The organism is Pseudomonas sp. Irchel s3h17, assembly GCF_900187505.1.
GTDB lineage: Bacteria > Pseudomonadota > Gammaproteobacteria > Pseudomonadales > Pseudomonadaceae > Aquipseudomonas.
In genome coordinates this window covers 1-57,671 of record NZ_FYDL01000013.1, presented here as the reverse complement: position 1 = coordinate 57,671, position 57,671 = coordinate 1, and the positions used below count along the sequence as shown (strand labels likewise).

The window sequence follows — 57,671 nt, the reverse complement described above, 5'->3', positions numbered from 1 at the left end:
ACTGCTGCCGACCATGGGCGGCCAGACCGCGCTGAACTGCGCCCTGGACCTGGAGCGCGAAGGCGTTCTGGAGAAATTCGGTGTGGAAATGATCGGCGCCAACGCCGACACCATCGACAAGGCTGAAGACCGTTCGCGTTTCGACAAGGCGATGAAATCCATCGGCCTGGACTGCCCGCGCTCCGGTATCGCCCACAGCATGGAAGAGGCCAATGCGGTCCTCGAGAAGCTGGGCTTCCCGTGCATCATCCGTCCGTCCTTCACCATGGGCGGCACCGGTGGCGGTATCGCTTACAACCGTGAAGAGTTCGAAGAAATCTGCGCCCGTGGCCTGGACCTGTCGCCGACCAAGGAACTGCTGATCGACGAATCCCTGATCGGCTGGAAAGAGTACGAAATGGAGGTTGTCCGCGACAAGAAGGACAACTGCATCATCGTCTGCTCCATCGAAAACTTTGACCCGATGGGCGTGCACACCGGTGACTCGATCACTGTTGCGCCGGCACAGACCCTGACCGACAAGGAATACCAGATCATGCGTAACGCCTCGTTGGCGGTACTGCGTGAGATCGGCGTGGAAACCGGCGGTTCCAACGTTCAGTTTGGCATCTGCCCGGACACTGGCCGTATGGTCGTGATCGAGATGAACCCGCGTGTATCCCGCTCTTCGGCACTGGCCTCGAAAGCCACTGGTTTCCCGATTGCGCGTATCGCTGCCAAGCTGGCGATCGGCTACACCCTGGACGAGCTGCAGAACGAAATCACCGGCGGCGCTACTCCTGCATCCTTCGAGCCGTCGATCGACTACGTCGTCACCAAGCTGCCACGCTTCGCCTTCGAGAAATTCCCGAAAGCCGACGCACGCCTGACCACTCAAATGAAGTCGGTGGGTGAAGTCATGGCCATCGGCCGGACTTTCCAGGAATCCCTGCAGAAAGCCCTGCGTGGTCTGGAAGTGGGCGTTTGCGGCCTGGACGAGAAACTCGACCTGAGCAATCCGGAAAGCATGAGCGTGCTCAAGCGCGAACTGACCGTGCCGGGTGCCGAGCGTATCTGGTACGTGGCTGACGCCTTCCGCGCCGGCCTGTCGGTCGAAGACATCTTCGGCATGAACATGATCGACCCGTGGTTCCTGGTGCAGATCGAAGATCTGATCAAGGAAGAAGAGAAGGTCAAGACCCTGGGTCTGACCAGCATCGACCGTGACCTGATGTTCCGCCTCAAGCGCAAAGGCTTCTCCGACATGCGCCTGGCCAAGTTGCTGGGTGTGACCGAGAAGGCCCTGCGCCGCCACCGTCACAAGCTCGAGGTGTACCCGGTCTACAAGCGCGTCGACACCTGCGCGGCCGAGTTCGCCACCGACACCGCCTACCTGTACTCGACCTACGAGGAAGAGTGCGAAGCCGCGCCTTCGGGTCGCGACAAGATCATGATCCTCGGCGGCGGTCCAAACCGTATCGGCCAGGGCATCGAGTTTGACTACTGCTGCGTACACGCCGCCCTCGCCCTGCGCGAAGACGGGTACGAGACCATCATGGTCAACTGCAACCCGGAAACCGTTTCCACCGACTACGACACCTCCGATCGCCTGTACTTCGAGCCAGTGACCCTGGAAGACGTGCTGGAAATCGTCCGCGTCGAGAAGCCTAAAGGCGTGATCGTCCAGTACGGCGGGCAAACCCCGCTGAAACTGGCGCGTGCCCTTGAAGAGGCCGGCGTACCGATCATCGGTACCAGCCCTGACGCCATCGACCGCGCCGAAGACCGTGAGCGCTTCCAGCAGATGGTCGAGCGCCTGAACCTGCGTCAGCCGCCTAACGCCACTGTGCGTAGCGAAGACGAAGCCATTCGTGCCGCTGGCAAGATCGGTTACCCGCTGGTGGTGCGTCCGTCCTACGTATTGGGCGGTCGTGCGATGGAAATCGTTTACGAAGAAGACGAACTCAAGCGTTATCTGCGTGATGCCGTCAAGGTGTCCAACGACAGCCCGGTGCTGCTGGATCACTTCCTCAACTGCGCCATCGAAATGGACGTGGATGCAGTTTGCGACGGCACCGACGTGGTGATCGGCGCGATCATGCAGCACATCGAGCAGGCCGGCGTTCACTCCGGTGACTCCGCGTGCTCGCTGCCGCCGTACTCGCTGCCTGCACACATCCAGGACGAGATGCGCGAACAGGTCAAGAAAATGGCCCTGGAACTGGGCGTGGTCGGCCTGATGAACGTACAGTTGGCGCTGCAAGGCGACGACATCTACGTCATCGAAGTCAATCCGCGTGCTTCCCGTACCGTGCCGTTCGTGTCCAAGTGCATCGGTGTTTCCCTGGCAATGATCGCGGCTCGCGTCATGGCCGGTAAGACTCTGAAGGAAATCGGCTTCACCAAGGAAATCATTCCGAACTTCTACAGCGTGAAAGAGGCGGTGTTCCCATTCGCCAAATTCCCTGGCGTTGACCCGATCCTCGGCCCAGAGATGAAGTCGACCGGTGAGGTGATGGGTGTGGGTGACACCTTCGGTGAAGCGTTCGCCAAGGCCCAGATGGGCGCCAGTGAGCTGCTGCCGACCGGCGGTACTGCGTTCATCAGCGTGCGTGATGACGACAAGCCACTGGTTGCAGGCGTAGCCCGTGATCTGATCAACTTGGGTTTCGAAGTGGTTGCCACTGCCGGTACTGCCAAGCTGATCGAAGCCGCAGGCCTGAAAGTGCGTCGTGTGAACAAGGTGACCGAAGGCCGTCCGCACGTGGTCGACATGATCAAGAATGACGAAGTCACGCTGATCATCAACACCACCGAAGGTCGTCAGTCGATCGCTGATTCGTACTCCATTCGTCGTAATGCCTTGCAGCACAAGATTTACTGCACCACCACCATTGCTGCAGGCGAGGCTATCTGCGAAGCGCTGAAGTTCGGTCCCGAGAAGACCGTGCGCCGCTTGCAGGATCTACACGCAGGATTGAAGGCATGAGCATAACCAAGTACCCCATGACTGTTCAGGGCGCTCGCGCCCTGGAAGAAGAGCACACTCACCTGACCAAGGTCGTACGTCCCAAGCTGAGCCAGGACATCGGTACGGCTCGCGAGCTGGGTGATTTGAAGGAAAACGCCGAATACCATGCTGCTCGTGAGCAGCAAGGTATGGTCGAGGCACGGATTCGTGACATTGAAGGCCGGATTCAGAATCAGGTCATCATCGATGTCATGTCCATTCCTCACACCGGTAAAGTGATTTTCGGCACCACCGTTGAAATCGCCAACGTCGAGACTGATGAGCGCGTCACTTACCACATCGTGGGTGAGGATGAGGCTGACTTCAAACTTGGCAAGATTTCGGTCGGATCGCCACTGGCCCGCGCCTTGATCGCCAAGGAAGAGGGTGACGTGGTGGCGGTGAAAACGCCTGGTGGCGTTATCGAGTACGAGATTGTCGAAGTTCGCCATGTCTGAGGGCGGGCGCCTGCATCGCGCGGGCGCCATGCTTTGGCAGCTGACCCAGGTGTTATGGGTCGGCGGCCTGTGGTTGTTGTACATCGGTCTGCTGCCGGTGCTGGGCCAAATTGGCCTGGCGCCGCTGCTGATCCATGAGATTTCAGGCATGCTGAGTGCGCTGCTGGTCGGGTTTTCAGCGGCGTGCGTGGTTTTTCAGGTTTTGGTGCTGGTTCAGGCCAAGGGCCTTGCCAGTCTATGGCTCGATATGCGCGGACAGTTGCTGTTGATGGCGCTGTACGCGAGCACGATGTACTTCGTGGTGCGCATCGAATGGCCAGAGGCGGAGCATTGGTTGCTGTTCAGCTACCTGGTCCTGGGTTTTTCCGGTTTGCTGCTGGTCATGCAGCCGGTGCCAGGTTGGGGTGGCAGGGTGCGCGAAGCACACCCTTGACCCGTTTCATCACTTGAAGCGATGGACGTTCGACAGCTGCTTGTTTACGCTGAAGTTCTTGCGGTAAATCAGTGCCATCTTGCCGATGACCTGTACCAGATCCGCTTTGCCGACCTTGCACAGTTCTGCAATGGCAGCCAGGCGCGATTCGCGATCGAGGATGCTGAGCTTGATCTTGATCAGCTCGTGATCGCTCAATGCGCGTTCCAGTTCGGCTAAAACACCTTCCGTCAAACCGTTGTCAGCCACAGTCAAAACTGGTTTCAGATGGTGGCCAATGGATTTGTACTGTTTCTTCTGCTCTTGAGTGAGCGGCATAATCTGACCCTTTCGTCTGGATTCTGTAAAATGGCGGCCATTTTACCCGAGGGTGCGTGGATCCGCCCAATTAATCACGACCCTTATCATCGAGGTGCCCAATGGCGCGTTCCAAGACAAGCCTTGGTTGGCTGAAAAGACATGTCAATGATCCCTATGTGAAGCAGGCGCAGAAGGATGGTTACCGCTCGCGTGCGAGTTACAAGCTTCTGGAGGTCCAGGAGAAATACAAGCTGATCCGTCCGGGCATGAGCGTTGTCGACCTGGGTGCAGCACCCGGTGGCTGGTCGCAGGTCGCTAGTCGGTTGATCGGTGGTCAGGGGCGTCTGATTGCCTCGGACATCCTGGAAATGGACAGCATTCCGGACGTGACTTTCATCCAGGGTGACTTCACCCAGGACCAGGTGCTCGCTCAGATCCTTGAGGCCGTGGGTAATTCGCAGGTGGACCTTGTGATTTCCGATATGGCCCCCAATATGAGTGGTACGCCTGAGGTGGACATGCCAAAAGCCATGTTTCTTTGCGAGCTGGCTCTTGATTTGGCGGCTCGGATACTCAAGCCTGGCGGTAATTTTGTGATCAAGGTTTTTCAGGGCGAAGGGTTCGATGCTTACGTGAAGGACGCTCGTCAGAAATTCGACAAGGTCCAGATGATCAAGCCGGACTCTTCCCGTGGCAGCTCTCGCGAGCAATACATGCTGGCTTGGGGCTACCGCGGCCGGAGTGAGTAAAACGAGGATTTTTTGCGGGGTGATAGGTTTTTAGTATTTCGCCCCACAAGCATTAACGAATATTGTGTAGTCAATGTTTCACAAAGGGTTACAGACGGCGCCTGCCAGAGTTGTAGGTAATGTAGTAAGTTAGGCCGGTGAATATCATGCGAGGCGCGCGCCAGTTGCGGAGCTTGCTTCAGAGGGTAGTTAATTGAACGATATGGCAAAGAATCTTATCCTGTGGTTGATCATCGCGGCTGTCCTCGTGACGGTGATGAACAACTTCTCCAGCCCTAACGAGCCGCAGACCCTCAACTATTCCGACTTCATCCAGCAGGTCAAGGATGGCAAGGTCGAGCGCGTAGCCGTGGACGGCTATGTCATTACCGGCAAGCGCACGGATGGCGACAGCTTCAAGACCATTCGTCCGGCTATCCAGGACAACGGTCTGATCGGTGACCTCGTGGATAACCACGTTGTTGTCGAGGGCAAGCAGCCTGAGCAGCAAAGCATCTGGACCCAGCTACTGGTTGCAAGCTTCCCTATCCTGGTGATCATTGCCGTCTTCATGTTCTTCATGCGCCAGATGCAAGGTGGTGCGGGCGGCAAGGGCGGGCCGATGAGCTTCGGCAAGAGCAAGGCGCGCCTGCTCTCCGAGGACCAGGTGAAAACCACCCTGGCTGACGTTGCCGGTTGCGACGAAGCCAAGGAAGAAGTCGGCGAACTGGTCGAGTTCCTGCGTGATCCGGGCAAGTTCCAGCGCCTGGGTGGTCGTATTCCTCGCGGTGTGCTGATGGTTGGCCCTCCGGGTACCGGTAAAACGTTGATTGCCAAGGCGATTGCCGGTGAAGCCAAGGTGCCGTTCTTTACCATCTCCGGTTCCGACTTCGTCGAAATGTTCGTGGGTGTCGGCGCCAGCCGTGTTCGCGACATGTTCGAGCAGGCCAAGAAGCACGCCCCCTGCATCATTTTCATCGATGAAATCGACGCCGTCGGTCGCCACCGTGGCGCTGGCATGGGCGGTGGTCACGATGAGCGTGAACAGACCCTCAACCAGTTGCTGGTAGAGATGGATGGTTTTGAAATGAATGACGGCATCATCGTCATCGCCGCGACCAACCGTCCTGATGTACTTGACCCGGCGCTGCTGCGTCCAGGTCGATTCGACCGTCAGGTTGTCGTCGGTTTGCCGGACATCCGTGGCCGTGAGCAGATCCTGAAAGTTCACATGCGCAAAGTGCCGATGGGCGATGACGTCGCTCCGGCGGTGATTGCACGTGGTACCCCTGGTTTCTCCGGTGCCGATCTGGCCAACCTGGTGAACGAAGCGTCATTGTTCGCTGCCCGTACTGGCAAGCGTGTCGTCGAGATGAAAGAGTTCGAACTGGCCAAGGACAAGATCATGATGGGCGCCGAGCGCAAATCGATGGTCATGTCCGAAAAAGAGAAGCAGAACACCGCTTATCACGAAGCCGGTCATGCCATTGTTGGTCGAGTGGTGCCTGAACACGACCCAGTCTACAAGGTGTCGATCATCCCGCGCGGTCGTGCACTGGGCGTGACCATGTTCCTGCCGGAAGAAGATCGCTACAGCCTGTCCAAGCGTGCCTTGATCAGCCAGATCTGCTCGCTCTACGGCGGTCGTATCGCCGAAGAGATGACCCTTGGCTTTGACGGTGTCACCACGGGTGCTTCGAACGACATCATGCGTGCCAGCCAGATCGCCCGGAACATGGTGACCAAGTGGGGGCTTTCCGAAAAACTCGGCCCCTTGATGTATGCCGAGGAAGAAGGCGAGGTGTTCCTGGGTCGTGGCGGTGGTGGTCAGCACGCCAGCTTCTCGGGCGAGACGGCCAAGCTGATCGACTCTGAAGTGCGTAGCATCATTGACCAGTGCTACGGCACGGCCAAGCAGATCCTGACCGACAATCGCGACAAGCTTGACGCGATGGCCGATGCGCTGATGAAGTACGAAACCATCGATGCCGATCAGATCGACGACATCATGGCGGGTCGTCCTCCACGTGAGCCGCGTGACTGGTCCGGTGGCACCGGCACTTCCGGTACGCCTCCTGTTGTCCAGGACGAGCGTCCGGAAACCCCTATCGGCGGCCCGGCTGCCGACGTCTAAGGTTTGAAATGACTTTTGTTCAGTCCTCAACCCGGTTGCCTTGCGGCAACCGGGTTCTTGATTTGGCCCGTGCGCATGTCATGGGCATTCTTAATGTCACTCCCGATTCCTTCTCCGATGGCGGTCGTTTCAGTCAGCTCGATGCTGCCCTGAAACATGCCGAGGCGATGGTCGCTGCCGGCGCCACCTTGATTGATGTGGGGGGCGAGTCGACTCGACCCGGTGCCCGGGCGGTTTCGCCGCTTGAGGAACTCGAGCGCGTCGCGCCGATTGTCGAGCGGATTCATCGTGAACTTGATGTGATTATCTCGGTCGATACCTCGACGCCTGCGGTCATGCGCGAAACTGCGCGCCTGGGTGCCGGGTTGATCAATGATGTTCGATCGTTGCGTCGCGATGGTGCTCTGGACGCCGCTGCGGCAACGGGGTTGCCGGTGTGCCTGATGCACATGCTCGGCGAGCCGGGCGATATGCAGGACAATCCCCACTATGCTGATGTAACGCTCGAGGTTGGCGAGTTTCTCGAGGAGCGCATGGCGCAGTGTGCTGCGGTGGGCATCCCGGCTGAGCGGATCATTCTCGATCCCGGTTTTGGGTTTGCGAAAAACCTGCAGCACAATTTGAGCCTGTTCAAGCATATGGAAGCCCTGCATGAGCTGGGGCGGCCTCTTCTGGTCGGGGTGTCGCGCAAGAGCATGATCGGGCAGGCGTTGAATCGTCCGGTGGGGGAGCGACTGCATGGCGGTCTGGCTCTCGCAGCGTTGGCGGTGGTCAAGGGCGCGCGCATTCTGCGCGTGCATGATGTGGCCGAAACGATGGATGTGGTACGGATGATCGCTGCTGTTGAATCAGCCGAATAAGAATGATGGAGCACTTATGACTAAGAAATATTTTGGCACCGACGGTATTCGTGGTCGGGTCGGCACCTACCCGATTACTCCTGACTTCATGCTCAAGCTCGGCTGGGCTGCTGGCATGGCCTTCCGGAAAATGGGTGTTTGCAAGGTTCTGATTGGCAAGGACACGCGCATCTCCGGGTACATGTTCGAGTCGGCGCTCGAGGCCGGGCTTACCTCCGCAGGTGCGGATGTGATGCTGCTGGGGCCGATGCCTACCCCGGCGATTGCTTATCTGACCCGTACCTTTCATGCCGAAGCCGGCATTGTGATCAGTGCGTCCCATAACCCCCATGATGACAACGGCATCAAGTTTTTCTCTGGGCAGGGGACCAAGCTGCCGGACGACGTCGAGTTGATGATCGAGGAGTTGCTTGATGCGCCGACGATGACGGTTGTCGAGTCGAGCAAGATCGGCAAGGTGTCGCGAATCAACGACGCGTCGGGTCGCTACATTGAATTCTGCAAAAGCAGTGTGCCTACCGGCACCAGTTTTGCCGGTCTGAAGATCGTGATCGATTGTGCGCACGGTGCGGTGTACAAGGTTGCACCAAGCGTCTTTCGCGAGTTGGGCGCTGAGGTGGTGGTGCTTTCCGCACAACCCAATGGCTTGAACATCAATGACAATTGCGGCTCGACCCACATGGGTCAGTTGCAGGCGGCTGTCCTGGCCGAGCAGGCCGACCTGGGTATTGCCTTTGATGGCGACGGTGATCGCGTATTGATGGTCGATCACACAGGGGCTGTTGTCGACGGTGACGAGCTACTGTTCATCATCGCGCGTGATCTGCAGGAGCGTGGCTGCCTGCAGGGCGGTGTAGTCGGTACGTTGATGAGTAACCTGGGGCTGGAGTTGGCGTGCGCCGAGCTGAAGATTCCGTTCGTGCGTGCCAATGTCGGTGACCGTTACGTCATTGCCGAGCTGCTGGAGCGTGACTGGACAATCGGGGGTGAAAACTCCGGGCATATCGTCTGCTTCCAGCACACCACTACCGGCGATGCGATTATCGCGGCGCTGCAAGTGCTGATGGCCATGAAGGCGCGTCAGGAAGGGCTCGCCCAGGCTCGGCAGGCGCTGCGTAAGTGTCCTCAGGTCTTGATCAATGTACGATTTGCCGGCGGTGCCAATCCTGTCGAGCATGCGGCCGTCAAGGAAGCGAGCGAGCGGGTTACCAAGGCGATGGCGGGGCGTGGTCGGGTCTTGTTGCGCAAGTCCGGCACTGAGCCGCTGGTGCGTGTCATGGTCGAAGGCGAGGACGAAACCCAGGTTCGCGCATACGCTGAAGAGCTGGCAAAGCTGGTTGCTGAAGTTTCTGCCTGAATTCGGCTTGCCAGCAATGATTCGGTTGGGTAACATCTGCGCCCACTTTGACCGACGAGGTACAGCATGCGTCGCCCTATGGTAGCTGGTAACTGGAAGATGCACGGTACCCGCGCCAGCGTCGCTGAGCTGATCGACGGTCTTCGTCATCTGGCCTTGCCGAGCGGTGTTGATGTCGCGGTGTTCCCGCCTTGCCTGTATATCAATCAAGTGATTGATGGCTTGCAAGGAAAGCCGATTTCGGTCGGCGCGCAGAACGCTGCGATGGAGTCGATGCAAGGTGCGCTGACCGGTGAAATTGCACCGAGTCAGTTGGTGGATGCAGGTTGTTCCCTGGTGCTCGTTGGGCACTCGGAGCGCCGCCAGATTATCGGCGAGCTCGACGGGACACTGAATCGCAAGTTTGCAGCGGCACAGGCATGTGGCTTGATTCCGGTGTTGTGCGTAGGGGAGACCCTGGCGCAGCGTGAGGCCGGTAAAACTCTTGAGGTTGTCGGGCGTCAGCTGGACAGCATCATCGAGGAGCTGGGTGTTGGCGCTTTTGCAAATGCAGTAATCGCTTACGAGCCGGTCTGGGCCATTGGCACCGGGCTGACTGCTTCACCGCAACAAGCGCAGGATGTGCATGCAGCCATTCGCGCTCAGTTGGCGGCAGAGAATTCTGAAGTCGCACAAGGTGTGCGGCTTCTATACGGCGGCAGCGTGAAGGCGGCCAATGCGGTCGAACTGTTCGGCATGCCGGATATCGATGGGGGGCTCATTGGTGGAGCTTCCCTGAATGCAGATGAGTTCGGTGCGATTATTCGTGCCGCGGGAAACTGAGAAAATGCTGGAAACAGTCGTAGTCGTTTTTCATCTGCTGGGCGCATTGGGCGTAGTTGCTCTGGTATTGCTGCAGCAGGGTAAGGGTGCGGACGCTGGCGCGTCTTTCGGAGCAGGTGCTTCAAATACTGTGTTCGGAAGCCAAGGTTCCTCTACCTTTCTTAGTAAGTTTACTGCTATACTTGCCGCAGGTTTCTTCATAACCAGCTTAGGGTTAGGTTACTTTGCTAAAGAGAAAGCTCAACAGCTGACTCAAGTAGGTTTGCCAAACCCAGCGGTTCTTGAAGTACCAGTGCAAAAACCGGCTTCTGATGATGTACCGGTGCTTGAAGAGCAAAAGTCGGCAACCAATGCGACTGACGTACCTCCAGCTCAAGAGCAAAAGTAAGAAGGGTTTCAAACGTAGTATTGCCGAGGTGGTGGAATTGGTAGACACGCAACCTTGAGGTGGTTGTGCCCATAGGGTGTAGGGGTTCGAGTCCCCTTCTCGGTACCAATTAGTCAGGAGAGCCCGCTGTTGCGGGCTTTCTTGCAGGTGGAAGGTTACATTGACCCTGTCAGGGATCGGTCGTATACTTCCGCCCCAGCTTTGTCGCGGGGTGGAGCAGTCTGGTAGCTCGTCGGGCTCATAACCCGAAGGTCGTCGGTTCAAATCCGGCCCCCGCAACCAGTTTCAGGAGCCCCTTTTCAGGGGCTTTTTGTTAGCTGGACACTTTATAACGCCGTTATTCGACGGCGTTTCAGGGATGGGCGATTCGCCCATTTTTTTATTTTGCAAAGCATGCACATACATGCACGAGGGGGTTCAGGTGTCGAGCAAGCTAGAACAGTTGCAGGCCTTGCTGGCCCCGGTGGTCGTGGCCCTAGGCTATGAATGCTGGGGTATTGAGTTTTCGGCTCAAGGTCGCCACTCAATGTTGCGCGTTTATATCGATAAAGAAGGCGGCGTGCTGGTGGACGATTGTGCCATCGTCAGCCGTCAGATCAGCGGTGTGCTGGATGTTGAAGATCCGATCGCCGTTGAATACACCCTTGAAGTTTCCTCGCCTGGCATGGAACGCCCGCTGTTCACTATTGAGCAGTTTGCAAAATTTGCCGGTGAACAAGTGAAGATCAAGCTGCGCTCGCCTTTTGAAGGTCGACGCAACTTTCAGGGCCTTCTGCGCGGTGTAGAAGAACAGGACGTCGTGGTGCAGGTTGATGACCATGAGTTCCTGTTGCCGATCGATATGATCGACAAGGCCAACATTATTCCCAGTTTTGACTGAGACGTGCCAGAAACTGCGGATCCCGCGGATCCAATGGCTTGCGAAAGGCGAGGCGTACGATGAGCAAAGAAGTACTGCTGGTTGTTGAGTCGGTATCCAATGAAAAGGGCGTACCGGCAAACGTAATTTTTGAAGCGCTGGAGCTGGCTCTGGCCACGGCTACCAAAAAGCGTTTCGAGGACGAAGTCGATCTGCGTGTGGAAATCAATCGCCACACCGGTGCTTATGAGACTTTCCGTCGCTGGACGGTCGTCGAAGAAGCAGACCTGGACGATCCGGCCATCGAAACCTGGCCAAGCAAGGTTGCTGAAACGCATCCTGGCGCCAAGGTCGGTGACGTTGTCGAAGAGAAAATCGAGTCCATCGAATTCGGTCGCATCGCTGCACAGACTGCCAAGCAAGTCATCGTGCAGAAGGTTCGCGAAGCCGAGCGTGCTCAGGTTGTCGACGCTTACCGCGAGCGCCTGGGAGAGATCATCTCCGGCACCGTGAAGAAAGTGACCCGCGACAACGTGATCGTCGATCTGGGCAACAATGCTGAAGCGTTGCTGGCTCGTGAAGACATCATTTCTCGCGAAACCTTCCGGGTCGGTGTGCGCTTGCGTGCACTGCTCAAGGAAATCCGCACTGAAAACCGCGGCCCGCAGCTGATCCTGTCGCGTACCGCGCCGGAAATGCTGATCGAGTTGTTCCGCATTGAAGTGCCGGAAATCGCTGAAGGCCTGATCGAAGTCATGGCCGCTTCCCGTGATCCGGGTTCGCGCGCCAAGATTGCGGTCCGCTCGAAAGATAAACGCATCGACCCGCAGGGTGCTTGCATTGGTATGCGCGGTTCGCGCGTCCAGGCAGTATCCGGTGAACTGGGCGGTGAGCGTGTGGATATCGTCCTGTGGGACGACAACCCGGCGCAGTTCGTGATCAACGCCATGTCCCCGGCCGAGGTTGCGGCAATTATCGTTGACGAAGATGCCCATGCAATGGACATCGCCGTTGGCGCAGACAATCTGGCTCAGGCCATCGGTCGCGGTGGTCAGAACGTGCGTCTGGCTAGCCAGTTGACTGGCTGGACCCTGAACGTGATGACCGAATCGGACATCCAGGCTAAGCAGCAAGCAGAAACCGGCGACATCCTGCGCAACTTCATCGACGAGCTGGAAGTCGACGAAGACCTGGCACAGGTGCTGGTAGATGAAGGCTTCACCAGCCTGGAAGAGATTGCCTACGTACCGTTGGAAGAAATGCTCAACATCGACGGCTTTGACGAAGACACCGTCAACGAGCTTCGCGCTCGGGCCAAGGATCGCTTGTTGACTAAAGCCATCGCTACTGAGGAAAAGCTGGCAGACGCCCATCCGGCCGAAGACCTGCTCTCGCTTGAGGGTATGGACAAGGATTTGGCGATGGAACTGGCGGTGCGCGGCGTAATTACCCGCGAAGACCTGGCCGAGCAGTCTATTGACGACCTGCTCGACATCGACGGCATTGACGATGATCGTGCCGGCAAGTTGATCATGGCCGCCCGAGCCCATTGGTTCGAGTAATAGGCGCGGCCTGAGGAGAGAAATGCATGACGCAAGTCACGGTGAAACAACTGGCCGATGAGGTCAAAACACCGGTAGAGCGCCTGCTGCAGCAGATGCGTGAGGCAGGTCTGCCGCACACCGCCGCCGAGGAACATGTGACCGACAGTGAGAAGCAGTCTTTGCTGACTCACTTGAAAAGCAGCCACAAGGCGAAAGTGGAAGAACCGCGCAAGATCACGTTGCAGCGTAAAACCACCAGCACCCTGCGTGTTGCTGGCAGCAAAAGCATCAGCGTTGAAGTACGCAAGAAGAAAGTCTTCGTACAGCGCAGCCCGGAAGAAATCGAAGCCGAGCGCAAACGCGAACTGGAAGAACGTCGCGCAGTAGAAAATGCTGCACGTCAGAAGGCTGAAGAAGAAGCCAAACGTCGCGCCGAAGAAGAAGCGCGTCGCCAGCCTGCTGCTGCGCACTCTGCTCCTTCGGGCGCGGTTGCGGCCCCGGTTGCAGCTGTCGAGCCAGTGCGTGAAGCACCGGTTGCAGCAGCACCTGCCGCTGACGCTCGCAAGCGTGACGAACCGCGCCGTCCGGACAAACCACGCGCCGACGATAGCAATCGTCGTGGCAGTGGCGATGGCGAGCGCAAAAACGCTCCGCATCGTGCTTCGGTCAAGGAAAAGGCGCCTGCGCCACGCGTTGCGCCACGTACTACCGACGAAGAAAGCGATAGCTTCCGTCGTGGTGGCCGCGGCAAGGCTAAGCTGAAGAAACGCAACGCTCACGGTTTCCAGAGCCCAACCGGCCCTGTTGTGCGCGAAGTGAAGATCGGCGAGACCATCACTGTTGGCGATCTCGCTCAGCAGATGTCGGTCAAGGCTGCTGAAATCATCAAGTTCATGTTCAAACTGGGTACTCCAGCGACCATCAATCAGGTACTGGATCAGGAAACTGCCCAACTGGTTGCTGAAGAGCTGGGCCACAAAGTGACCCTGGTCAGCGACACAGCCCTGGAAGATTCCCTGGCTGAGTCCCTGAAGTTTGAAGGTGAAGCGTTCTCCCGCGCACCGGTTGTGACCGTAATGGGCCACGTTGACCACGGTAAAACGTCGCTGCTCGACTACATCCGTCGTGCCAAGGTAGCTGCAGGCGAAGCCGGCGGCATCACCCAGCACATTGGTGCGTACCACGTTGAAACTGATCGCGGCATGGTCACTTTCCTCGATACCCCGGGTCACGCTGCGTTTACCGCAATGCGTGCTCGTGGGGCCAAGGCGACCGACATCGTGATCCTGGTAGTTGCAGCGGACGACGGTGTCATGCCGCAGACCATTGAAGCTGTCCAGCATGCCAAGGCTGCCGGTGTTCCACTGGTTGTAGCTGTGAACAAAATCGACAAGCCGGGCGCCGATCTCGATCGCATCCGTAGCGAACTGTCGGTTCACGGCGTGACCTCGGAAGAGTGGGGCGGCGACACCCCGTTCGTATCGGTTTCGGCGAAAGTCGGTACTGGCGTGGACGAGTTGCTCGAAGCTGTTCTGCTGCAAGCTGAAGTTCTGGAACTGAAAGCTACGCCTTCGGCTCCTGGCCGTGGTGTTGTGGTTGAATCGCGCCTCGACAAAGGTCGTGGTCCGGTTGCTACCGTTCTGGTTCAAGACGGTACTCTGCGCCAAGGCGACATGGTGCTGGTCGGTTCGAACTATGGTCGTGTTCGCGCCATGCTCGACGAGAACGGCAAGCCAATCAAGGAAGCTGGTCCTTCCATCCCTGTCGAGATCCTCGGCCTGGACGGTACCCCGGACGCTGGCGACGAGATGAGCGTACTTTCCGACGAGAAGAAAGCCCGTGAAGTGGCTCTGTTCCGTCAAGGCAAGTTCCGCGAAGTCAAACTGGCGCGCGCTCACGCAGGCAAGCTGGAAAACATCTTCGAGAACATGGGCCAGGAAGAGAAGAAGACGCTTAACATCGTCCTCAAATCTGACGTTCGTGGTTCGTTGGAAGCGTTGAACGGTGCCTTGAACGGCCTGGGTAACGACGAAGTGCAAGTGCGTGTCGTGGGTGGCGGTGTCGGTGGTATCACCGAGTCCGACGCCAACCTGGCACTGGCCTCCAACGCTGTACTGTTCGGCTTCAATGTGCGTGCCGATGCTGGCGCTCGCAAGATCGTCGAGCAGGAAGGTCTGGATATGCGTTACTACAACGTGATCTACGACATCATCGAAGACGTCAAGAAAGCCCTGACCGGCATGCTTGGCAGCGACGTCCGGGAGAACATCCTGGGTATTGCTGAAGTCCGCGACGTGTTCCGTTCGCCGAAGTTTGGCGCGATCGCCGGTTGCATGGTTATCGAAGGTGTTGTGCACCGTAACCGTCCAATCCGTGTACTGCGTGAAGACATCGTTATCTTCGAAGGTGAGCTGGAATCCCTGCGCCGCTTCAAGGATGACGCTTCCGAAGTACGTGCCGGCATGGAATGCGGTATCGGCGTGAAGAGCTACAACGACGTCAAGGTCGGTGACAAGATCGAAGTCTTCGAGAAAGTTCAGGTTGCTCGCAGCCTCTAACTCGCGCACTTCAAGAGCCGTGATGGGCAGCCGCATGCAAATGCACGGCGCATCACCCGGACTCTAAACGCAACGCCCGGTCTGGCTTCTGTCAGGCCGGGCGTTTGCCGCTTTCAGACCACACGGGTTTCACCGTGAGGCAGTAACAGGTAACAAGACATGGCAAAAGAATACAGCCGTACCCAACGTATCGGCGATCAGATGCAGCGCGAGCTGGCACAACTGATCCGTCGTGAAGTCAAAGATCCGCGCGTCGGCCTGGTCACCATTACCGCTGTTGAAGTCAGCCGTGACGTCGGTCACGCCAAGATCTTCATCACCGTGATGGGCCAGGACAGCGCTGAAGATATCGCTCAAAGCATCAAGGTGCTCAACTCAGCCGCCGGTTTCCTGCGCATGCAGTTGGCTCGCGAGATGAAGCTGCGCAGCGTTCCACAGCTGCACTTCCACTACGACGAAAGCGTCGTGCGCGGTGCTCATCTGTCGGCATTGATCGAGCGCGCCGTGGCTGAAGACAATCAGCACCCGGTTGCGGCAGAAACCGAAGACGCCAAGGAGTAATCGGTGGCTCAGGTCAAACGTATCCGTCGTAACGTCAGCGGCATCATCCTGCTCGACAAACCGCTGGGGTTTACCTCCAACGCGGCCTTGCAGAAGGTTCGCTGGTTGCTCAATGCCGAGAAGGCCGGTCACACCGGCAGTCTCGACCCGCTGGCCACCGGTGTGTTGCCGTTGTGCTTCGGTGAGGCCACCAAGTTCTCGCAATACCTGCTCGATTCCGACAAGTGTTATGAAACCCTGGCGCAATTGGGCAAGACCACCACCACGGCAGACGCCGAGGGTGATGTTTTGCGGGAGCGCCCCGTGACCGTTGGTCGCGCCGATGTCGAAGCGGTTTTGCCAGGATTTCGTGGGCAAATCAGTCAGATACCACCGATGTACTCAGCCCTCAAGCGTGATGGGCAGCCGCTGTACAAGCTGGCGCGTGCAGGTGAAGTGGTGGAGCGCGAACCGCGTTCTGTTACTATAGCGCGCTTGGAATTGCTGGCCTTTGAAGGCGACACTGCGCGCTTTGCCGTAGATTGCAGCAAAGGCACCTATATCCGTACCCTGGTGGAAGATATCGGTGAACAGCTCGGTTGTGGCGCTTACGTGGCAGAACTGCGACGTACCCAGGCCGGTCCGTTCAGCCTGGCCCAGACGGTCACGCTGGAAGAGTTGGAAGCTGTACATGCCGAAGGCGGCAACGAAGCAGTCGATCGCTTCCTGATGCCATCGGACAGTGGCCTGCTGGATTGGCCGCTGCTGCAATTCTCGGAGCACAGCTCGTTCTACTGGCTCAATGGCCAGCCGGTACGCGCCCCGGATGCACCGAAGTTCGGTATGGTACGGGTACAGGATCACAATGGTCGCTTCATCGGAATCGGTGAAGTGAGCGAAGACGGGCGCATAGCGCCACGTCGACTGATTCGGTCAGAATGACCGAAACCAGTCTGCGTAAAAGCGCAGCAGCTTTTACGCAGGCTGGCGAGGGTGGCTGTCAACAGGCACGGTCACTACTCATTTTTAGATACAGGGATTTGTCCCTGGCCTGTTGAAGCTGTTTTTCTGAAACAGTTTCCTGATAAAAGGATTGCCTCATGGCTCTCGACGTTCAAGAAAAAGCCCAAATCGTAGCTGACTACCAGCAAGCTGTTGGTGACACTGGTTCTCCAGAAGTGCAAGTTGCACTGCTGACCCACAACATCAACAAACTGCAAGGTCACTTCAAGGCCAACGGTAAAGATCACCACTCCCGTCGTGGTCTGATCCGTATGGTAAACCAGCGCCGTAAGCTGCTGGACTACCTGAAAGGCAAGGATCTGGGTCGTTATCAGGCTCTGATCGGTCGCCTGGGTCTGCGTCGCTAATAAGCGATTGCGCTAGAGGTTGGTTGTCTGTCGTGCGTCAGTGGGTTTCCCGCTGGCACATGGCAGGCTCCCAGCCTCAAGTTTTATCTGGACAGTAGTTTTACCTGGACAATACACGCCGGGCCGATTCCCGACATTGCCCAAGAATTTCGCAAGAAAACCAGTTCCCCAAGAGCCACAAAGAAGGTAGGACACCGTGAACCCGGTAATCAAAAAATTCCAGTTCGGTCAGTCGACCGTTACCCTCGAGACTGGCCGTATCGCCCGTCAGGCCTCCGGCGCAGTATTGGTCACCGTTGACGACGACGTCAGCGTATTGGTGACCGTAGTCGGTGCCAAGCAAGCCGATCCAGGCAAGGGCTTCTTCCCTCTGTCTGTTCACTACCAGGAAAAGACTTACGCTGCCGGTAAGATCCCTGGCGGTTTCTTCAAGCGTGAAGGCCGTCCTTCCGAGAAAGAAACCCTGACTTCCCGACTGATCGACCGTCCGATCCGTCCGCTGTTCCCAGAAGGCTTCATGAACGAAGTGCAGGTTGTCTGCACCGTCGTTTCCACCAGCAAGAAGACCGATCCGGACATCGCTGCGATGATCGGTACCTCGGCTGCCCTGGCCATCTCCGGCATTCCTTTCGATGGCCCGATCGGCGCTGCCCGCGTTGCGTTCCACGAAAGCACCGGCTACCTGCTGAACCCGACTTACGAACAACAGAAAGCTTCGAGCCTGGACATGGTCGTTGCCGGTACTTCGGAAGCGGTCCTGATGGTTGAATCGGAAGCCAAAGAGCTGACCGAAGACCAGATGCTGGGCGCGGTACTGTTTGCTCACGACGAGTTCCAGGTTGTGATCAACGCTGTTAAAGAACTGGCTGCCGAAGCTGCCAAGCCAACCTGGACCTGGGCTCCACAGCCTGAAGCCACCGCACTGCTGGGCGCTATCCGTGCCGAGTTCGGCGACGCTATCTCCCAGGCCTACACGATCACCATCAAGGCCGACCGTTACGCTCGCCTGGGCGAATTGAAAGACCAGGTCGTCGCCAAGCTGTCCGGTGAAGAAGGCCAGCCTTCTTCCAGCGAAGTCAAAGCCGCTTTCGGCGAAATCGAATACCGCACCGTTCGCGAAAACATCGTCAACGGCAAGCCACGTATCGATGGTCGCGACACCAAGACCGTACGTCCGCTGAACATCGAAGTCGGCGTTCTGCCAAAGACCCACGGTTCGGCTCTGTTCACCCGTGGCGAAACCCAGGCCCTGGTTGTTGCCACACTGGGCACCGCCCGTGACGCACAACTGCTGGACACCCTGGAAGGCGAGAAAAAAGACCCGTTCATGCTGCACTACAACTTCCCTCCGTTCTCGGTAGGTGAGTGTGGTCGCATGGGTGGCGCTGGTCGTCGCGAAATCGGTCACGGCCGTCTGGCCCGTCGTTCGATTGCAGCCATGCTGCCTGCTGCCGACGTGTTCCCATACACCATCCGCGTGGTATCGGAAATCACCGAGTCCAACGGTTCGAGCTCCATGGCTTCCGTTTGCGGCGCTTCCCTGGCCCTGATGGATGCCGGCGTTCCGATGAAGGCACCGGTTGCCGGTATCGCCATGGGTCTGGTTAAAGAAGGCGAGAAATTCGCCGTCCTGACCGACATCCTGGGTGACGAAGACCACCTGGGCGACATGGACTTCAAGGTAGCCGGTACCGCCAAAGGTGTGACCGCGCTGCAGATGGACATCAAGATCAAGGGCATCACCGAAGAAATCATGGAGATCGCTCTGGGCCAAGCCCTGGAAGCGCGCCTGAACATCCTCGGCCAGATGAACCAGATCATTGGCCAGTCGCGTACCGAGCTGTCGGAAAATGCTCCGACCATGATCGCGATGAAGATCGACACCGACAAAATCCGTGATGTCATCGGTAAAGGCGGCGCGACCATTCGTGCGATCTGTGAAGAAACCAAGGCTTCGATCGATATCGAAGACGACGGTTCGATCAAGATCTTCGGCGAAACCAAGGAAGCGGCTGAAGCTGCTCGTCAGCGCGTCCTGGGCATCACCGCAGAAGCCGAGATCGGCAAGATCTACGTCGGTAAGGTTGAGCGCATCGTCGACTTCGGCGCATTCGTCAACATCCTGCCTGGTAAGGACGGTCTGGTTCACATCTCGATGCTGAGCGATGCTCGCGTTGAGAAAGTGACCGACATCCTGAAAGAAGGCCAGGAAGTGGAAGTGCTGGTACTGGACGTGGACAACCGCGGCCGTATCAAGCTGTCCATCAAAGACGTGGCAGCAGCCAAGGCTTCGGGCGTTTAATCACTCCCGTAGGCTGACTGCTTCAACGCTGTAAAAAATGCCCCGCGGTGAACGCCGCGGGGCATTTTTTTGTCTGCAGGAAAGTCGCGTGGCGAGGGAGCCTGCTCCCGCCGGCCGCTCCGCGTTCGGGCACAGCAGTCGTAAGTCGTTAATCGCAGCGGACCTGCTCAAGCGCCTTGGGGGGGCTTTGCAACCCAGCGCGAGCAAGCTCCCTCGCCACAGGTTGCCGGACCTCAAAAGCGGTGCTAGGTTTAGCCCACCGCCCGTGTAGCTCAGTTGGTAGAGCAGCGCACTCGTAACGCGAAGGTCGCAGGTTCAATTCCTGTCTCGGGCACCATTAATTAATTTCAGGTGGTGTTAAAACCACCCGAAATCCCACAAAAAGGCACCGCCTGGTGCGTAATGCTGTTCAGTTAAGAAAGGCTTGAAGCGGGTGAGAGACCCGTGGCGAGCGAGCTTGCTCGCGCTGGTGCGCGAAGCGCACCCAACAAAGCGACTGCGGCCTTTCAGAACGAACTCGGCGATAGTTTTTGGGGCTGCCGTGCAGCCCAGCGCGAGCAAGCTCGCTCGCCACGGGGGATGTACTGAGCCCCCTTTCCTTAACTGAACAGTATTGCGCCTGGTGCGGGCTTTTTGTTGTCTATGGTTTCCCAGGCTTTCCTTGCCAGCCCACGGTTTTGGGGGCTGACCATAGCCCACGTTTAAACCCTCCGGCTCAAAGTGAGGCTCCGTCACTAAGGGGTACGCCCCCAGGGGTGTCATGCCTCAAAACGACACCCTCCGCCACTATGTCTGTCGAGGGGTAATCGCGGTTCTGCTGGATGGGTACGAAAGGAATCTCGACCTGATCGCGACCAGACTGAAATCAACGGGCGCAAAGGTAATCTTCCAGGGCGTTACCGTGGTTCCTGATCAGGAACAGCCGTTGCAGCGGTCACTCATGGTGCGTTTTTGCAAACGACTCATTCGCTTATATGTCAGGTCGACCCATGGTCATGGCGTGGAATTGTTGCCATGCACGCATACTGCTCGAAGTCAGTGGGGTTCTCATCTCGGGAGGGTTTCAGCGGACGGTGGTACAGGCAATCCGAGGCCCGACGTCAGTCAGGCCTGGTCTGGGCCGTTGGATACTTCGGTGTTCGGCTCCAGATCAATCACGCTAAGCTCGTGCGCTGTGCCTCAGTTGGATGAGGGCAGACGAATGTTGCCGCGTGGGCCGGTCAGAGCCCAGATGATCAGGCCGAGTACTGGGAGAAATGCAACCAGCGCCACCCAGAGAACTTTCTTCAGGGTATCTGCATTACTTTTCACCACATTGAAGATCGCCCAGATATCCAGGGCAAAAATGACGAAGGCGATGAGGTCGAACAAGATAGAGCCCAAGGAAATACTCATATGTAATTGGATTGTTACTGATGATAAGCAAAATACTTTGCTGATCCAAGGCGCACCAGCGACTTTCGGTCATGATGCCTGTCAATGTCCGCATCCGCCTGTGGATTCAACCGGGATACCGGTAGCACAGCGGACGCCGAAAGCAGCGTGAGCCTGTGACCAGATTCCAGCGGTGGCACGGTGTTGAACTGGCACAGGAAGACTCGACGCCACTTCCCTTATTTCACCTTCTGGCTCAATTCCTCGACGATCCGCTTGAGTTGATCGGTCGTGCGATCCTGATCGTTGATCTGTTGCTTGAGGTTCGAGATTTCGCTGTTGTTCGAGTTGGCGCTTGAGCCGCTGTTGCGCTTGAGGTCTTCCACCTGCCTGGCGAGAGTGTCCAGATCGCGCTCCTGCTCCTTGACGGTACGCTTGAGGTCGGAAATGTCGCTGCTGCTGGAGCTCGAGCTGGAACCGGCGCTGCGCTTGAGTTCTTCTATCTGGCGGGCCTGGTCGCTGATGGTGCGCTTCTGGGTTTCCAGTTCGTCGACATTGGCCTTCACGGTTTTCTGCAGGTTTTCCAGATCAGTGATGCTGACGTTGCTTCTGACCAGTGTGTCCTGATCGAATGAGCTGTGGATGGCAGGGATTTTGTCGTCGTAAGACGCCGGGCCAGAGGAGACTTCAACCGCGGCTTGGGTACTGCTGGCCAATGCCAGGGTGCCGAGCAGCAGGGTGGACGAAAGCTTCGAGAAACTGCGCATCACTGTGGAGCTCCTGGTGAAGTGCCGATATGGCATATCGCTATGACCTGGGAGGCGGATTTATGTTCCCGAAGGCTGCTGCACCTGATGTGCACGGCTTTTTATGGAATAGATGCAAAGAGCCGTGTAAATCGTCGGCCAAACATCCTATATTTGGTGTCTGCATGAGCATCGCCCAGCAGTTTTCAGATGATCCCGAATGGTTCTGAAGGCCAGATAAACCGGGCTTGAAGCGGTTTTTCTGCGTCAGAGAGATCCTTGATGATCCAGATCCATCTTCCATTCCCCAGATCAGCGAGAACGCCATGACCGTGAAAGAAATGACCCAGCAAGACAGGCACGCAGAAGCGCTCAGGAAGTACATGCTTGATGCGCCGGAACTGATGGACGAGATCAAGGACCTGAGTCCCGATGATCAGAAAGATCAGATCCAGTGGGCGTTCGAGGATGAAGCCGAAGCCCAGGGCTTGCAGCCGTGGGAGCTGACACTCAAGTACACCTCGACGCCAGAAGAGTACGAAGCGACGCGCCTTGCATTGCACAAGGAAGCGGCTGAAGTGCTGGGTGTCGAATGGGAAGAATACTGCGAGATGAACAATCTGGTGGTTTGAGGGCAACTTCAAGCGGCAAGCTACAAGGCAAGGCAGAGCCGCTTGTCGCTTACCGCTTGTCGATGTACCTCAGAGGCTGAGGCGCATCGACAGGTCCACAGCCTTCACGTCCTTGGTCATCGCACCAATCGAGATGTAGTCCACGCCCGTTTCGGCGATTGGCCGCAAGGTGCTTTCGTTGACACCGCCGCTGGCCTCCAGCTTCGCCTTACCGGCGTTCAGGCGGACGGCTTCGCGCATGTCGTCCAGGCTCAATTCATCGAGCATGATGATGTCGGCACCCGCCGCCAGCGCCTCTTTGAGCTCCGACAGGTTTTCCACTTCAACTTCCACCGGTTTGCCCGGGGCGATCTTGTGCGCGGCCGCGATGGCCTGCGCGATGCCACCAGAGGCGGCGATGTGGTTTTCCTTGATCAGGAAGGCGTCATACAGGCCGATACGGTGGTTGTGGCAGCTACCGCAGGTTACCGCATACTTTTGCGCCAGGCGCAGCCCAGGCAGGGTCTTGCGGGTGTCCAGCAGCTTGACCTGGGTGTCGGCGACGAAGTCGGCCAGGTACTGCGCGCGGGTGGCTACCCCCGAGAGCAATTGCAGGAAGTTCAGCGCGCTGCGCTCGCCTGTCAGTAGCGAGCGGGCCGGGCCTTCGAGGTGAAACAGAATCTGATCGGGGCTCACGCGCTCACCGTCGCGCACTTGCCAGTGCACGGCCACGCGCGGATCCAGTTGGCGGAACACCGCGTCAACCCAGGCAGTACCGCTGATGACGGCGGCGTCGCGGGTGATGATGGTGGCTTTGGCCAGGCGTTCGGCCGGGATCAGTTGTGCGGTGATGTCGCCGCTGCCGATGTCTTCCAGCAACGCACGGCGCACGTTGGCTTCGATTTCGGCGGTCAAGTCGGCGAGGCGTAGATTCGGCATAACGGGCTCCACAAACAAAGTGGCCCGATTATAGGGCCATGCCGGGAGCGAACCCAAGGCAGCAAATGCCTTGAGGGTGTACTCCCTTGCGCGTTTGCTCGACCCAAGCGCTATTTCAAGGGCGCGAGCAGAGTCTGTGTCTGGCCGAGGACGACAGCGTGTTGTTCGATCAGGCCCTGGAGTCGGTCATTGACCAGTTACACCGACTCAATCGTGGCAAGTGATCGCAACCTTGGGGGCGATCACGGCATACTGAAGCCTGTCAAAGCCGTTGTTGAAGGAACCTGTATGCAGCTGGACCTCGCGAGTGGCTGGTTTGACGGGGTGCGTCACTGCCCGTCCCCCAACTTCAATGCGCGCCCCTCGGGCGAAATTTCCTTGCTGGTGATTCACAACATCAGTCTGCCCCCGGCGCAGTTCGCCACGGGCAAGGTGCAGGAATTTTTTCAGAACCGTCTGGATGTCACCGAACATCCCTATTTTGCAGGGATTGCCGACCTGCGCGTATCGGCGCACTTTCTGATCGAGCGTGACGGCACGATCACGCAGTTTGTCTCCTGTCTTGAGCGGGCCTGGCATGCGGGTGTCTCCAGATTCCAGGGGCGCGAAAGCTGTAATGATTTTTCACTGGGCATCGAACTGGAAGGTACCGATGATCTGCCATTCACCGATGCCCAGTATCGGGCGCTGACCGCCCTGACAAGCCAGTTGCAGGTGGCTTTTACGGCAATCACCACTGAGCGTATCCAGGGGCACAGTGACATCGCCCCTGGACGCAAGACTGACCCAGGGCCGGCGTTCGACTGGGCACGCTATCGCGCGGCGTTGGAAAAAGGGGAAGGACAATGAGTTTTCTGGTGTTGCTGCTGGCGGTCTGGATCGAGAAGTTCTCGGCGCTGCGTCACCGGGTGCAGCGTGACGGTGGCTGGCTGCGTGAACTGACCCGGCTGGAAAGCACCTCGCGGTTGACTGACCGGCCATGGGTGGTGTTGGCGCTGCTGGTGCTGTTGCCGGTGACCGTGCTTGGCCTGCTGCTACTGGCGCTGGAGCCGGTGGCCTATGGGTTGCTGGCCTTGCCGGTGCATTTGCTGGTGGTGATCTACAGCCTGGGTCGGGGCGACTTGCTCGGAGGCCTGGGGCCGTTTCGTGATGCCTGGCGCCGGGAAGACCTGCAAGCGGCCGCCCATGTCGCCCAGCGTGATCTGGATGTTTGCGCTGACAGCGGTGAGCAATTGCTGCAACGGGTGCAAGGCTATTTGGTGTGGGAGGCATACCAGGGTTTTTTCGCGGTGATTTTCTGGTATTTCCTGCTCGGTCCGGTGGCGGCCCTGAGTTATCGCTTGCTGGCCCTGGCCGCGGAGCACGGCAAGAGCCCGGCACTGGTGGAGCGTGCTGCGCAACTGCGGCACGCCTTTGACTGGTTGCCCGTGCGCTTGCTGGCAGTAAGTTTCGCCCTGGTGGGTAATTTTGTCGCCGTCAGTCGGGTCATGCTCCATGAACTGCTGAACTGGAACATCAGCGCTGCGCAGTTGATCGAGAAAGCCGGCATGGTCGCGGGAGAAATTCCACCGCCGGTGACCGGGCCTGACGGTCTCAACAACCTGGATCAGATTTGGGAGCTGTTGCTGCGGGCGGCAGTGGTCTGGTATGCCGGTTTTGCCCTTTGGACTGTCCTGCTCTGAAGACCCCGTTGGCCTGTAGCCGCCAGTTGCTACAGGCCTGCACAGCGTCCTGCCGTTAACCTTAAGTTACAAAACCTTCCGCCGATTTAAGTTATACAGCAGTAGCGCGCCATGGTGGCTATCTGCCGTCTCTGCGTGCCCGCCAATAACAATAAGAAATCCAAGGGAGACTTCCAGTGAAGAGCTTGCTCTATCCCGCCATTGCACTGATGAATCGCCTGAGCTTCGGCATGAAGTTCAGTCTGATCAGCGTGCTGTTCCTGCTACCGATGCTGGTGACCAACTTCTATCTGGTGCGCGATTCGTATCGTGAATTCCAGGGGACGCGGGTTGAATTGCAAAGTCTCGACCTGCTGGGCAGCGGCCTGACCCTGCGGCGCGACCTGGAAACCCTGAACAATCTGGTGCAGATCAACACGAGCCTCGGCCAGTCCGGCAAAGCGGGAGATATCGAATCGAAGATCAGTGCCCTTGAGCAGAGCGTGCTGGAGCGTCTGCAAGCGCTGAGCGCGATGACCAACGACCCGGAACAGGTCCGCGTGTTCAATGCCAAGCGCGATGAAATGATCGCGGCGTTCAAGGCCCAGCAGACGGAGAAATCCCTGCAGAGCAAAAGCGCGATGATCGGCAAGCTGCTCGGCAATGCGCAGATTGTCGGCCAGATCATCACCAGCCAGTCCGGCTTGAGCCGGGACAACCAGGGCGACATCCGTCAGCTGAGTGAACTGCTCACCAACGTGACTCCGCGAGTCACGCAAATCCTCGGCGATGGCCGGGCAATGGGCGCGTTCTCGTTGGGGCAGGGCTTTCTGAATTCCGCGTCGTCCACCCGCTTTGATGAACTGCTGGCGCAGATGGAAAGGCTGCAGGCTGAATATGCCCTCAAACTGCAGGATGCGCTGGGTGCCAGCAAAGCCGCGCGCGAGGTGCTGGAGCCGGCAGCCAATGCCAGCCAGGCCACGCTCAAGCAAGCCAGCGAGCTGTTCGAAGACCAGGTGGTGATGGCCGACACCCTCGATGCACCTTGGCAGGGTTTTTACGAGCAGGTCACCGGCCTGATGGCGCAGACCTACCAGTTGAACGACGCGACACTGAAGTTTCTCGCGGTTCAATTGCAGCAACGCCTGGAGCAGAACCGTACGCACATGGTGCTGCAAGCGGCGGCGCTCAGTGTGGTGTTCGTGCTGATTTTCTATCTCTACGGCGGCTTCTACGCCTCCACCCGCACCACGCTCAAACGCCTGGGCGGGGTCATGGACAAAGTGGCGGCCGGTGACATGACCGTGACGTTCACCGCCCACAGCCGAGATGAACTGGGTGAGCTGGGTAACGTGTTCAACGCTACGGTGGCCAAGATTCATGACCTGATCGAACGGGTCGGCAAGACCGTCAATGAGGTCGAGCGTCAGGCCGGCCAGGTGCAAACGGTGTCAGCCCAGAGCAATCAGGCGGTGGCCGGTCAGCGCACGCAGATCGAGCAGGTTGCCACGGCGATGAACCAGATGTCGGCCACCTCCCAGGAAGTGGCGCGCAGTGCCGCCGCCGCGGTGAGCAGCGCCCACAGCGTGAACGACGAAACCATCAGCGGGCGTGGGCTGGTCGAGTCGCAGCAAGGCAGCATTGCTCAACTGGCCAGCGAGATCGACGCGTCGGTGCTGGTGATCAATCAACTGGCCAGCGACAGCCAGTCCATCAGTCGCGTGCTGGAAGTGATCAAGAGTATTGCCGAACAGACCAACCTGTTGGCGCTCAATGCCGCCATCGAGGCGGCCCGGGCGGGCGAGCAGGGACGTGGTTTCGCGGTGGTGGCCGATGAGGTCCGCACCCTGGCCAAGCGCACCCAGCAATCGACCGAAGAGATCGAACAGATGATCGCCAGGCTGCACGGTGGCGTGGGGGCCGCGGTGAAGGCCATGGGCGTCAGTCATCAGATGGCCAGCGGCACCGTCGGGCAATCGGAGAAGGTCCAGCAGGCCCTGGAAAACATCCTCGGTGCAGTGGGCATGATCGTCGACCAGAATCAGCAGATCGCGGCCGCCGTCGAGCAGCAGACCGCCGTGGCGCACGATATCGACCAAAACATTGTCGAGATCAATCGCGCCGGTGAGCGCACCGCCGAAGGCGCGCACCAGACCGAAGACGCCAGCCGCGCCCTGTCAGCCCAGGTCGTGCAGTTGAAACACTTGATCAGCGCCTTTCGGGTCTGACGGCCACCACGATGGTCGTTTGCACAGGGCCGCGCGGTTGATTACCAGTTGAACACTTCGCAGGCGTTGGCCGTGCTGGCGGCCGCCAGTTGTTCCGGGCTGATGGCCATGATCGGTGCCAAGGCCGAGCAAATCGCCGGCAGGTGGGCAGGGCTGTTGCGTTGGTTGGGGTACATGGCGGGGGCCATGTCCGGTGAGTCGGTTTCCAGTACCACCGACTCCAGCGGCAAGTCGGCAATCACCTTGTGCAGGCGCAGCGCTTGCGGCCAGGTCGGCGCACCACCCAATCCCAGCTTGAACCCGAGCTTGATGTACTCGCGGGCTTCCTCGCGGCTGCCGGCAAAGGCGTGAATGATCCCGGCACGTTTGAGCTTGAAGCGCTTCAAGGTGGCAATCACCGCCGCGTGGCTGCGCCGAACGTGCAGCAGGGCGGGTAGCTGGAAGTCGGCGGCCAGCTGTAACTGTGCTTCAAACAATGTTTGCTGGCGCTCGCGATCCAGGGTCTCCAGGAAGTAATCCAGACCGAATTCACCCACCGCGCATAACTGCCGATGGCCGGCCAGGCGGGTCAGCCTGCCGGCCAGTTCCGTGAGGTCGGCGGGGCGGTGTTCGTCGAGATACACCGGGTGCAGGCCGAATGCGGCATACAGGTGCGCATCGCTTTGCACCAAGTCCCAGACCCGCTGCCAATTGCGCTGATAAACCCCCAGCACCACCATCCGCTTGACCCCCAGGGCGCGGCTTTTGGCCAGCAGCGCCTGACGATCGGCGTCGAAATCCGGAAAATCCAGATGGGTGTGGCTGTCGATCAGCTCCACGGTTCAGTCCTGGTGAATGCGTTGCTTGAACGTCCGCGCAATGGCCTGTACGCCGGGTTGGTAGTGGTCTTGCTCAATGGCGGCGAGGGCCAGTTGCAGGGCCTTTTCGGCGATCAGTCGATGCTGCTGGGCCATGGCATTGACGGGCAGCGGCAGGAAGTCCAGCAACTGGGTGTCACCAAAGGTGCCCAGGCGCAGTGGACGGGTTTTCAACGGGAAGTCGTGCAAGGCATCGAACACGCCTTGCAGTAGCACATAGGAGGTAGTCACCAGCGCATCCGGCAAGTGACCCAGGCGTTGCAGCAGTTCTTCCATCAGTTGCCGACCGCAGTCGCGACTGAATGACTCGCCGTGTTCGATCAGCACCTGGCCCTCGAACTCGACCAAGGCCTGTTTGAAACCGGCGGCACGTTCCTGGCTGATGCTCAGTTCGGGCCGCGCGCCAATCAGGGCGATCTGCCTGGGGGCCGGTTGCAACAGGCTTCGTGTGAGTTGCAGGCTGGCTTCGCGGTCATCGCTGATCACCGAGCAGAAATGTTCAGGCTCCATGACCCGGTCGATGGCAATGATCGGCAAGCCTTTGGCCTGCAATTGGCGATAGCTGTCATCGCCAGCCGGCAGGCAACTGGCAACGATCAGGGCATCGCAGCGCCGGGCGCGAAACAGCGCCAGCAATTGCCGCTCGCTGTCCGGGGCGTCGTCGGAGCTGGCGATCAGCAACTGATAGCCGCGCGCCCGGGCACCTTGTTCCAGCAACTTGGCAATCCGTGCGTAGCTGGGGTTTTCCAGATCCGGCAGGATAAAGCCCAGGGTGCGGGTGTGCCGGCTGCGCAGCCCGGCGGCTTGAGGATTAGGCGTGAAGCCGTGCTGCTCGACCACCGCGCGGACGCGCTCGACCGTGGCGTTGCTGATGCGCTGCTGTTCGGCCTTGCCATTGATGACATAGCTGGCGGTGGTCACGGACACACCGGCCAGTTGGGCGATATCACTGAGTTTCAACCCGGGAATTCCTTGTTTGTTCGAGCTTGCCCCGACATTGTGGCCAATCCTACCCGATTACGGCAGGCGACCAATGTCGCAAGCATTCGACCGGTTGGACTTCAAGCATGAGCGATTATCGAGTAACGTGCCAATTCATCTAGATTAAACGTTTCAGCCAGCGTATTTTCTTCTCCATTGGCGCCTTTGGCCATGACTGCCGTGAAACCGCCAAAGGATGCCCTGAAAGAGAGTTCGCGGATTAAAGCCTAAGCTTATTCATTCAAAACAATACCTGGTGCGGCCCCCGTACCCAAAAGGAGAAAGCATGCTCGAGCTCACTATAGAGCAGATATCCATGGGCCAGTCGGCGGTGGATAAAGCCGCTGCATTGCGTGTGCTGGCTGACAGCCTGGTCGCCGACGGCCTGGTGGCCGAGGGTTACCTTGGCGGGTTGCAGGCACGTGAGGCCCAGGGCTCGACCTTTCTCGGTCAAGGTATTGCCATTCCCCATGGCACCCCGCAAACCCGTGACCTGGTGCACACCACGGGTGTGCGTCTGTTGCAGTTCCCTGATGGGGTGGACTGGGGCGACGGCCAGATGGTTTACCTGGCGATCGGCATCGCGGCCAAGTCCGACGAACATTTACACCTGCTGCAACTGCTGACTCGCGCCCTGGGTGAAACCGACCTGGGCCAGGCCTTGCGTCGAGCCGGTTCGGCCGAAGCCTTGCTCAAGCTGTTGCAAAGCGCCCCGCAGGAGCTGGCGCTGGATGCCCAGATGATCGGCCTGGGGGTCTGCGTCGAAGATTTCGAGGAACTGGTCTGGCGGGGCGCGCGGTTGTTGCGTCAGGCCGATTGTGTGGGCAACGGTTTTGCGGCCGTCCTGCAGCAGGTTGAAGCGCTACCCCTGGGCGATGGCCTGTGGTGGCTGCACAGCGAGCAAACGGTCAAGCGTCCGGGCCTGGCGTTCGTGACGCCGGACAAACCGATCCGTTACCTTGGTCAGCCACTGTGCGGGTTATTCTGCCTGGCCAGCCTGGGCGAAGCGCATCAGGCCCTGCTTGAGCGGTTGTGTGCCCTGCTGATTGAAGGGCGCGGCCATGAACTGGGACGGGCCACCAGCCGTCGAGCGGTCCTTGAGGTGCTCGGTGGCGAATTGCCGGCTGATTGGCCCAGTGCTCGCATCGCGCTGGCCAACGCCCACGGCTTGCATGCGCGGCCGGCAAAAATCCTTGCCCAACTGGCCAAGCGCTTTGACGGCGAGATTCGCGTGCGGATCGTCGATGGCCAGGACAGTGCGGTGTCGGTGAAAAGCCTGAGCAAACTGCTGAGCCTGGGTGCCCGTCGTGGACAGGTGCTGGAGCTGATCGCCGAGCCGAGCATTGCCGCCGATGCCTTGCCCGCCTTGTTGGCGGCCATTGAAGAGGGGCTGGGGGAAGACATTGAACCCTTGCCGGCCGCGACCGAGCACCCAGCGGTGATTGCTGAAGACACCCTGGAGATCGTCGCGCCGAGCCCGGGCAGTCTGGTTCAGGCCATTGCTGCCGCGCCGGGGATTGCCATTGGTCCGGCCCACGTACAGGTTCAGCAAGCCATCGATTACCCGTTGCGCGGTGAGTCCACGGCAATCGAGCGCGAGCGGCTGAAAGCAGCGCTGGTCGAGGTACGCCGCGACATCGAAGGGCTGATCCAGCGCAGCCAGGCCAAGGCCATTCGCGAGATTTTCATCACTCACCAGGAAATGCTCGACGACCCGGAGCTGACGGACGAGGTCGATACCCGTCTCAAGCAGGGCGAGAGTGCGCAAGCGGCCTGGATGGCGGTGATCGACGCGGCAGCCAGGCAACAGGAGTCCTTGCAGGACGCCTTGCTTGCCGAACGCGCGGCAGATTTGCGCGACATCGGCCGCCGGGTGCTGGCGCAGTTGTGCGGCATTGAAACCCCAAGCGAGCCTGCGCAACCGTACATTCTGGTGATGGATGAAGTGGGGCCGTCCGATGTGGCGCGGCTGGATCCAGCCCGGGTCGCGGGCATTCTCACCGCACGGGGCGGCGCCACCGCCCATAGCGCGATCGTCGCCCGGGCGCTGGGTATCCCGGCGTTGGTCGGCGCAGGCGCGGCAGTGTTGTTACTGGCACCGGGCACCCCGTTGCTGCTGGATGGCCAGCGCGGCAGACTGCATGTCGATGCCGACGCCGCGACCCTGCAGCGCGCGATTGAAGAACGCGACAGCCGCGAGCAACGGCTCAAGGTCGCCGCTGAACAACGTCATCAACCGGCGCTGACCCTCGACGGTCATCCGGTGGAGGTGTTCGCCAACATCGGTGAAAGCGCGGGCGTGCTCAGTGCGGTGGAGCAGGGCGCCGAAGGCATTGGATTGCTGCGCACCGAACTGATTTTCATGGCGCACCCGCAGGTGCCGGACGAAGCCACGCAGGAAGCCGAGTATCGTCGGGTGCTCGATGGCCTGGCCGGGCGACCGCTGGTGGTGCGCACCCTCGATGTCGGCGGTGACAAGCCGCTGCCCTATTGGCCGATTGCCAAGGAAGAAAACCCGTTCCTGGGCGTACGCGGCATACGCCTGACCCTGCAGCGTCCACTCATTATGCAGGCGCAGTTGCGCGCCTTGTTGCGCGCTGCCGGCAACCGCCCGCTGCGCATCATGTTTCCCATGGTCGGTAGCCTGGACGAATGGCGCCAGGCGCGGGACATGACCGAACGCCTGCGTCTGGAAATCCCGGTGGCCGACCTGCAACTGGGGATCATGGTCGAAGTGCCGTCGGCCGCATTGCTGGCGCCGGTACTGGCCAGGGAAGTCGACTTCTTCAGCATTGGCACCAACGACCTGACGCAATACACCCTGGCCATCGACCGGGGTCACCCGACGCTATCGGCGCAGGCTGATGGTTTGCACCCGGCGGTCCTGCAACTGATCGACATCACCGTGCGGGCCGCCCATGCTCATGGCAAGTGGGTCGGGGTCTGTGGCGAGCTGGCGGCCGATCCGCTGGCGGTACCGGTGCTGGTGGGGCTGGGGGTGGATGAGTTGAGCGTAGGGGCGCGCAGTATCGGCGAGGTCAAGGCACGGGTTCGCGAGTTGAGTCTTGAGCAGGCAAAATATCTGGCCCAACAGGCATTGGCCGTGGGCAGCGCACAGGAAGTGCGCGCGTTAGTGGAGGCACTGTAATGGCTAAGATTCTAACCCTGACCCTCAACCCGGCGCTGGACCTCACGGTTCAGCTGTCGCACCTGGAGCCCGGTCAGCTCAACCGCAGTGAAACCATGCACACCCATGCTGCCGGCAAGGGGGTGAACGTGGCACAGGTACTGGCCGACCTGGGGCATCAACTGACCGTCAGTGGATTTCTTGGCGAAGACAATCTCCAGGCCTTCGAGGCATTGTTCGAGGCGCGTGGTTTTGTCGACGGGTTTATCCGTGTGCCGGGAGAGACCCGCAGCAATATCAAGCTGGCCGAAGCCAATGGGCGCATCACCGACATCAACGGTCCGGGACCGGTGGTCAGCGGGGTGGCGCAGCAGGCGCTGCTGGCGCGTCTGGAGCAGATAGCACCAGGACATGACGCGGTGGTGGTGGCGGGCAGTCTGCCCCAGGGCGTCAGTGCGCACTGGTTGAAGACCTTGATTGTGCGTTTGAAGCAACTGGGCTTGAAAGTGGCGCTCGACACCAGTGGCGAAGCCTTGCGTGTTGGTCTGACCGCCGGCCCGTGGTTGATCAAGCCCAATGCCCAGGAGCTGGCCGATGCACTGGGTTGCGAAACGCTTTCAGTGGCCGCCCAGGCCCAAGCCGCGAGCCGCCTGCACGCAAAAGGTATCGAGCATGTGGTGATTTCCCACGGTTCCGAGGGCGTGAATTGGTTCAGTGTCGGCTCGGCGATGCATGCCTCATCGCCGAAGGTCCGTGTGGCCAGTACGGTCGGGGCGGGTGACTCATTGTTGGCCGGAATGCTCCACGGCCTGCTCAGTGCCGATATGCCTGAACAGACGTTGCGCACCGCCACGGCGATTGCCGCCATGGCAGTCACCCAGATCGGCTTTGGCATCGGCGATGCGGCGCAGCTGGCGCGGCTCGAACAGGGGGTGCGCGTTCATCCCCTGACAGAACAATAAGAGGGTAGGTCATGAAGTTAGCCATCGTTACGGCCTGCCCCAATGGCATGGTCACCAGTGTGCTGTGCGCCCGGTTACTGGAGGCGGCGGCGCAGCGCCAGGGCTGGAGCACCAGTGTCGAAGTGCATGACCCGGCACACCCGGAGCGCCAGTTGTCCGCCGCGATCCTTGAGGAGGCCGAGTGGGTGTTGCTGGTTAGCACCGGTCCGCTGGACATGTCGCGGTTTGTCGGTAAGCGCGTGTTTCAGAGCACACCGTCCCAGGCCTTGCAGGACGTCGACGCGGTGCTGCGCCGTGGCGCTTCAGAGGCCCAGGTCTACGTCGCCCCGCCGGCGGCTGAGTCGCTGGCGCCCCGCCAGGCGGCCCCGCGCCTGGTGGCGGTCACGGCTTGCCCGACAGGCGTGGCCCATACCTTCATGGCCGCCGAGGCCCTGCAGCAAGCGGCCAAACGCTTGGGCTATGACCTGCAGGTAGAGACCCAGGGCTCGGTCGGCGCGCGCAATCCGTTGAGCGCGCAAGCCATCAGCGATGCCGATGTGGTGCTGCTGGCGGCGGACATTGAAGTCGCCACCGAGCGTTTCGCCGGCAAGAAAATCTACCGCTGCGGTACCGGCATTGCCCTCAAGCACGCCGAAGCGACGCTGAACAAGGCCCTGGCGGAAGGCAAGCAGGAAGCGGCCTCAAGCGGTTCCAGGGGGCCGGCCGCTCAAGAGAAGACCGGTGTCTACAAACACCTGCTGACGGGGGTGTCGTTCATGCTGCCCATGGTGGTGGCCGGTGGTTTGATGATTGCCCTGTCGTTTGTGTTCGGCATCACTGCGTTCAAGGAAGAGGGCACGCTTGCCGCGGCACTGATGCAGATCGGCGGCGACACCGCATTCAAGTTGATGGTGCCGTTGCTGGCCGGTTACATCGCCTACTCGATTGCCGACCGTCCGGGCCTGGCGCCGGGGATGATCGGCGGTCTGCTGGCCAGTACCCTGGGGGCCGGTTTTATCGGTGGGATCATTGCCGGCTTCATCGCCGGTTACGCGGCCCAGGCGATCAATCGTTATGCACGTTTGCCGCAAAGCCTGGAAGCGTTGAAGCCGATTCTGATCATCCCCTTGCTGGCCAGCCTGTTTACCGGCCTGATCATGATTTACGTGGTCGGCAAACCGGTGGCCGGGGTGCTGGCCGGGCTCACGCACTTCCTCGACAGCATGGGCACCACCAATGCGATTCTGCTGGGTGTGTTGCTGGGCGCGATGATGTGTGTCGACCTCGGCGGGCCGATCAACAAGGCGGCGTATGCGTTCTCGGTGGGGCTGCTGGCCTCGCAAAGTTATGCACCGATGGCCGCGACCATGGCCGCCGGCATGGTGCCGCCGATCGGCCTGGGCATTGCCACCTTCATCGCCCGACGCAAGTTCGCCCAGACCGAGCGCGAGGCCGGTAAGGCAGCGCTGGTGCTGGGGCTGTGCTTTATTTCCGAAGGGGCGATTCCGTTTGCCGCCAAGGACCCGTTGCGGGTGATTCCGGCAAGCATTGCCGGCGGCGCGCTGACCGGAGCGCTGTCGATGTACTTCGGCTGCAAGCTGATGGCGCCCCACGGTGGGTTGTTCGTGATGTTGATCCCCAACGCGATCAATCACGCGCTGTTGTATCTGCTGGCGATTGTCGCCGGCAGTCTGCTGACCGCGGTGGTCTATGCCGTGGTCAAGCGCCCGGAAGTGACCGAGCTGGCGCTGGAGCCCGCCAAGGCCTGATCTGTCGGCGCTTTCGGCGGCTGCCATGGACCCGTGGCGAGGGAGCTTGCTCCCGCTGGGTTGCGAAGCGGCCCCCAAGGGGACTACTGCGTAGTCCAACGGGAGCAAGCGCTCTCGCCACAGAGATGTGTGCCTGTCACAACGGTTTCATTCGGGCATGCTTAAGTTTCCCTTTTCAGGGAGAACACCATGAGCGAATTCGACCCGGGACGTCGTCGAGTCATGCAAGCCGTTGGCGCCGGGCTGTTGTTGCCTGGCCTGGCTCCGGCGGTCATCGCGTCGGTCAAGGAGCGTCCGCAACTGACCGACGGCGTACAGTCCGGTGACTTGTTGGGCGACCGGGCAATGATCTGGAGCCGCAGCGATCGTCCGGCGCGAATGGTCGTCGAGTGGGACACCCGCAGTCTGTTCAACAACCCTCGCCGGTTCGTCTCGCCCCTGGCCGACGCCCGCACCGATTTCACGGCGCGCGTCGAGTTGACCGGACTGCCCGCCGACCAGGCGATTTTCTACCGCGTGTCCTTCGAAGACGCCCGGACCGGTGTGGCCAGCGAGCCCTGGTTCGGTCACCTGCGCAGCGTGCCGCAGAGTCGTCGGGATATCCGCTTTGTCTGGAGCGGTGACACTGTCGGCCAGGGCTTCGGCATCAACCCGGACATCGGCGGCATGCGTATCTACGAGGCCATGCGTTTGCGCCTGCCGGACTTCTTCATCCACAGCGGCGATACCATCTACGCCGACGGCCCGGTGCCGGCGCAACTGACCACCGAAAGCGGCCGGGTGTGGCGCAACATCACCAGCGAGGCGAAGAGCAAAGTCGCTGAAACCCTCGATGAGTATCGCGGCAATTATCGCTACAACCTGATGGACGAAAACATTCGTCGCTTCAACGCTGAAGTGCCGCAGATCTGGCAGTGGGACGACCACGAAGTGGTCAACAACTGGTCGCCGGGCAAGTTGCTGGACGAGCGCTACAGAGATAAAGATATCCACAGCCTGGTCGGTCGGGCGCGACAAGCTTGGCTCGAATATGCGCCGATGCGCTTGCAAGCGGCCGACAACGGCGGGCGCATCTACCGCAAGTTGGGTTACGGACCGCTGCTGGACGTGTTCGTGCTGGACATGCGCAGCTATCGCGGGCCCAACGATGACAACCTGGGCGCAGAGAAACCTTTCCTGGGGCGTGAGCAACTGGACTGGCTCAAGCGTGAGCTGAAGCAGTCCGGCGCACAGTGGAAAGTCATCGCCGCCGATATGCCGATTGGCCTTGGCATACCGGACGGCGAAGTGAGCCCCGGTGTACCGCGCTGGGAAGCGGTGGCCAACGGTGACCCCGGCCCGGCTCAGGGCCGTGAGCTGGAAATCGCGGAACTGCTGGGGTTCTTGAGGGCGCAGACCGTGCGCAACGTTGTCTGGCTGACGGCCGATGTGCATTACTGCGCTGCGCACCATTACCACCCGGATCGCGCTGCCTTTCAGGACTTCGAACCGTTCTGGGAGTTCGTCGCCGGGCCTTTGAACGCTGGCAGCTTCGGACCCAACCCGCTGGATAAAACCTTCGGCCCGCAAGTGGTGTTCGAGAAAGCGCCACCTGCGCAGAACACTTCACCCTTTGCCGGTTTTCAGTTCTTTGGCGAGGTGAACATCGATGGGCTGACGGGGGAGATGAGCGTGGTGCTGCGCGATCTGGATGGGGTGGGGGTGTTTGAGCAGAAGTTGCAACCAGTGTAAGTGGGGCAGGACTAAAGCGTTTTGTTACTGGGGCGTGCTTGCGGGAATAAATCCATACAAAAGAGATTTTTTCAGTCTTGCTCAAAGTTGCGGCTGCCGTTTAGTCTTTTGATTGATATGTTTTACAGGCGGGACTCTATAGTGCGCCTGTTTGACATGATCTGGCCGATGGAAGGCTTTAAATATCAAAAGGAGTTGTTATGGAAGCGCAGTTGTGGGAGGCATCATTAAAAGATAAAACTGCCGAGGAGGTTGCCGGGCTTGCTGCGGTGGTTCCAAAAACAATGGTTTCACTGTCGAACGGATCGTCGAACGATGTTGTTCGTCCGGCCGGGTTGCTGCTGACAAAAAAACAGATCATTGATCTGCGCAAATATGAAGCTGCCGGGTTGGCACTTCCGCAACATATGATGGACGTCAACCATTATCTGAACTTCGGAGCGCTGGATAGCGGTGGGGACGGGTTTCGACCAGAAGATTTTCTGGCGACATTCAAAAAAGTATACAGCCATGCCAGACAGTGGCAGCCGTTGCGTGCGCGTATCATGCTCACCGGTACTCACTTGAGACTGTTTGGTTTGAATATGGCCGTTTACAGCAGGACTGTGGAGGAAATCTACAGTGATGTCCGTGCAGCGAACAGGCTGGAAACACATAATATTGCTACCTATGAGCAACTGCGAGAGTGGGAGCTGAAGGAAGGGCATGGATTCCCGGGATTGGTGTTGGATGCCGAGACTGTATCTGACTTGGGGGATGCACTGGACTTGATCTCTACCCAGGTCAGGGAGTACTTGGAAGATGTCATCGGTATAAAAAAGAGTTTGGATAATTTCGGTATAGAGCTTCGTGAAAGGATAACCCCCGAGATCAAGTTGCTGACAGCTTTTGTGTCGCACAATACATACGCTGCTGATATCGGCGCGCTTAATGAAGAGATTGAACGGCGCACGGCCCGCATTGATGAATTGAATGCTCAGTACAAGGCGCTGGTCAATCAGTCGTTGACGGCAGTCTCATCATTTTCGCTTGTGGGGCTGGGCGTTGCCATTTATTACGGTGTCGAAGCTGAAATAGTTCGTGCCGAGCGCAATAGCCTGAGTGACGTGCAAAATGAAGCGATCAAGCGACTCGCCAGCAAGAATAAAACACTGGGTTCACTTCAGCGGGTAAGGTCAGATATGCAAAACCTGACAATCGTTGCGGTCGAGGCGGATGTCGCTACAAAGAATCTGATTCATGTCTGGAATGTGCTCCATGACTATACGAATCAGTCCGCTACAGCGATCACGAAAATGGAGGACGCAGTCAAATTGAGGCAGTTTATGACTCAGTTCAGGCTGGTGGCAGCGCCGTGGACAGAGATTCATCAGAACGCTGATGCGTTGGTGGAGCTGTTCAAGGAGGCCGACGAAGAGTTTAAAGCCGAATATGGTATTCAAGGAGTGAACCGTATGAGAACGCTGTTGCAAGCTGAGAAGTATCCGGAACTGAAGACCGATACACTGCGTAGTTGCAGTACTTTGCTGGGCGATGAGGCTGTCAAAGCCAAAATGTATTTCCTCAAAAGCAACTATTTGCCCGCGGTCAATAGTACATTTGAACGAATGCTGGGCGAGGCTAACGGCAGCTTTCGTGATTTGGCAGAGTTGGCGCTGACTACAAAACTTGATCTTAAATCGCGAGTCGCTCAGTTGGCCGCGCTCAATCAGGAGTTGGCTGATGGATCCGATGAGATTGAGGATATTCACGGCGAACAGGTCGAACTATTGGCGCAAGCACACGAAACAGCACTCAGCATGTCGATCAGGCTGGGTCATCGCTTGATCGCTATTAGCGAGCCTTTCGATCAGAGTGTAACAACTGGGTTCATGGAGACACTCAATACCGATTTGACCGATCATGCTGCAGCGCTAACCCGCTTGGAAGACAGCTTGGTTGAGCCTGGGAAGAAATTGAAAGTCATTTCAGAAGCGGTGGATGAGCTTAACAAAATTGGGCTTTCAGAAGCGTTCAAGTCTGTTGAACTTACCGTTGATAAGGTGGAAGAGTTGGGGGCGACGCCCACGCAAGTTCAATTGGTGATGGCCGCGATCGAGAAAATGAAGCGAGATCTGGAAGGGGCAGCCAAGGGCATTTCGTTTGTGCTGATGATCAAGGAAAGTCATGCGCTGCGGACGCTTGTCGAAGAAGTTCATAATGAAATAATCGTTGAAAAAAGAAAAGGGCGTACCCTCAACGACAAAGTGGAACTGATTAAAGCCTTTCATGCTATGGATGATCAGCGAAAACTGTATGCCGTAGAGTATGCGGTGGCCACAGGCGCGGTTAACCAGTTTCTGACGGCTGTGACAGGGCATAAGTCCAATGGGCTACAGGAGCAGGTCGCGGGTTTCATACAAGAAGCTGGGACCTTTGTAAGGTTTCTTGATCCGATAACCTATCTGTAACTATAGTCATGTCAGCACACGGATATAAGTCGCGCAGCATGCATCATGAAGCGTGACTTTTTACGGAACTTCAATTTTTCGGATTCAAGCCATGGATGTGCTTTTGTTTGGGCGTGAGGATTTTGTCGCTATCCGAAACTATCATAAGTTCTTGTCGCTAGTGGGGGATAGGGAGATATTGGTCAATCCCGGGCCAGAGGTCACCTTGGTGTTGGAACAGTGCGCCAAAGATCTCAGCGGCGTGGCGAAAACGAATCTTGATCGGTGTATTTACGTTCAGCATACGGCGGGTGTCTTGAGTGAGGGCATTCTCGACTGTGTCGACAGGGTGGAGGTGTTTCATGCTGCCTGTCGTCGAGCCTGGCTCCTTGCTCCGGCTGACCGGCGCTTTCCCTTGATTGCAATGAGTTGCGATTCTTTCGAGTTTGCAGAACCTGATATTGCCATTTGCCGGAAATACGAGGTGAACGGTGTCATAGATCAGTTGGTTCTGATGTGCACTAAGGCGCTGTCCGTTGTGGAAGCATTCTCCAGTGTGGTGAGTCTGCTTGGTCAGGATATTCACACGCTGTTTGTCAATGTTCTGAAGGCCAGAGAGAGTGACGCTTTTCGATTCCGCCCTGTCGTGTTGGGAGGCGCGGATCACTACTGGTTCAATTTCCATGGACGAGGGACTGTGACTGTTTCACTGGGCGGCTCGGCGCTCGACCTGAAGATAGGCGCTGAACTGGACCGATTGGCGGGTGTTTACACCTCGACCTCTTCCGCCTTATTCAATCTTGGCGACCTCTTGTACCGGGTTCAGTATTTTCTTCGGGAGGTGATAAAGAGGTTCTCTACGATCACGCCCATGTCGAGATTCTCTGCACTGTTGTTAGCTTGCGAGTTGGTGGTCGAGGTGCTGGTTGCCCTTCGATCGAGGTCCGAGCGCTTGGGAGAGTGGTCAGACTTCATGAAGATCCGGGTTAACTATGGCTTGGATGAAAAATGAACAGTCGGGATTCACCGGACGCCCCCCTTTGACGACGCCCGGCGAGTGTCAGTAAACGTCGCGGCGGTAGCGCCCTTGCTCGATCAAGCGTTCTACCGCTTCTGTACCCAGCACGTCGTTGAGCACCTGATCCACCCCGCTGGCCATCCCTTGCAGGCTGCCGCAGATGTAGATCGAAGCGCCCTCGGCCAACCATTTCTGCAACTCGACGGCCTGTTGGCGCAGGCGATCCTGCACGTAGACTTTCTCGGCCTGATCCCGTGAGAACGCCAGGTCCAGGCGTTCCAGGTCACCCTCGATCAACCAGCCTTCCAACTCATCGCGGCACAGGTAGTCATGGGCGCGATTGCGCTCGCCGAACAGCAGCCAGTTACGGGTCTGGCCTTCGGCAATCCGCGCCTTGAGCAAGCTGCGCAGACCGGCCAGGCCCGTGCCGTTACCCAGCAGAATCATCGGCACCGGGGAGGCGGGCAGATGAAAGCCACTGTTGCGCCGGACTCGCAGGCTGATCGACGAACCCACGGCGGCGTGCTCGGTCAGCCAGCCAGAGCCGATGCCCAGGCTGCCATCGGCATGACGCTCCTGGCGCACGATCAGTTCCAGTACCCCGTCGGCGGCAATCGAGGCAATCGAATACTCGCGCATGGCCAGCGGCACCAAGGCCTCCACCAGTGCCTGAGCGTGCAGGCCCACCAGGTGAGCGCGACTGCCCGGCAACTGGCGGCTGGCCAACGCCTGCTCCAGGGGTTTTGACAAACCATCGAATTGCACCAGGGTATCGCCCGGGATACCCAGCCCGTCCAGGAAGTGCTCAACCGCCCACGGGCAATTGCGTGGCAGCACTTCCACCAGGTCGCCGGCCAGCCAACTGCTGGTGTCGGGCGGGGTCAGGCCCAGCAAGTAGACTTCGGAACCCGTGCTGTCGGGATTCAGCAGATCACGGGTGCTCAAGGTCCAGTGGGTGTAGCCGGGCGCTTTCCAGGTCTCGACCGGCGCTTGCCCGGTCAATTGAGCGAGTTGTTGCTGCCAATGGCTCAGGGCGTAGGGGTCGCCGCTGTCGACTTCCACCGGGGCAAACAGCGTGGTGCCGCCATGCGCTGCCAGCCACGCGTGCAAGCGTCTGGCGAAGCCACAGAAGTGCTGATACTGCCGGTCACCCAGGCCAAGGATCGCGTAATTGAGACTGGCAAGTGTTGCTGCCCGGCCCAGCACTTTACGCTCGAAACCACGGGCACTGTCCGGGGCCTCGCCATCGCCAAAGGTGCTGACGACGAACAACGCATTACCCGAGTCCCGCAAGTCCTGCGCGCTCACGCTGGCCAGGGGCTGCACCTTGACCGGTAGCCCGGCGGCCTGCAATTGGCTGGCGGTTTGCCAGGCCAGTTGTTCGGCAAAACCACTCTGGCTGGCAAACCCGATCAGCCATGCCGGCGCATTGCCGGTGGTGGGCGCCAGGTCTTTGCGCGCCTGTTTGACCTGGCGTTTCTTGCGCCGACGGTCCAGGTACAGCAGCCAGCCGGTGATGAAAAACAGCGGCATCAGCGCGGCGCCGACCATCAGGACGATCCGTCCGACGATGCCGAAGTAACTGCCGACGTGCAGCGCGTAGATGCTGGTCAGCAGTTGCGCCTTGAAGCTCTTGTCGCTGTAGCGATCATGCCGCTGGATGACGCCGGTGGCCGGGTCGAGGCGGATCTGGTTCAGTGCCCGGTCATGGGGGGAATCCTTCAGCAGGTAGAACACTGTCGCCTGTTGGCCGGCCACTGGCGGCATGCGCACGTTATAGGTGCTCAAGCCCGGGCCTGCGGTGCTGTAGATGCTGCTCCAGATGGCATTGTAATCAGCCACCGGTGCCGGACCTGCCGGCGGTTTAGCGCCACGCCCCTTGCCTGCGCGCTCGCTCTGCGGTGCGTCGGCCAGCAGTCTGTTCAGACCCTTGTTGTACCACTCATAGGACCAGGACAAGCCGGTCAGGGCGGCCAGCAGGTACGCCAGCAAGCACCAGGTGCCGGCGACCGAGTGCAGGTCCCAGTTGAAGCCTCGACCTTTTTTCTTCCAGTCCAGGGTCAGCCAGGCCCGCCAGCTTTGCCACTGGCGCGGCCAGCGCAGGTACAACCCGGACAGGCAGAAGAAGATCAGGATCAGGGTGCAGGCCCCGGTGATTTGTCGGCCGGTGTCGCCCATGGCCAGAAAACGGTGCAGTTTCAGCATCAGGTCGAAGAAGCCCTGGCCGACGGCGTCGCCCCTGTACTCGCCGGTGTAGGGGTCGAAGTAGCGCATCTGTCCGCGGCGTTCGCCGGGGGGCGGGGTGAAGTACACGCGCGCGGCGTTGCCGCTGTCGGTTTCGACCCAGAGCATCGCGACTTTCTTGCCTTCGATGGCTTCGACACTGGCCACCAGGTCCGCGGGCGGCAGCACACCGGCCGGGCGTTTTTCCACCTGCAGGACCTGTGGGTTGAGGGCCCGCAGGATCTCGTCCTGAAACGACACCGCGGCACCGGTGATGCCCATCAAGGCCAGCACCAGGCCTGCGCTGATGCCGAAGAACCAATGCAGCTGGAACAGGGTTTTCTTCAACACGTCGACCGCCTTGCTCGTTTAAAGATGTGTTTCACGGCGCGCATTATGCCGTGAGTTGTCGAGAAGCTTTCTTTCTTACGCACAAAAGCCCCGCTCACTAGGATGAACGGGGCCTTGTGGCCTGTACGGCTAGTTCGTTAGCTCAAATTCGGATGCTGGCGCCGAAATTGACTCACAGAACCGGCCACTAACCGCTTCCATTAGAAGTGGAAGTTGGTGCTCAGCAATGCCGTACGGCCCGCCGCCTGGTTGGCGAAGTGGGTCGAGAAGGCTTTGTCGTAGTAGGTTTCGTCGGTCAGGTTCTGCACGTTCAGTTGCAGGTCGATGTTTTTGGTCAGCTTGTAGGCGGCCATGGCATCGTAGCGAACGTAGGAACCAACCATGGTGGTGTTGGCCACGCTGCCGAACACGTCATCGACGTAGAACGCACCGCCACCGACCGTCAGCTTCGGTGTGACCTGGTAGGTCGACCAGACGCTGGCACTGTTTTTCGGCGTGTTTGGCAGTTCGTTGCCATCGGTCACGCTCATCGGGCCGCCATCGACTTGCTCGCTGTCCATGTAGGCGTAGCCGGCGAAGACTTGCCATTTGTCGGTGAGCTTGCCGGTGGCCGACAGCTCGAGACCTTGGACGCGGGTGGTACCGGCGTTTTCATAGGTAGTGGAATCGACCTGGACGCGGGCGTTGTCTTTCTCGGTGCGGAAGATATCGGCGGTCAACGACAGGCGATCGTTCAGCAGGTCCCACTTGGTACCGATTTCGTAGTTCTTGGTGGTTTCCGGCTCCATGTCGCTGTTGAGCAGGTTGCCGGCACGGTCGGTGGTACCCGGCAGCGAGTTGCCTTCCATGCCTTCGCCGACGAAGTTGCCCGGTGGGGTGGCGGAAGTGGCATACGAGGCGTAGATGCTGCCGTTTTCAGCCGGCTTGTAGATGACGCCGAATTGACCGGTGATGAACTCGCTGGTGTCCTCGCCTTTGGCAGCGTTGCCTTTGGTCACGAGCGTCGCGCCAGAAGCGTCGTAGGAGCGGTACTTGGTGTTGAAGTGGTCGTAACGCAGGCCCATGTTCAGCAGCCATTGCTGCGACAGTTCCAGGGTGTCGAACGCGTAGATGGCGCGGGTATTGCCTTTTGTGTCTGTCCCGGCGTAGTTGCGCGAAATCGCACCGTTCCAGGGGTCGCTCGGCGTCGGATTGGACAGCGAGGTGCAGTTGTAGCCGCTTGGCGCGCCGATCATCGATGGGGTGCAATTGCTGTTGGCACTGCCCCCCGGCACGGTGTCGGTGTTGACGTTGTACGAGGACTTCTCGCTTTCTTCGCGGCTGAACTCGATGCCGGTGGAGAAGCTGTTCTTGAAGCCCGCGATGTAGATGTCGCCAAACAGGTCGGTCTGGTTGGTGGTGGTGTCGGTGTTGCTGACCCGGGTGTTGGCGCGGCGCCAGACGGTGCCGTTGTTCACGTTGCCCTTGCTGTCGTCCGGCTGGGTCAGGATGTAGTCCTGCATGCTGCTGCCGTGGCGCAGGGTGTTCTTGACGGTCAGCGCGTCGCTCAGGTCGTGCTCGATGGCGAAGGTCGCGGTATCGGTACGGGTCTTGCGGAAGTCGCGATCGGTCAGGCCGTAGAAGTTGCTGCTGTCGCCGCCGGCGTAGGGCTTGTCCGGGTTGCTCTTGGTGCGGTCAGCGGTTTTGCCTGACGCCGGTACGGTGTACGGGATACCCGAATCCGGCGTGTCGTTGCTTTCCAGATGGTAGTAGTCAAGGTTGACGCGAGTGTCGGTGCCCAGGCCGAACGCCAGGGAGGGTGCGACGCCCCAGCGGTCGTAGTCGACGCTGTCACGGCCGGCGACGTTGCTTTCGTGGCTCATCAGGTTCAGACGACCGGCAGCGGTATCGTTGAACTGGAAGTTGCCGTCCATGGTGTAGCGTTGGGTCTGGTCGGAACCCCAGGTGAAGCCGCCGTCGAACGAGTCGCCCAGGTGGGCTTTCTTGCTTACCAGGTTGATGCTGCCGCCCGCCGCGCCACGACCGCCGATGGCAGAGTTCGGGCCCTTGCTGACTTCGATGGACTCAACGGCAAAGATTTCACGGCTTTGCGAGCCGGTATCGCGCACACCGTCCAGGTAGGTATCGCCCTGGGCGTCGAAACCACGGATGAAGGGACGGTCGCCCTGCGGGTTACCGCCTTCACCGGCACCGAAGGTGATGCCTGGCACGGTGCGCAGGGCATCCTGCATGTTCAGCGCGCCCGTGTCCTTGAGGACTTGTTGCGGGATCACGGTCACCGAACGCGGGGTATCGATCAACGGCGCGGTGTACTTGGGCGAAGAGGCTTTTTCTACCTGGTAGGACGTCGACTCCTGGGCTTCACCGGTCACGCTGGTGGCATCCAGAGCAATCGCATTGCTCGGTGCTTTCTCGTCAGTCTTCTCGGCCGCGAAAACCATCTGGCTCGCGGAGCTGGCGGTGATCGCCATGCCAATGGCAGAAGCGAGTAAGCGCGGTGAGCTGACGGGTGATTGTAGTGGTTGGCGTGACATGGTGAATTCCCCTCCCCAAGGATTTGAGGTCGCGGAATATAGGGTAAATACGTATTTGTATCAATTGAGATACATTTCTATTTGCATTGAATTTACATTCTTTACAATTTGTCCTTACGGTTTTTACAGTCTCGTTCGTCATGGCGGTTTTACATGATCAATAAGAATCAATACCATTACGATCCCTTCGCTTTCAGGTACCGCCCCATGCTGCTGCATATTCCCGGCTTGTTCTCCCGTGAAGAGGTGCAGCGCATTCGCGAGGCTCTGGAACAGGCGGATTGGGCGGACGGCAAGATCACTGCCGGCTATCAATCGGCCAAGGCCAAGCACAACCTGCAATTGCCTGAAGGCCATCCACTGGCCAAGGAAATTGGCGCCGCCATGCTGGAGCGGCTGTGGAAGAGCCCGCGCTTCATGTCGGCGGCGTTACCGCACAAGGTCTTCCCGCCGCTGGTCAATTGCTACACCGAAGGTGGCAGCTTCGAGTTTCATATCGACAACGCCGTGCGCCAGCCCAAGGGCAGTATCGAGCGGGTGCGCACCGATCTGTCGTCCACGCTGTTTTTCAGCGACCCCGACGAGTACGACGGCGGCGAACTGGAAATCCAGGACACCTTCGGTACCCAACGGGTGAAGTTGCCGGCCGGCGATCTGGTGCTCTACCCGGGGACCAGCCTGCACAAGGTCAATGCCGTCACCCGTGGTGCGCGTTATGCGTCGTTTTTCTGGACCCAGAGCCTGGTGCGCGAAGACAGCCAGCGTGCCTTGTTGTTCGAGATGGACGAAGCGATCCAGCAACTGACCCAGGACCTGCCCGATCACCCGTCGCTGATTCGCCTTACCGGCACCTATCACAACCTGCTGCGTCGCTGGGTCGAGGTGTAAGTGACGGACTTTCGTTTGCGCCGCGAGGAAGTCCTGGACGGTGAGCAGCTCAGCGCCATGCTTGCACAAAGCCCGGCCCGCGCCGCCCAGGCGATACTGATGGCGGCCAAGGCCGGCATGCTCGACGGCCAGGCGTTGCTGGGGCAGATTCTGCTCGATGGGCAAGGCATCGCCAGGGATCAAGCGCTGGCCGTGCGCTGGTTCGAGATTGCCGCCCGTGGCGGTCACCTGATGGCGCGCAACATGCTCGGTCGCTGCCATGAACACGGCTGGGGTACCACCGCCAATGCCTCCACCGCCGCACGGCACTACCGCCGGGCGGCCGAGGCCGGGCTGGACTGGGGCTTGTACAATTACGCCAACCTGCTCGCCACGGGACGAGGGGTGGCCGAGGACCAGGTACAGGCGCTGGCTTGTTACCGCCGTGCGGCTGAACTGGGCCACGCCAAGTCGATGAACCTGCTGGGGCGCTATCTGGAAGAGGGTCGGTATTGCCCGGCGGACGCTGCGCTGGCGCTCGATTGGTATCGGCGCTCGGCCGAGGGCGGGGACTTTCGTGGACAGTTCAGTTATGCAGCGGTGCTGGCCGCTCAGGGGCAGGTCGAGGCGGCGCTCGGCTGGCTGCGCAAGGCATTGGCGGGCGGCAACCTGAAATTCCTGAGCGTCGCGAGCCAGGCGTTGGCGAGTGCGCGTGATCCGCAAATCCAGGCGCTGGCCATCGATTATCGGCGCCGGGCCGACGAGCTGGCGTTGATCCTTTAACGGGCTTGCCATCAAGCCAGTTGCTCCCGGAAAGTGCGCGTACTGACGTATGTCGTTCAAACAGGCGTGAACGCTGCCCGGTGGCTTGCTCGCGTTGGGGAGCGAGGCGCCCCCGACAAGACTATTGCAGGCTTTCAGGTAAACCGGGGTGACTGGTTTGGGGCTGCTGCGCAGCCCAGCGCGAGCAAGCTCGCTCGCCACGGAGTAGGTGTTCGCACTCCCGTGTCTGACGAGAGCGGCCATGTGATCAAGGCAGGTGTTCCCGAATGATCGAATTCCGGGCACAAAAAAGCCCATGACACGTCATGGGCTTTTCAGTCTTTGCTTGCAGCTAACCGCAGCTCTTAAACGTAGAACGACTTCAGCGGCGGGAAGCCATTGAATTCAACCGCGCTGTAGCTCGTGGTGTAGGCGCCGGTGGACAGCCAGTACAGGCGGTCGCCGATGGCCAGGTTCAGCGGCAGGCCGTACTTGTAGTTCTCGTACATGATGTCGGCGCTGTCGCAGGTAGGACCGGCGATGACCACTTCTTCCATCTCGCCTTTCTTCTCGGTCCAGATCGGGAACTTGATGGCTTCGTCCATGGTTTCGATCAGGCCGGAGAACTTGCCCACATCCGTGTACACCCAACGCTCTACCGCGGTACGGGATTTACGCGCGACCAGCACCACTTCGCTGACCAGGATACCGGCGTTGGCGATCAGCGAGCGGCCTGGCTCCAGGATGATTTCCGGCAGGTCGTCACCGAAGTCTTCCTTGAGGAAGCGGATGATTTCCTCGGCGTAGGTTTCCAGGCTGTTGGTGCGGGTGATGTAGTTGGCCGGGAAGCCACCGCCCATGTTGATCAGCTTCAGGTGGATGCCGTCTTCTTCTTTCAGGCGTTCGAAGATCACCTTGACCTTGGCGATCGCAGCGTCCCAGACGCTGATGTCACGCTGCTGCGAGCCCACGTGGAACGACACGCCGTAGGGCACCAGGCCCAGGTCGCGAGCGAGGATCAGCAGGTCCATGGCCATGTCGGTCTGGCAGCCGAACTTGCGCGACAGAGGCCAGTCAGCGGTGGTCGAACCTTCGGTGAGGATGCGCACATAGACTTTCGAGCCAGGTGCGGCCTTGGCGATGTTGCGCAGGTCGGCTTCGGAGTCGGTGGAGTACAGGCGCACGCCCTTCTCGTAGAAGTAGCGAATGTCCTTGGATTTCTTGATGGTGTTGCCGTAGCTGATCCGGTCGGCGCTGACGCCACGGTCGAGTACTTTGTCCAGCTCATAGATCGAGGCGATGTCGAAGCTCGAGCCTTTCTCCTTGAGCAGGTCGATGATCTCGACGGCCGGGTTGGCCTTGACCGCGTAGTAGACCTTGGCGAATTCGAAACCGGCGCGCAGGTCGTCATAGGCCTGGCTGATCATCGCGGTGTCGATCACCACGAACGGGGTTTCTTGTTTATCAGCGAAGGCCTTCATTTTCTGGAAGGTATCGCGCGCGAAATAGTCTTCGACGTTGATCGACATGCTGGGAGCTCCTACTGGCAAACTGAAATTAACAATGGGTGCAAATGAACGTCCTCCGTATCCCCACTTTGGTTCGCCTACTTCCCAAGGCATGTCGCCGAAAGCAAAAAGGCCACGGGCGGCGGTGCTGCCCTTGGCCTTGCTGTCTCGTCGTCAGTACTTGAGCCGGATGGATCGTTTCCAGCATGGACGTTCGGCGCGAACTTTAGGGCGTGAGGGGCTTGAGATCAACAAAAAATGTCGCGTTTTTGCACGCTTCCGTCGTGCGGTCCCGGATAGCTACTGATGTAACCGACCCGCATGACAGTGTGATGTTCCCCGGATGGAGATTTTTGAAGGGATTTGCGTTGCCTTTGTGGCGAGGGAGCTTGCTCCCGCTGGGGTGCGCAGCAGCCCCGAAATCAGGTCATGCAGTTCTTCGCAAGGAGCGTATTCGCTGATTTACGGCTGCTGCGCTCCCTAACAGGAGCAAGGTCGATCGAGGCGACACTCTTCGACCGACGGAATACGGGAACGGTCGCCGATCAATAGACGTTTAGCCTAAGGCTTACGCTCTTGCGAATGGTTGGGTACTGCTGCGTGGTAACGGTAAATTGAATAATGGTGTTGAGTTGCACATTGTTTAAAGTGAAGGTCCCGTTCATATCTCCAGGACCTCGATTGATAGTGGCGCGAGCTGTAGTTGTCGTCCACACGGAGGTAACGCCTGTAATTTCCCTGCCGTCTTTATCGACGAGTCTTGCCGCGATCACCAGTTTGAAGTTTCCCCCTTTCTTGACAAGTTGCGGGTCTGCTAAACCCCCTATGATGATTTGTGTGGGTGGACCAGCCATGGCCTTCGGCGCGAGGGAATTGGCCTCTGGTGTCGGTGTGGCAGGCGATGTCGAATTGCTCTTTTTCATGGGTGACCTCGATAACCTGGTAAGTTTATTTGTGAGAGCGTGTAGCTTTGCTCCCGATCAAGTAGAGCGTTTTCCAGGCAATAGCGGACCTATCACTTTTGACAGTGTTTAATGTTCATTTGTTAACGATTGCAAATTTACATAGCGCCCGCGCTTGACCCTATCCCCGTGTTTCCTTTCAAGATGGAGATGGACCAAGCGGAATGGACTATGGAAGTTGATCGATTAAGTGAGCGCCACTTCAGCCGGTGAAACGATGCTGGTCTTGCCGCCACGGGATTTACCGGAGCTCAAGTACTCGGCAATCGATTCCTGGGTCACCTCGCCCAGAAACACCCGCTCGGCATCCATCACCGGCAGCCACGAGCGGTTGAACTCGTACATGCGCGACAGCAGGATGCGCAGGTGCTCGTCGTACGCCGCGGTGGCGTTGAATTCGCGCAGGTATTGCCCGCAGTTGCCACTCTGGCGGTGCAGGTCGCGGCGGCGCACGTAACCCAGGGCCTTGTTGTCGGTGCACGTCACGACGACATAACGCCGGTCGTGCTCGTCCATCAACTCCAGTGCCTCGGCCACCGGGGTGTCCGGGCTGACGGATGGCGCGTTGTCCGCCGCGTCTTCGGCTTTCACCAGGAGCAGGCGCTTGAGGGTGCTGTCCTGGCCGACGAAGTTGCTGACGAATTCATCGGCAGGGTGGGCCAGCAGGGTGTCCGGATGGTCGATCTGCAACAGCTTGCCGGCGCGGAAGATGGCGATCTTGTCGCCGAGCTTGATGGCCTCGTCGATGTCGTGGCTGACCATGATCACGGTCTTGTTCAGCGCCCGCTGCATCTCGAAGAACTCGTTCTGGATCATCTCGCGGTTGATCGGATCGACCGCACCGAACGGCTCGTCCATCAGCAGCAATGGGGCATCGGCGGCCAAGGCGCGGATCACGCCGATCCGCTGTTGCTGGCCCCCGGACAACTCACGCGGGTAGCGATGCAGGTACTGCTTGGGTTCGAGCTTGATCATGCTCATCAACTCGCGGGCGCGGTCGTGGCATTTCTGCTTGTCCCAGCCCAGCAGGCGCGGCACCACCACGATGTTTTCCTCGATGGTCATATTGGGGAACAGACCGATCTGCTGGATCACATAACCGATGTTGCGACGCAGGGTGACTTCGTCGAGGTCGGTGGTGTCTTCGCCGTTGATCAGGATCTTGCCAGAGCTCGGTTTGATCAGGCGGTTGATCATCTTCAGCGTGGTGCTCTTGCCGCAGCCCGACGGGCCGAGGAATACGCAAATCTCGCCTTCATTGACAGTCAGGCTCACGTCGTTGACGGCAGTGATGGTCTTGCCGTTGCTTTGGAAGGTCTTGGACAGGTTTTGAAGTTCGATCATTTGAGCAATCCTTTTGGAGTCAGCGAGCGTTGCAGCCCTTGCAGAAGCAGGTCGGCGAAGATGGCCAGCAAGCTGACCAGCACCGCGCCGACGATCAGCATCGACATGTCGCTGCGGCTGATGGAAGCGAGAATGAGCACACCCAGGCCACCGGCACCGATGGTGGCGGCGATGGTCATCACACCAATATTCATGACCACGGCGGTGCGCACGCCGGCGAGGATCACCGGCACCGCAATCGGCAACTCGACCATGCGCAAGCGCTGGCCGAAGGTCATGCCGATGCCGCGTGCGGCTTCGCGAATGCCGGGTTCCACACTGGTCAGTGCCAGATAGGTGTTACGCATGATCGGCAGCAGGGAGTACAGGAACACCGCGGTAATCGCCGGCATCGGTCCCAGGCCCTGGCCGAATGTCGAGTACACCGGCAGCAGCAAGCCGAACAGGGCAATCGACGGAATGGTCAGCAGCACCGTGGCGCTGGCTTGCAGGGGGCCGGCGAGTGACGGGAAGCGTGTCATCAGAATGCCCAGCGGCACGCCGACCAGGATCGCCAGGGTGACGGCAATGCCGACCAGGGTGATGTGTTGCCAGGTCAAGTGCAGGACCAACGGCCAGTCCAGATGGGAAAAGGCGTTGAAAAACTCCATGGCTTTTCCTCCGGTTCAATTAATAGAAAGCAGTGGGTGCTGGCGCAGGAACTCAGCGGCCACGGCAGACGGGCTTTCATGGTTGACGTCGACCCGGGCGTTGAGCTGGCGCATGGTTTCGTCGTCGAACAGATCGGCCAGCGGTTTGAGTTGCGCGGCCAGTTGCGGGTGGGTGTCGAGGTAGGCCTGGCGTACCACGGGGGCGGCGGTGTAGTCGGGGAAGTAGTGTTTGTCGTCTGCCAGCAACTTGAGTTTGAAGGCGCTGAGGCGGCCGTCCGTGGTGTAGACCAACCCGGCAAACACCTGGCCATTGCGCAGCGCGGTGTAGACCAGTCCGGCATCCATCTGGCGGATGTTGCGCCGGGTCAGGTCCATGTCGTAGCGCTTGACCATGCCGGCCAGGCCGTCGGAACGGTTGGCAAACTCGGTGTCGAGCGCCACCAGCGGATGGTCGTTGGCCACATTGCGCAACGCGGTGTCGAGCTCACTGATCGTATTGATCTGCGGGTAGCGGGCGGCGATGTTTTCCGGCAATGCCAGGGCGTAGGTGTTGCTGAATTTCGACGGTGAAAGCCAGGTCAGGCCCTTCTTCGCGTCCAGCTCAGTGACCCGTGCCAGTGACTGCTGGCTGTCGAGTTTTTCCGTGACATGGTTGTAGGACACCAGCGACACGCCGGTGTATTCCCAGACCAGGTCCAGTTGCCCGGTCTCCTGGGCGCTGCGGGCCAGGTTGCTGCCCAGGCCGCCGGTAACCTGAGCGTCATAGCCCTGGGTGCGCAGGTATTGAGCGGTGATTTCGGCCAGCAGGGTTTGTTCGGTGAATACGCGTGCGCCAATGCGAATCAGCGGTTTTTCCGCGGCGTGGGCAATTCCTGCGCACAGCAGGACGCAGCCTAGTAAAAAGCGAATGGTTTTCATGAGTCTTCCTTTGCCGGGGCTTAAGACGGGCGGAGGCCGCGTTCCAGCCAGAGGCGGCTGGCCAGGGTCACCAGGCCGTCGAGCAACAAGGCCAGCAGGGCGGTGCAGGCTGCGCCGAGGATCAGTTGCGGCTGATTGTTCAAGGCAATGCCCGGGAAAATCAGGCTGCCCAGGCTGTTGGCGCCGATCAGGAACGCCAGCGGAGCGGTGCCGACATTGATCGCCAGTGCCACGCGCACGCCACCGATGATGATCGGTATGGCATTGGGTAGCTCGACCCGCCACAGCACCTGGCGTGGGGTCATGCCGATACCGACGGCGGCTTCCTTGAGTGAACCCTGGACGTTTTTCAGGCCTTCGTAGGTGTTGCGCACGATGGGCAGCAGGGAGGCGAGGAACAGGGCGAAGATTGCAGGGCCGCTGCCGATGCCGAGGACTCCCAGGGCGATGGCCAGTACGGCAAGAGGCGGGACGGTGTTGCCGATGTTGAAGAGTTGCATGAAGCGTTCGGCACGTCCGACCAGGGTCGGGCGGCTGAGCAGGATACCGGCGGGGATGCCCACGACAAGGGCGGCCAGCATGGAAGCGAGGACGAGAATCAGGTGAGCTTGCAGGTAAAACAACAAATCGTCGCGGTACAGTTCGATCGTGTTGATGCCGATCCAGTGAATCAGCAGGGCCAGGAGCGCGATGACAACCGCACCTCCTGTCAGCCCTTTGCCATAGCGGATAGCCACAGGCGGACTCCTATTTTTTTAGTCGGCGCACGCTTTCCCGTGTGGCATGCCATACCTGGCTGCCGGGAAGGGCGTTCGCGAAAAGCAGCTCTATCGATGCCGGCAAATGCGGCGTGAAATCGAGCCATGAGCACAGCCTCGTCAGGCTGACTTGCAGGTATTTCAGCCCCTGACGATGGGTCGTTACAGGGGAGTGGACGCCTCCACGACCTCAAAGGTTCCCATCTCAAGCAGCATTTGGCCACCCCTAATGTGCTCAACGGTTCGGTTCTTCGATCAACTTGGGCTATAATCTGCGCCCTTTTTTGAATCACCTGCCAGGCGATTTCCCATGACCAAACAGGCCGCCGAAGTCGCGAAACGCCGCACTTTCGCCATTATTTCCCACCCCGATGCGGGTAAAACCACCATCACCGAGAAGCTCTTGCTGATGGGCAAGGCGATTGCGATTGCCGGCACGGTGAAATCTCGCAAATCCGACCGCCATGCCACCTCCGACTGGATGGAAATGGAAAAGCAGCGGGGTATCTCCATTACCACGTCGGTCATGCAGTTCCCGTATCGCGATCACATGATCAACCTGCTCGACACCCCGGGCCACGAAGACTTCTCCGAAGACACCTACCGCACCCTGACGGCGGTCGACTCGGCACTGATGGTCCTCGACGGCGGCAAGGGTGTAGAGCCACGGACCATCGCCCTGATGGACGTCTGCCGTCTGCGCGATACGCCGATTGTCAGCTTCATCAACAAACTCGACCGTGACATTCGCGACCCGATCGAACTGCTCGACGAAATCGAAGCAGTCCTGAAGATCAAGGCCGCGCCGATCACCTGGCCGATCGGTTGCTACCGTGACTTCAAGGGTGTCTACCACCTCGCCGACGACTACATCATCGTCTACACCGCCGGCCACGGCCACGAGCGGACCGAGGTGAAGATCATCGAGAAACTCGACTCCGATGAAGCCCGCGAGCACTTGGGTGACGAGTACGACCGCTTTGTGGATCAGCTGGAACTGGTGCAGGGTGCCTGCCACGAATTCAATCAACAGGAATTCATGGATGGCCAACTGACGCCGGTGTTCTTCGGTACCGCATTGGGCAACTTCGGTGTCGATCATGTGCTCGACGCTGTGGTCAACTGGGCGCCGAAACCGCTGGCGCGAGTAGCCAACGAGCGCACCGTGGAGCCGATTGAGGAGAAGTTTGCCGGCTTCGTGTTCAAGATTCAGGCGAACATGGACCCCAAACACCGCGACCGTATCGCCTTCATGCGTATCTGCTCCGGCAAGTACGAAAAAGGCATGAAGATGCGCCACGTACGTACCGGCAAGGACGTGCGGATCGGCGATGCGCTGACCTTCTTCTCCTCCGAGCGTGAGCAACTGGAAGAAGCGTTTGCCGGCGACATCATCGGCCTGCACAACCACGGCACCATCCAGATCGGCGATACCTTTACCGAAGGCGAAGTCCTGGGCTTTACCGGTATCCCGCACTTCGCCCCGGAACTGTTCCGTCGCGTACGCCTGAAGGATCCGCTGAAATCCAAGCAACTGCGCCAGGGCTTGCAGCAGCTGGCCGAAGAGGGCGCCACCCAGGTGTTCTTCCCGGAACGCAGCAACGACATCATCCTCGGCGCCGTCGGTGTGCTGCAGTTCGATGTGGTCGCCAGCCGCCTGAAAGAGGAATACAAGGTCGAGTGCGCCTACGAGCCGATCACCGTGTGGTCCGCGCGCTGGATCGATTGCAGCGATAAGAAGAAGCTCGAAGAGTTCAGCATCAAGGCGGTGGAAAACCTCGCCCTGGATGGCGGCGGTCACCTGACCTACCTGGCCCCGACCCGGGTCAACCTGGCGCTGATGGAAGAGCGCTGGCCGGACGTGAAGTTCCGCGCGACGCGTGAGCATCATTAAGCGCTGACGGGTAACACTCAGGACCCCCGTTGCGCGGGGTTAATGAGAGGCTCAGTCTGACCGGGAAGCCCTGCAGGTTTACGCTTGCAGGGCTTTTCTCGTTTTCGGACGGAGGATCTCAACCACTTTACCCATTGGTCAGGTCCGGGGAGGCCGAACACCTGCCCTGTGGCGAGCGAGCTTGCTCGCGCCGGGGTGCGAAGCGCCCCCTACAAGACTATTGCAGGCTTCAGGTAAACCAGGGTGACCGGTTTGGGGCTGTTGCACAGCCCAGCGCGAGCAAGCTCGCTCGCCACGGGTCTATTAGGTGCGACTGGTGTGCCTCAACTACACGCTGGATAGGTTAAGCCAGCCACTTCACTTACAGGCCGAACACCTGCCCTGTGGCGAGCGAGCTTGCTCGCGCTGGGGTGCGAAGCGCCCCCCGCAAGACTATTGCAGGCGTTCAGGTAAACCGGGGTGACTGGTTTGGGGCTGTTGCACAGCCCAGCGCGAGCAAGCTCGCTCTCCACGGGTCTATTAGGTGCGACTGGTGTGCCTCAACTACACGCTGGATAGGTTAAGCCAGCCACTTTACTCACAGGCCGAACACCTGCCCTGTGGCGAGCGAGCTTGCTCGCGCTGGGGTGCGAAGCGCCCCCACCAAGACTATTGCAGGCATTCAGGTAAATCAGGGTGACCAGTTTGGGCTGTTGCACAGCCCAGTGCGAGCAAGCTCGCTCGCCACGGGAGACCTTATCAATTCTGAAATAACCATTCGCCATAACCATTATGCAAAACCAGTCTGTTGATCAAAGGCATTTCCGCCCATTCATTAGCGTCCTATCTGGAGAACCGACTCAATCGGAACTAGATTTCAGTCAGCGCCAGACTGGCACTCCTGCTTCACACAAAAAAGGATGGAATCGACTATGAGCAAGTTTCTACGCATGGTGTTGCTATTGAAGGTGCTGGTGATCTGGTCCCTGGGGACCTCGATGGCGTGGGCCGAGTGCCTGGATCATGGTGAGCAGGCGTCGAGCGGGCAAGGGGCGCAGGGCGAGTTGATGCTCGCCAAATCTGAATCCGAGCCGGGTGACCAGGATCAGGGTGGCAGCAAGGGTGATGACGATTCGACCACTGAAGAGCCGGACACCGATGAAGGTGACAGCCAGACGTAGGTCGCAGGCAAAAGAAAACCCCTCCCGGCGGGCTGATGCGCAGTCCTGGAGGAGGGGTTTGGTTAACGCGGTTCAGAAAGCGCCCCGATAGGGTAATGCCGATCAGTTAAGCCGAAGACCAGGCGAACATAGTACCCGTGGCGAGGGAGCTTGCTCCCGCTGGGCTGCGTAGCAGCCCAAAGACAGGGCCGCTTTGCGCCCCAGCGGGAGCAAGCTCCCTCGCCACGGGTTTCGTGTTCGGCTTTATTTCTCTTAACTGACTGGCATTACCCCGATAGGGCGCTTTTTTATGCCCGGCTTATTACGATGAATTGCTCGGCGTAATGGCAGGCCACCTGACGGTTGTCGAGCGGGCGCAAGAACGGCTCCTCCTTGCTGCAACGTTCGGTGGCGTACGGGCAACGCTTGTGGAACGCGCAGCCGGACGGCGGGTTCAGCGGGTTGGGTAGCTCGCCGACGATCTTGATTTTCGGCTTGTTCGGATCCGGGTGGATGGTGGGTGTCGCCGACAGCAGGGCCTGGGTGTAAGGGTGCAGCGGACGGGTGTAGATGTCTTCCTTCGGGCCCATTTCCACCGGCCGGCCGAGGTACATCACCATCACGTGATCGGCGACGTGGCGCACCACGGCCAGGTTGTGGGAGATGAACACGTAGGCGGTGTTGAACTCTTGCTGCAGGTCCATGAACAGGTTCAGCACCTGGGCCTGGATCGACACGTCCAGCGCCGAGGTCGGTTCGTCCGCCACCAGCACCTTGGGTTGCAGCATCATGGCGCGGGCCAGGGCGATCCGCTGGCGCTGACCGCCGGAGAACATGTGCGGATAACGCTGGTAGTGCTCGGGGCGCAAGCCGACCTGCTTCATCATCGCCTGGACTTTTTCGCGACGTTCGCTGGCCGAGAGGTTGGTGTTGATCAACAACGGCTCGGCCAGTTGGTCGCCGATCTTCTGGCGTGGGTTGAGCGACGCGTAAGGGCTCTGGAACACCATCTGCACGTCTTTGCGCAGTTGCTTGCGCTGGGCCTTGTTGGCGCCGGCGACTTCCTGCCCGGCGATTTGCAAGGAGCCGGAGGACGGCTCTTCGATCAGCGTCAAGGCACGAGCCAGGGTGGATTTACCGCAACCGGATTCGCCCACGACGGCTAGGGTCTTGCCGGCTTCCAGCTCGAACGACACGCCGTTCAGTGCGCGAACCGTCGCATGGCCTTTGAACAGGCCGCGGGACACTTCGTAGTGACGGGTCAGGTCACGGGCGGTGAGAACGACGGCCATTACGCCACCTCCTGATTCAAAGGATAGAAGCAGCGGGCGAGGCTGTTGCTTTTCGGGTCCAGGGTTGGACGTTGTTGTCGGCAGTTATCCTGCACGTAAGGGCAGCGTGGCGACAGCAGGCAGCCTTGCGGACGGTCATAGCGGCCCGGAACGATGCCCGGCAGGGTGGCCAGTCGGGAAGCGCCCAGGCTGTGTTCGGGAATTGCCTTGAGCAGCGCTTCAGTGTACGGGTGTGCCGGGATGTCGAACAGTTGTGGCACCTGACCGACTTCCACTGCCTGGCCGGCATACATCACGCACACGCGCTGGGCGGTTTCGGCCACGACCGCGAGGTCGTGGGTGATCAGCACCAGGCCCATGTTCTGCTCTTTTTGCAGGGCCAGCAGCAGGTCCATGATCTGCGCCTGGATGGTCA

46 protein-coding genes and 3 tRNA genes (1 of these 49 running past the window's edge) are annotated in these 57,671 nt (G+C 59.3%); 33 read left to right on the top strand and 16 right to left on the bottom strand.

All coding sequences use genetic code 11. The features are described 5' to 3' along the window. The 3 genes in view from carB to CKW25_RS19435 are tightly spaced (at most 28 nt apart) and all read left to right on the top strand, a layout consistent with a single transcriptional unit that may run on beyond the window. Window positions 1–2,968 carry the 3' portion of a carbamoyl-phosphate synthase large subunit gene (carB, locus tag CKW25_RS19445; protein ID WP_095081657.1) on the top strand. 254 nt of this gene lie to the left of the window's left edge, so the window shows 2,968 of its 3,222 coding nt (coding positions 255–3,222); its start codon lies off the left edge, out of view; its stop codon occupies window positions 2,966–2,968. 2 nt (window positions 2,969–2,970) lie between these two features. Continuing rightward, window positions 2,971–3,447 (top strand): transcription elongation factor GreA, encoded by a 477-nt coding sequence (gene greA / locus CKW25_RS19440; protein WP_095081792.1) that lies wholly within the window; start codon window positions 2,971–2,973, stop codon window positions 3,445–3,447. A 28-nt stretch (window positions 3,448–3,475) separates the two neighbouring features. Further along, complete coding sequence (locus CKW25_RS19435) at window positions 3,476–3,880, top strand: MFS transporter (RefSeq protein ID WP_095081796.1); 405 nt, start codon at window positions 3,476–3,478, stop codon at window positions 3,878–3,880. A gap of 9 nt (window positions 3,881–3,889) precedes the next feature. Here CKW25_RS19435 and CKW25_RS19430 read toward each other — a convergent pair whose 3' ends face one another. Next, a complete protein-coding gene (locus tag CKW25_RS19430; RefSeq protein WP_095081655.1) occupies window positions 3,890–4,198 on the bottom strand; it encodes a YhbY family RNA-binding protein in 309 nt (102 codons plus the stop codon). Between the two features lie 101 nt (window positions 4,199–4,299). Between CKW25_RS19430 and rlmE the strand changes: the two genes are divergently transcribed. From rlmE to CKW25_RS19350, 16 genes are all read left to right on the top strand, one after another. Beyond that, window positions 4,300–4,929 (top strand): 23S rRNA (uridine(2552)-2'-O)-methyltransferase RlmE, encoded by a 630-nt coding sequence (gene rlmE / locus CKW25_RS19425; protein ID WP_095081652.1) that lies wholly within the window; start codon window positions 4,300–4,302, stop codon window positions 4,927–4,929. Between the two features lie 202 nt (window positions 4,930–5,131). After that, window positions 5,132–7,042: an ATP-dependent zinc metalloprotease FtsH gene (gene ftsH, locus CKW25_RS19420; RefSeq protein WP_095081650.1), complete on the top strand. Its 1,911-nt coding sequence runs from the start codon at window positions 5,132–5,134 to the stop codon at window positions 7,040–7,042. An 8-nt stretch (window positions 7,043–7,050) separates the two neighbouring features. After that, window positions 7,051–7,902 carry a dihydropteroate synthase gene (gene folP, locus CKW25_RS19415; protein WP_095081648.1) on the top strand — a complete coding sequence of 284 codons (852 nt, stop codon included), beginning with the start codon at window positions 7,051–7,053 and terminating at the stop codon, window positions 7,900–7,902. Window positions 7,903–7,918: 16 nt separating this feature from the next. After that, window positions 7,919–9,259: a phosphoglucosamine mutase gene (glmM, locus tag CKW25_RS19410; RefSeq protein ID WP_095081646.1), complete on the top strand. Its 1,341-nt coding sequence runs from the start codon at window positions 7,919–7,921 to the stop codon at window positions 9,257–9,259. Between the two features lie 66 nt (window positions 9,260–9,325). Continuing rightward, window positions 9,326–10,081 carry a triose-phosphate isomerase gene (gene tpiA / locus CKW25_RS19405; RefSeq protein WP_095081644.1) on the top strand — a complete coding sequence of 252 codons (756 nt, stop codon included), beginning with the start codon at window positions 9,326–9,328 and terminating at the stop codon, window positions 10,079–10,081. Between the two features lie 4 nt (window positions 10,082–10,085). After that, complete coding sequence (gene secG, locus CKW25_RS19400) at window positions 10,086–10,469, top strand: preprotein translocase subunit SecG (RefSeq protein WP_095081642.1); 384 nt, start codon at window positions 10,086–10,088, stop codon at window positions 10,467–10,469. A 22-nt stretch (window positions 10,470–10,491) separates the two neighbouring features. Beyond that, window positions 10,492–10,577, top strand: a tRNA-Leu gene (locus tag CKW25_RS19395). A 97-nt stretch (window positions 10,578–10,674) separates the two neighbouring features. Further along, window positions 10,675–10,751: transfer RNA gene (locus CKW25_RS19390), tRNA-Met, on the top strand. A 139-nt stretch (window positions 10,752–10,890) separates the two neighbouring features. Beyond that, on the top strand, window positions 10,891–11,349 hold the full coding sequence (rimP, locus tag CKW25_RS19385) for a ribosome maturation factor RimP (RefSeq protein ID WP_158248610.1): 459 nt from the start codon (window positions 10,891–10,893) through the stop codon (window positions 11,347–11,349). Window positions 11,350–11,408: 59 nt separating this feature from the next. Continuing rightward, window positions 11,409–12,890: a transcription termination factor NusA gene (gene nusA / locus CKW25_RS19380; protein WP_008057419.1), complete on the top strand. Its 1,482-nt coding sequence runs from the start codon at window positions 11,409–11,411 to the stop codon at window positions 12,888–12,890. 26 nt (window positions 12,891–12,916) lie between these two features. Further along, a complete protein-coding gene (infB, locus tag CKW25_RS19375; RefSeq protein WP_095081638.1) occupies window positions 12,917–15,430 on the top strand; it encodes a translation initiation factor IF-2 in 2,514 nt (837 codons plus the stop codon). Between the two features lie 159 nt (window positions 15,431–15,589). After that, a complete protein-coding gene (gene rbfA / locus CKW25_RS19370) occupies window positions 15,590–15,991 on the top strand; it encodes a 30S ribosome-binding factor RbfA (RefSeq protein ID WP_095081636.1) in 402 nt (133 codons plus the stop codon). 3 nt (window positions 15,992–15,994) lie between these two features. Continuing rightward, window positions 15,995–16,912, top strand: a complete 918-nt coding sequence (truB, locus tag CKW25_RS19365) for a tRNA pseudouridine(55) synthase TruB (protein WP_095081634.1) — start codon at window positions 15,995–15,997, stop codon at window positions 16,910–16,912. 158 nt (window positions 16,913–17,070) lie between these two features. Continuing rightward, entirely contained in the window at window positions 17,071–17,340 is a 270-nt protein-coding gene (gene rpsO, locus CKW25_RS19360) for a 30S ribosomal protein S15 (protein WP_003176135.1), read from the top strand. A 196-nt stretch (window positions 17,341–17,536) separates the two neighbouring features. Further along, window positions 17,537–19,642, top strand: coding sequence for a polyribonucleotide nucleotidyltransferase (pnp, locus tag CKW25_RS19355; RefSeq protein WP_010463478.1), 2,106 nt, complete (start codon window positions 17,537–17,539; stop codon window positions 19,640–19,642). Window positions 19,643–19,903: 261 nt separating this feature from the next. Beyond that, window positions 19,904–19,979, top strand: a tRNA-Thr gene (locus tag CKW25_RS19350). Window positions 19,980–20,821: 842 nt separating this feature from the next. Here the strand turns inward: CKW25_RS19350 and CKW25_RS19345 are convergent. Together CKW25_RS19345 and CKW25_RS19340 are read right to left on the bottom strand one after the other, a co-directional pair. Continuing rightward, window positions 20,822–21,037, bottom strand: a complete 216-nt coding sequence (locus CKW25_RS19345; RefSeq protein ID WP_095081631.1) for a PLD nuclease N-terminal domain-containing protein — start codon at window positions 21,035–21,037, stop codon at window positions 20,822–20,824. Window positions 21,038–21,255: 218 nt separating this feature from the next. Next, window positions 21,256–21,783 (bottom strand): hypothetical protein, encoded by a 528-nt coding sequence (locus CKW25_RS19340; protein ID WP_095081628.1) that lies wholly within the window; start codon window positions 21,781–21,783, stop codon window positions 21,256–21,258. A 305-nt stretch (window positions 21,784–22,088) separates the two neighbouring features. Here CKW25_RS19340 and CKW25_RS19335 point away from each other — a divergent pair, with 305 nt between their 5' ends. Continuing rightward, the gene (locus CKW25_RS19335) at window positions 22,089–22,394 is read left to right on the top strand and encodes a DUF6388 family protein (RefSeq protein WP_095081625.1); all 306 of its coding nucleotides are present in this window, start codon (window positions 22,089–22,091) and stop codon (window positions 22,392–22,394) included. 69 nt (window positions 22,395–22,463) lie between these two features. On the opposite strand, the gene nadC is transcribed toward CKW25_RS19335, so the two are convergent. Then, window positions 22,464–23,312, bottom strand: coding sequence for a carboxylating nicotinate-nucleotide diphosphorylase (gene nadC / locus CKW25_RS19330; RefSeq protein ID WP_095081623.1), 849 nt, complete (start codon window positions 23,310–23,312; stop codon window positions 22,464–22,466). Between the two features lie 288 nt (window positions 23,313–23,600). Here nadC and ampD point away from each other — a divergent pair, with 288 nt between their 5' ends. The 3 genes from ampD to CKW25_RS19315 all read left to right on the top strand — a co-directional run bounded on the left by ampD (window position 23,601) and on the right by CKW25_RS19315 (window position 27,201). After that, complete coding sequence (gene ampD / locus CKW25_RS19325) at window positions 23,601–24,161, top strand: 1,6-anhydro-N-acetylmuramyl-L-alanine amidase AmpD (RefSeq protein WP_095081620.1); 561 nt, start codon at window positions 23,601–23,603, stop codon at window positions 24,159–24,161. Then, window positions 24,158–24,994, top strand: coding sequence for a regulatory signaling modulator protein AmpE (gene ampE / locus CKW25_RS19320; protein ID WP_095081619.1), 837 nt, complete (start codon window positions 24,158–24,160; stop codon window positions 24,992–24,994). The genes ampD and ampE overlap by 4 nt, the downstream gene beginning before the upstream one ends. Before the next feature lie 176 nt (window positions 24,995–25,170). Then, window positions 25,171–27,201 (top strand): methyl-accepting chemotaxis protein, encoded by a 2,031-nt coding sequence (locus CKW25_RS19315; RefSeq protein ID WP_095081618.1) that lies wholly within the window; start codon window positions 25,171–25,173, stop codon window positions 27,199–27,201. A 41-nt stretch (window positions 27,202–27,242) separates the two neighbouring features. Here the strand turns inward: CKW25_RS19315 and CKW25_RS19310 are convergent, their stop codons facing one another. Together CKW25_RS19310 and cra are read right to left on the bottom strand one after the other, a co-directional pair. Then, the gene (locus CKW25_RS19310; protein WP_095081617.1) at window positions 27,243–28,019 is read right to left on the bottom strand and encodes a TatD family hydrolase; all 777 of its coding nucleotides are present in this window, start codon (window positions 28,017–28,019) and stop codon (window positions 27,243–27,245) included. 3 nt (window positions 28,020–28,022) lie between these two features. Next, a complete protein-coding gene (cra, locus tag CKW25_RS19305) occupies window positions 28,023–29,018 on the bottom strand; it encodes a catabolite repressor/activator (protein WP_095081616.1) in 996 nt (331 codons plus the stop codon). Window positions 29,019–29,325: 307 nt separating this feature from the next. On the opposite strand from cra, the gene ptsP reads away from it, so the two are divergent. The 6 genes from ptsP to CKW25_RS19275 all read left to right on the top strand — a co-directional run bounded on the left by ptsP (window position 29,326) and on the right by CKW25_RS19275 (window position 40,048). After that, window positions 29,326–32,187 carry a phosphoenolpyruvate--protein phosphotransferase gene (gene ptsP / locus CKW25_RS19300; protein ID WP_095081614.1) on the top strand — a complete coding sequence of 954 codons (2,862 nt, stop codon included), beginning with the start codon at window positions 29,326–29,328 and terminating at the stop codon, window positions 32,185–32,187. After that, window positions 32,187–33,128 carry a 1-phosphofructokinase gene (pfkB, locus tag CKW25_RS19295; RefSeq protein WP_095081612.1) on the top strand — a complete coding sequence of 314 codons (942 nt, stop codon included), beginning with the start codon at window positions 32,187–32,189 and terminating at the stop codon, window positions 33,126–33,128. Before ptsP ends, pfkB begins: the two co-directional genes overlap by 1 nt. An 11-nt stretch (window positions 33,129–33,139) precedes the next feature. After that, complete coding sequence (locus CKW25_RS19290; protein WP_095081610.1) at window positions 33,140–34,876, top strand: PTS fructose-like transporter subunit IIB; 1,737 nt, start codon at window positions 33,140–33,142, stop codon at window positions 34,874–34,876. A 189-nt stretch (window positions 34,877–35,065) separates the two neighbouring features. Beyond that, window positions 35,066–36,607, top strand: coding sequence for an alkaline phosphatase (locus CKW25_RS19285; protein WP_095081607.1), 1,542 nt, complete (start codon window positions 35,066–35,068; stop codon window positions 36,605–36,607). A gap of 200 nt (window positions 36,608–36,807) precedes the next feature. Continuing rightward, window positions 36,808–39,057, top strand: a complete 2,250-nt coding sequence (locus tag CKW25_RS19280) for an alpha-xenorhabdolysin family binary toxin subunit A (RefSeq protein WP_095081606.1) — start codon at window positions 36,808–36,810, stop codon at window positions 39,055–39,057. Window positions 39,058–39,148: 91 nt separating this feature from the next. After that, window positions 39,149–40,048: a hypothetical protein gene (locus tag CKW25_RS19275; RefSeq protein ID WP_095081605.1), complete on the top strand. Its 900-nt coding sequence runs from the start codon at window positions 39,149–39,151 to the stop codon at window positions 40,046–40,048. A 48-nt stretch (window positions 40,049–40,096) separates the two neighbouring features. On the opposite strand, the gene CKW25_RS19270 is transcribed toward CKW25_RS19275, so the two are convergent. Then, window positions 40,097–42,628 (bottom strand): sulfite reductase flavoprotein subunit alpha, encoded by a 2,532-nt coding sequence (locus tag CKW25_RS19270; RefSeq protein ID WP_095081603.1) that lies wholly within the window; start codon window positions 42,626–42,628, stop codon window positions 40,097–40,099. Window positions 42,629–42,828: 200 nt separating this feature from the next. After that, window positions 42,829–45,162 (bottom strand): TonB-dependent siderophore receptor, encoded by a 2,334-nt coding sequence (locus tag CKW25_RS19265; RefSeq protein ID WP_095081602.1) that lies wholly within the window; start codon window positions 45,160–45,162, stop codon window positions 42,829–42,831. Window positions 45,163–45,369: 207 nt separating this feature from the next. On the opposite strand from CKW25_RS19265, the gene CKW25_RS19260 reads away from it, so the two are divergent. Beyond that, the gene (locus CKW25_RS19260; RefSeq protein WP_095081601.1) at window positions 45,370–46,050 is read left to right on the top strand and encodes a Fe2+-dependent dioxygenase; all 681 of its coding nucleotides are present in this window, start codon (window positions 45,370–45,372) and stop codon (window positions 46,048–46,050) included. Window positions 46,051–46,107: 57 nt separating this feature from the next. Further along, on the top strand, window positions 46,108–46,812 hold the full coding sequence (locus tag CKW25_RS19255) for a tetratricopeptide repeat protein (protein WP_095081790.1): 705 nt from the start codon (window positions 46,108–46,110) through the stop codon (window positions 46,810–46,812). A gap of 344 nt (window positions 46,813–47,156) precedes the next feature. Here the strand turns inward: CKW25_RS19255 and CKW25_RS19250 are convergent, their stop codons facing one another. The 6 genes from CKW25_RS19250 to CKW25_RS19225 form a co-directional block, all read right to left on the bottom strand. Further along, window positions 47,157–48,320 (bottom strand): type III PLP-dependent enzyme, encoded by a 1,164-nt coding sequence (locus CKW25_RS19250; protein ID WP_095081599.1) that lies wholly within the window; start codon window positions 48,318–48,320, stop codon window positions 47,157–47,159. A gap of 524 nt (window positions 48,321–48,844) precedes the next feature. Continuing rightward, window positions 48,845–49,222, bottom strand: coding sequence for a hypothetical protein (locus CKW25_RS19245; protein WP_095081598.1), 378 nt, complete (start codon window positions 49,220–49,222; stop codon window positions 48,845–48,847). A gap of 225 nt (window positions 49,223–49,447) precedes the next feature. After that, window positions 49,448–50,605 (bottom strand): betaine/proline/choline family ABC transporter ATP-binding protein, encoded by a 1,158-nt coding sequence (locus CKW25_RS19240; RefSeq protein ID WP_095081597.1) that lies wholly within the window; start codon window positions 50,603–50,605, stop codon window positions 49,448–49,450. Beyond that, entirely contained in the window at window positions 50,602–51,255 is a 654-nt protein-coding gene (locus CKW25_RS19235) for an ABC transporter permease (protein ID WP_095081595.1), read from the bottom strand. Before CKW25_RS19235 ends, CKW25_RS19240 begins: the two co-directional genes overlap by 4 nt. A gap of 15 nt (window positions 51,256–51,270) precedes the next feature. Next, window positions 51,271–52,173: a glycine betaine ABC transporter substrate-binding protein gene (locus tag CKW25_RS19230; protein WP_095081594.1), complete on the bottom strand. Its 903-nt coding sequence runs from the start codon at window positions 52,171–52,173 to the stop codon at window positions 51,271–51,273. Between the two features lie 20 nt (window positions 52,174–52,193). Then, a complete protein-coding gene (locus tag CKW25_RS19225; protein WP_095081593.1) occupies window positions 52,194–52,910 on the bottom strand; it encodes an ABC transporter permease in 717 nt (238 codons plus the stop codon). 331 nt (window positions 52,911–53,241) lie between these two features. On the opposite strand from CKW25_RS19225, the gene CKW25_RS19220 reads away from it, so the two are divergent. Together CKW25_RS19220 and CKW25_RS19215 are read left to right on the top strand one after the other, a co-directional pair. Beyond that, window positions 53,242–54,825, top strand: coding sequence for a peptide chain release factor 3 (locus tag CKW25_RS19220; protein ID WP_095081591.1), 1,584 nt, complete (start codon window positions 53,242–53,244; stop codon window positions 54,823–54,825). A 911-nt stretch (window positions 54,826–55,736) separates the two neighbouring features. Beyond that, complete coding sequence (locus CKW25_RS19215; RefSeq protein WP_095081590.1) at window positions 55,737–55,985, top strand: hypothetical protein; 249 nt, start codon at window positions 55,737–55,739, stop codon at window positions 55,983–55,985. 287 nt (window positions 55,986–56,272) lie between these two features. Here the strand turns inward: CKW25_RS19215 and CKW25_RS19210 are convergent, their stop codons facing one another. Together CKW25_RS19210 and CKW25_RS19205 are read right to left on the bottom strand one after the other, a co-directional pair. Beyond that, entirely contained in the window at window positions 56,273–57,256 is a 984-nt protein-coding gene (locus CKW25_RS19210) for a peptide ABC transporter ATP-binding protein (protein WP_095081589.1), read from the bottom strand. After that, window positions 57,256–57,671, bottom strand: a 416-nt coding sequence (locus CKW25_RS19205; RefSeq protein WP_371855190.1) for an oligopeptide/dipeptide ABC transporter ATP-binding protein, incomplete at its 5' end; no start/stop codon positions are given. The genes CKW25_RS19205 and CKW25_RS19210, both read right to left, overlap by 1 nt.

Coding starts and splice junctions, on each gene's coding strand:
- CKW25_RS19435 (WP_095081796.1), top strand. CDS start 3,476: ATGCTTTGGCAGCTGACCCAGGTGTTATGGGTCGGCGGCCTGTGGTTG.
- CKW25_RS19430 (WP_095081655.1), bottom strand. CDS start 4,198: ATGCCGCTCACTCAAGAGCAGAAGAAACAGTACAAATCCATTGGCCAC.
- rlmE (WP_095081652.1), top strand. CDS start 4,300: ATGGCGCGTTCCAAGACAAGCCTTGGTTGGCTGAAAAGACATGTCAAT.
- ftsH (WP_095081650.1), top strand. CDS start 5,132: ATGGCAAAGAATCTTATCCTGTGGTTGATCATCGCGGCTGTCCTCGTG.
- folP (WP_095081648.1), top strand. CDS start 7,051: ATGACTTTTGTTCAGTCCTCAACCCGGTTGCCTTGCGGCAACCGGGTT.
- glmM (WP_095081646.1), top strand. CDS start 7,919: ATGACTAAGAAATATTTTGGCACCGACGGTATTCGTGGTCGGGTCGGC.
- tpiA (WP_095081644.1), top strand. CDS start 9,326: ATGCGTCGCCCTATGGTAGCTGGTAACTGGAAGATGCACGGTACCCGC.
- secG (WP_095081642.1), top strand. CDS start 10,086: ATGCTGGAAACAGTCGTAGTCGTTTTTCATCTGCTGGGCGCATTGGGC.
- nusA (WP_008057419.1), top strand. CDS start 11,409: ATGAGCAAAGAAGTACTGCTGGTTGTTGAGTCGGTATCCAATGAAAAG.
- infB (WP_095081638.1), top strand. CDS start 12,917: ATGACGCAAGTCACGGTGAAACAACTGGCCGATGAGGTCAAAACACCG.
- rbfA (WP_095081636.1), top strand. CDS start 15,590: ATGGCAAAAGAATACAGCCGTACCCAACGTATCGGCGATCAGATGCAG.
- rpsO (WP_003176135.1), top strand. CDS start 17,071: ATGGCTCTCGACGTTCAAGAAAAAGCCCAAATCGTAGCTGACTACCAG.
- CKW25_RS19345 (WP_095081631.1), bottom strand. CDS start 21,037: ATGAGTATTTCCTTGGGCTCTATCTTGTTCGACCTCATCGCCTTCGTC.
- CKW25_RS19340 (WP_095081628.1), bottom strand. CDS start 21,783: ATGCGCAGTTTCTCGAAGCTTTCGTCCACCCTGCTGCTCGGCACCCTG.
- CKW25_RS19335 (WP_095081625.1), top strand. CDS start 22,089: ATGACCGTGAAAGAAATGACCCAGCAAGACAGGCACGCAGAAGCGCTC.
- nadC (WP_095081623.1), bottom strand. CDS start 23,312: ATGCCGAATCTACGCCTCGCCGACTTGACCGCCGAAATCGAAGCCAAC.
- ampD (WP_095081620.1), top strand. CDS start 23,601: ATGCAGCTGGACCTCGCGAGTGGCTGGTTTGACGGGGTGCGTCACTGC.
- ampE (WP_095081619.1), top strand. CDS start 24,158: ATGAGTTTTCTGGTGTTGCTGCTGGCGGTCTGGATCGAGAAGTTCTCG.
- ptsP (WP_095081614.1), top strand. CDS start 29,326: ATGCTCGAGCTCACTATAGAGCAGATATCCATGGGCCAGTCGGCGGTG.
- pfkB (WP_095081612.1), top strand. CDS start 32,187: ATGGCTAAGATTCTAACCCTGACCCTCAACCCGGCGCTGGACCTCACG.
- CKW25_RS19290 (WP_095081610.1), top strand. CDS start 33,140: ATGAAGTTAGCCATCGTTACGGCCTGCCCCAATGGCATGGTCACCAGT.
- CKW25_RS19285 (WP_095081607.1), top strand. CDS start 35,066: ATGAGCGAATTCGACCCGGGACGTCGTCGAGTCATGCAAGCCGTTGGC.
- CKW25_RS19280 (WP_095081606.1), top strand. CDS start 36,808: ATGGAAGCGCAGTTGTGGGAGGCATCATTAAAAGATAAAACTGCCGAG.
- CKW25_RS19275 (WP_095081605.1), top strand. CDS start 39,149: ATGGATGTGCTTTTGTTTGGGCGTGAGGATTTTGTCGCTATCCGAAAC.
- CKW25_RS19265 (WP_095081602.1), bottom strand. CDS start 45,162: ATGTCACGCCAACCACTACAATCACCCGTCAGCTCACCGCGCTTACTC.
- CKW25_RS19260 (WP_095081601.1), top strand. CDS start 45,370: ATGCTGCTGCATATTCCCGGCTTGTTCTCCCGTGAAGAGGTGCAGCGC.
- CKW25_RS19255 (WP_095081790.1), top strand. CDS start 46,108: ATGCTTGCACAAAGCCCGGCCCGCGCCGCCCAGGCGATACTGATGGCG.
- CKW25_RS19250 (WP_095081599.1), bottom strand. CDS start 48,320: ATGTCGATCAACGTCGAAGACTATTTCGCGCGCGATACCTTCCAGAAA.
- CKW25_RS19245 (WP_095081598.1), bottom strand. CDS start 49,222: ATGAAAAAGAGCAATTCGACATCGCCTGCCACACCGACACCAGAGGCC.
- CKW25_RS19240 (WP_095081597.1), bottom strand. CDS start 50,605: ATGATCGAACTTCAAAACCTGTCCAAGACCTTCCAAAGCAACGGCAAG.
- CKW25_RS19235 (WP_095081595.1), bottom strand. CDS start 51,255: ATGGAGTTTTTCAACGCCTTTTCCCATCTGGACTGGCCGTTGGTCCTG.
- CKW25_RS19230 (WP_095081594.1), bottom strand. CDS start 52,173: ATGAAAACCATTCGCTTTTTACTAGGCTGCGTCCTGCTGTGCGCAGGA.
- CKW25_RS19220 (WP_095081591.1), top strand. CDS start 53,242: ATGACCAAACAGGCCGCCGAAGTCGCGAAACGCCGCACTTTCGCCATT.
- CKW25_RS19215 (WP_095081590.1), top strand. CDS start 55,737: ATGAGCAAGTTTCTACGCATGGTGTTGCTATTGAAGGTGCTGGTGATC.
- CKW25_RS19210 (WP_095081589.1), bottom strand. CDS start 57,256: ATGGCCGTCGTTCTCACCGCCCGTGACCTGACCCGTCACTACGAAGTG.